The 57,671-nt window shown below is 36.2% G+C and carries 56 protein-coding genes and 1 tRNA gene (1 of these 57 running past the window's edge); 21 read left to right on the top strand and 36 right to left on the bottom strand.

Annotated features, from left to right (window positions below; translation table 11 throughout):
* Positions 1 to 537 (top strand): IS3 family transposase (locus J0N78_RS04435; RefSeq protein WP_209121824.1); only part of this gene is annotated, 537 nt, incomplete at its 5' end.
* 198 nt (positions 538 to 735) lie between these two features.
* Here the strand turns inward: J0N78_RS04435 and J0N78_RS04440 are convergent.
* On the bottom strand, positions 736 to 1,800 hold the full coding sequence (locus J0N78_RS04440) for a D-alanyl-D-alanine carboxypeptidase family protein (RefSeq protein WP_247747134.1): 1,065 nt from the start codon (positions 1,798 to 1,800) through the stop codon (positions 736 to 738).
* Between the two features lie 143 nt (positions 1,801 to 1,943).
* On the bottom strand, positions 1,944 to 2,771 hold the full coding sequence (locus tag J0N78_RS04445) for a CAP domain-containing protein (RefSeq protein WP_209121825.1): 828 nt from the start codon (positions 2,769 to 2,771) through the stop codon (positions 1,944 to 1,946).
* A 526-nt stretch (positions 2,772 to 3,297) separates the two neighbouring features.
* Here J0N78_RS04445 and J0N78_RS04450 point away from each other — a divergent pair.
* Entirely contained in the window at positions 3,298 to 3,891 is a 594-nt protein-coding gene (locus J0N78_RS04450; RefSeq protein ID WP_209121826.1) for a cell wall hydrolase, read from the top strand.
* 39 nt (positions 3,892 to 3,930) lie between these two features.
* Here J0N78_RS04450 and J0N78_RS04455 read toward each other — a convergent pair whose 3' ends face one another.
* Complete coding sequence (locus J0N78_RS04455) at positions 3,931 to 4,272, bottom strand: DUF3221 domain-containing protein (RefSeq protein WP_209121827.1); 342 nt, start codon at positions 4,270 to 4,272, stop codon at positions 3,931 to 3,933.
* 576 nt (positions 4,273 to 4,848) lie between these two features.
* On the opposite strand from J0N78_RS04455, the gene J0N78_RS04460 reads away from it, so the two are divergent.
* Positions 4,849 to 7,068, top strand: coding sequence for a CBS domain-containing protein (locus tag J0N78_RS04460; protein ID WP_209121828.1), 2,220 nt, complete (start codon positions 4,849 to 4,851; stop codon positions 7,066 to 7,068).
* Positions 7,069 to 7,256: 188 nt separating this feature from the next.
* On the opposite strand, the gene J0N78_RS04465 is transcribed toward J0N78_RS04460, so the two are convergent.
* Positions 7,257 to 8,543: an acetyl-CoA hydrolase/transferase family protein gene (locus tag J0N78_RS04465; RefSeq protein WP_209121829.1), complete on the bottom strand. Its 1,287-nt coding sequence runs from the start codon at positions 8,541 to 8,543 to the stop codon at positions 7,257 to 7,259.
* Positions 8,544 to 8,748: 205 nt separating this feature from the next.
* On the opposite strand from J0N78_RS04465, the gene J0N78_RS04470 reads away from it, so the two are divergent.
* A complete protein-coding gene (locus tag J0N78_RS04470) occupies positions 8,749 to 9,756 on the top strand; it encodes an LCP family protein (RefSeq protein WP_209121830.1) in 1,008 nt (335 codons plus the stop codon).
* 47 nt (positions 9,757 to 9,803) lie between these two features.
* Here J0N78_RS04470 and fabF read toward each other — a convergent pair whose 3' ends face one another.
* On the bottom strand, positions 9,804 to 11,042 hold the full coding sequence (fabF, locus tag J0N78_RS04475) for a beta-ketoacyl-ACP synthase II (RefSeq protein ID WP_209121831.1): 1,239 nt from the start codon (positions 11,040 to 11,042) through the stop codon (positions 9,804 to 9,806).
* A 57-nt stretch (positions 11,043 to 11,099) separates the two neighbouring features.
* Entirely contained in the window at positions 11,100 to 12,044 is a 945-nt protein-coding gene (locus tag J0N78_RS04480; RefSeq protein WP_209121832.1) for a beta-ketoacyl-ACP synthase III, read from the bottom strand.
* Positions 12,045 to 12,265: 221 nt separating this feature from the next.
* Between J0N78_RS04480 and J0N78_RS04485 the strand changes: the two genes are divergently transcribed.
* Entirely contained in the window at positions 12,266 to 12,541 is a 276-nt protein-coding gene (locus tag J0N78_RS04485) for a hypothetical protein (RefSeq protein ID WP_209121833.1), read from the top strand.
* A 361-nt stretch (positions 12,542 to 12,902) separates the two neighbouring features.
* Here J0N78_RS04485 and J0N78_RS04490 read toward each other — a convergent pair whose 3' ends face one another.
* The 16 genes from J0N78_RS04490 to ctaG all read right to left on the bottom strand — a co-directional run bounded on the left by J0N78_RS04490 (position 12,903) and on the right by ctaG (position 28,848).
* Positions 12,903 to 13,217 carry a penicillin-binding protein gene (locus tag J0N78_RS04490; RefSeq protein ID WP_247747168.1) on the bottom strand — a complete coding sequence of 105 codons (315 nt, stop codon included), beginning with the start codon at positions 13,215 to 13,217 and terminating at the stop codon, positions 12,903 to 12,905.
* Positions 13,218 to 13,302: 85 nt separating this feature from the next.
* Positions 13,303 to 13,491 (bottom strand): ComZ family protein, encoded by a 189-nt coding sequence (locus J0N78_RS04495; RefSeq protein ID WP_209121834.1) that lies wholly within the window; start codon positions 13,489 to 13,491, stop codon positions 13,303 to 13,305.
* A gap of 16 nt (positions 13,492 to 13,507) precedes the next feature.
* On the bottom strand, positions 13,508 to 14,464 hold the full coding sequence (locus J0N78_RS04500) for a BMP family ABC transporter substrate-binding protein (protein WP_209121835.1): 957 nt from the start codon (positions 14,462 to 14,464) through the stop codon (positions 13,508 to 13,510).
* Positions 14,465 to 14,535: 71 nt separating this feature from the next.
* A complete protein-coding gene (locus J0N78_RS04505; protein WP_209121836.1) occupies positions 14,536 to 14,703 on the bottom strand; it encodes a hypothetical protein in 168 nt (55 codons plus the stop codon).
* 88 nt (positions 14,704 to 14,791) lie between these two features.
* Positions 14,792 to 15,712, bottom strand: coding sequence for an NAD-dependent epimerase/dehydratase family protein (locus J0N78_RS04510; protein WP_209121837.1), 921 nt, complete (start codon positions 15,710 to 15,712; stop codon positions 14,792 to 14,794).
* Positions 15,713 to 15,754: 42 nt separating this feature from the next.
* Positions 15,755 to 16,510 (bottom strand): alpha/beta fold hydrolase, encoded by a 756-nt coding sequence (locus tag J0N78_RS04515; protein ID WP_209121838.1) that lies wholly within the window; start codon positions 16,508 to 16,510, stop codon positions 15,755 to 15,757.
* Positions 16,511 to 16,952: 442 nt separating this feature from the next.
* Positions 16,953 to 17,132 carry a YjzC family protein gene (locus J0N78_RS04520; protein ID WP_209121839.1) on the bottom strand — a complete coding sequence of 60 codons (180 nt, stop codon included), beginning with the start codon at positions 17,130 to 17,132 and terminating at the stop codon, positions 16,953 to 16,955.
* A gap of 179 nt (positions 17,133 to 17,311) precedes the next feature.
* Positions 17,312 to 18,271 carry an ornithine carbamoyltransferase gene (argF, locus tag J0N78_RS04525; protein ID WP_209121840.1) on the bottom strand — a complete coding sequence of 320 codons (960 nt, stop codon included), beginning with the start codon at positions 18,269 to 18,271 and terminating at the stop codon, positions 17,312 to 17,314.
* 12 nt (positions 18,272 to 18,283) lie between these two features.
* Positions 18,284 to 21,460 carry a carbamoyl-phosphate synthase (glutamine-hydrolyzing) large subunit gene (locus J0N78_RS04530; protein WP_209121841.1) on the bottom strand — a complete coding sequence of 1,059 codons (3,177 nt, stop codon included), beginning with the start codon at positions 21,458 to 21,460 and terminating at the stop codon, positions 18,284 to 18,286.
* Positions 21,453 to 22,532, bottom strand: a complete 1,080-nt coding sequence (locus tag J0N78_RS04535) for a carbamoyl phosphate synthase small subunit (protein ID WP_209121842.1) — start codon at positions 22,530 to 22,532, stop codon at positions 21,453 to 21,455. The genes J0N78_RS04530 and J0N78_RS04535 overlap by 8 nt, the downstream gene beginning before the upstream one ends.
* A 91-nt stretch (positions 22,533 to 22,623) precedes the next feature.
* Positions 22,624 to 23,754 (bottom strand): acetylornithine transaminase, encoded by a 1,131-nt coding sequence (locus J0N78_RS04540; RefSeq protein ID WP_209121843.1) that lies wholly within the window; start codon positions 23,752 to 23,754, stop codon positions 22,624 to 22,626.
* Positions 23,751 to 24,530 (bottom strand): acetylglutamate kinase, encoded by a 780-nt coding sequence (argB, locus tag J0N78_RS04545; RefSeq protein WP_209121844.1) that lies wholly within the window; start codon positions 24,528 to 24,530, stop codon positions 23,751 to 23,753. The genes J0N78_RS04540 and argB overlap by 4 nt, the downstream gene beginning before the upstream one ends.
* A gap of 24 nt (positions 24,531 to 24,554) precedes the next feature.
* Positions 24,555 to 25,790, bottom strand: coding sequence for a bifunctional ornithine acetyltransferase/N-acetylglutamate synthase (gene argJ, locus J0N78_RS04550; protein WP_209121845.1), 1,236 nt, complete (start codon positions 25,788 to 25,790; stop codon positions 24,555 to 24,557).
* A gap of 33 nt (positions 25,791 to 25,823) precedes the next feature.
* Positions 25,824 to 26,864: an N-acetyl-gamma-glutamyl-phosphate reductase gene (gene argC / locus J0N78_RS04555; RefSeq protein ID WP_209121846.1), complete on the bottom strand. Its 1,041-nt coding sequence runs from the start codon at positions 26,862 to 26,864 to the stop codon at positions 25,824 to 25,826.
* Positions 26,865 to 27,205: 341 nt separating this feature from the next.
* The gene (locus J0N78_RS04560) at positions 27,206 to 27,838 is read right to left on the bottom strand and encodes an SCO family protein (protein ID WP_209121847.1); all 633 of its coding nucleotides are present in this window, start codon (positions 27,836 to 27,838) and stop codon (positions 27,206 to 27,208) included.
* Between the two features lie 80 nt (positions 27,839 to 27,918).
* The gene (gene ctaG / locus J0N78_RS04565) at positions 27,919 to 28,848 is read right to left on the bottom strand and encodes a cytochrome c oxidase assembly factor CtaG (RefSeq protein WP_209121848.1); all 930 of its coding nucleotides are present in this window, start codon (positions 28,846 to 28,848) and stop codon (positions 27,919 to 27,921) included.
* A 183-nt stretch (positions 28,849 to 29,031) separates the two neighbouring features.
* On the opposite strand from ctaG, the gene J0N78_RS04570 reads away from it, so the two are divergent.
* The 4 genes from J0N78_RS04570 to J0N78_RS04585 all read left to right on the top strand — a co-directional run bounded on the left by J0N78_RS04570 (position 29,032) and on the right by J0N78_RS04585 (position 31,604).
* Entirely contained in the window at positions 29,032 to 29,850 is an 819-nt protein-coding gene (locus J0N78_RS04570; RefSeq protein ID WP_209121849.1) for a Cof-type HAD-IIB family hydrolase, read from the top strand.
* A 77-nt stretch (positions 29,851 to 29,927) separates the two neighbouring features.
* Positions 29,928 to 30,149, top strand: coding sequence for a DUF3813 family protein (locus J0N78_RS04575; protein ID WP_209121850.1), 222 nt, complete (start codon positions 29,928 to 29,930; stop codon positions 30,147 to 30,149).
* Positions 30,150 to 30,426: 277 nt separating this feature from the next.
* Positions 30,427 to 30,879 (top strand): GNAT family N-acetyltransferase, encoded by a 453-nt coding sequence (locus tag J0N78_RS04580; protein WP_209121851.1) that lies wholly within the window; start codon positions 30,427 to 30,429, stop codon positions 30,877 to 30,879.
* A gap of 119 nt (positions 30,880 to 30,998) precedes the next feature.
* Positions 30,999 to 31,604, top strand: a complete 606-nt coding sequence (locus J0N78_RS04585) for a hypothetical protein (protein WP_209121852.1) — start codon at positions 30,999 to 31,001, stop codon at positions 31,602 to 31,604.
* Positions 31,605 to 32,032: 428 nt separating this feature from the next.
* Here the strand turns inward: J0N78_RS04585 and J0N78_RS04590 are convergent, their stop codons facing one another.
* Entirely contained in the window at positions 32,033 to 32,593 is a 561-nt protein-coding gene (locus tag J0N78_RS04590) for a helix-turn-helix domain-containing protein (protein WP_209121853.1), read from the bottom strand.
* Positions 32,594 to 32,687: 94 nt separating this feature from the next.
* Between J0N78_RS04590 and J0N78_RS04595 the strand changes: the two genes are divergently transcribed.
* Both J0N78_RS04595 and J0N78_RS04600 read left to right on the top strand, forming a co-directional pair.
* Positions 32,688 to 33,392 (top strand): AzlC family ABC transporter permease, encoded by a 705-nt coding sequence (locus J0N78_RS04595; protein ID WP_209121854.1) that lies wholly within the window; start codon positions 32,688 to 32,690, stop codon positions 33,390 to 33,392.
* 15 nt (positions 33,393 to 33,407) lie between these two features.
* Positions 33,408 to 33,713 (top strand): AzlD domain-containing protein, encoded by a 306-nt coding sequence (locus tag J0N78_RS04600; RefSeq protein WP_209121855.1) that lies wholly within the window; start codon positions 33,408 to 33,410, stop codon positions 33,711 to 33,713.
* Between the two features lie 55 nt (positions 33,714 to 33,768).
* Here the strand turns inward: J0N78_RS04600 and J0N78_RS04605 are convergent, their stop codons facing one another.
* Positions 33,769 to 34,845 carry an NAD(P)H-dependent flavin oxidoreductase gene (locus tag J0N78_RS04605; RefSeq protein ID WP_209121856.1) on the bottom strand — a complete coding sequence of 359 codons (1,077 nt, stop codon included), beginning with the start codon at positions 34,843 to 34,845 and terminating at the stop codon, positions 33,769 to 33,771.
* Positions 34,846 to 34,981: 136 nt separating this feature from the next.
* Complete coding sequence (locus tag J0N78_RS04610) at positions 34,982 to 35,284, bottom strand: hypothetical protein (RefSeq protein ID WP_209121857.1); 303 nt, start codon at positions 35,282 to 35,284, stop codon at positions 34,982 to 34,984.
* Positions 35,285 to 35,460: 176 nt separating this feature from the next.
* On the opposite strand from J0N78_RS04610, the gene J0N78_RS04615 reads away from it, so the two are divergent.
* The 3 genes from J0N78_RS04615 to J0N78_RS04625 are packed head-to-tail and all read left to right on the top strand — an operon-like array spanning position 35,461 to position 39,864.
* Positions 35,461 to 36,735: a hypothetical protein gene (locus tag J0N78_RS04615; protein WP_209121858.1), complete on the top strand. Its 1,275-nt coding sequence runs from the start codon at positions 35,461 to 35,463 to the stop codon at positions 36,733 to 36,735.
* On the top strand, positions 36,728 to 39,703 hold the full coding sequence (locus J0N78_RS04620) for a DEAD/DEAH box helicase (protein WP_209121859.1): 2,976 nt from the start codon (positions 36,728 to 36,730) through the stop codon (positions 39,701 to 39,703). Before J0N78_RS04615 ends, J0N78_RS04620 begins: the two co-directional genes overlap by 8 nt.
* Positions 39,700 to 39,864: a hypothetical protein gene (locus J0N78_RS04625; RefSeq protein ID WP_209121860.1), complete on the top strand. Its 165-nt coding sequence runs from the start codon at positions 39,700 to 39,702 to the stop codon at positions 39,862 to 39,864. Before J0N78_RS04620 ends, J0N78_RS04625 begins: the two co-directional genes overlap by 4 nt.
* A gap of 277 nt (positions 39,865 to 40,141) precedes the next feature.
* Here the strand turns inward: J0N78_RS04625 and J0N78_RS04630 are convergent, their stop codons facing one another.
* Together J0N78_RS04630 and J0N78_RS04635 are read right to left on the bottom strand one after the other, a co-directional pair.
* Positions 40,142 to 40,639, bottom strand: coding sequence for a BsuPI-related putative proteinase inhibitor (locus tag J0N78_RS04630; RefSeq protein WP_209121861.1), 498 nt, complete (start codon positions 40,637 to 40,639; stop codon positions 40,142 to 40,144).
* Positions 40,640 to 40,655: 16 nt separating this feature from the next.
* Positions 40,656 to 41,477, bottom strand: coding sequence for a YitT family protein (locus tag J0N78_RS04635; protein ID WP_209121862.1), 822 nt, complete (start codon positions 41,475 to 41,477; stop codon positions 40,656 to 40,658).
* A 366-nt stretch (positions 41,478 to 41,843) separates the two neighbouring features.
* Here J0N78_RS04635 and J0N78_RS04640 point away from each other — a divergent pair, with 366 nt between their 5' ends.
* On the top strand, positions 41,844 to 41,975 hold the full coding sequence (locus J0N78_RS04640; RefSeq protein WP_209121863.1) for a DUF3941 domain-containing protein: 132 nt from the start codon (positions 41,844 to 41,846) through the stop codon (positions 41,973 to 41,975).
* Between the two features lie 242 nt (positions 41,976 to 42,217).
* Here J0N78_RS04640 and J0N78_RS04645 read toward each other — a convergent pair whose 3' ends face one another.
* Complete coding sequence (locus J0N78_RS04645; protein WP_209121864.1) at positions 42,218 to 42,586, bottom strand: rhodanese-like domain-containing protein; 369 nt, start codon at positions 42,584 to 42,586, stop codon at positions 42,218 to 42,220.
* Positions 42,587 to 42,636: 50 nt separating this feature from the next.
* The gene (locus J0N78_RS04650) at positions 42,637 to 43,722 is read right to left on the bottom strand and encodes an AI-2E family transporter (RefSeq protein WP_209121865.1); all 1,086 of its coding nucleotides are present in this window, start codon (positions 43,720 to 43,722) and stop codon (positions 42,637 to 42,639) included.
* A gap of 237 nt (positions 43,723 to 43,959) precedes the next feature.
* On the opposite strand from J0N78_RS04650, the gene J0N78_RS04655 reads away from it, so the two are divergent.
* From J0N78_RS04655 to J0N78_RS04665, 3 genes are all read left to right on the top strand, one after another.
* Positions 43,960 to 44,598, top strand: a complete 639-nt coding sequence (locus J0N78_RS04655) for a GerMN domain-containing protein (protein WP_209121866.1) — start codon at positions 43,960 to 43,962, stop codon at positions 44,596 to 44,598.
* A gap of 190 nt (positions 44,599 to 44,788) precedes the next feature.
* Positions 44,789 to 45,808 (top strand): TAXI family TRAP transporter solute-binding subunit, encoded by a 1,020-nt coding sequence (locus J0N78_RS04660; RefSeq protein ID WP_209121867.1) that lies wholly within the window; start codon positions 44,789 to 44,791, stop codon positions 45,806 to 45,808.
* A gap of 86 nt (positions 45,809 to 45,894) precedes the next feature.
* A complete protein-coding gene (locus tag J0N78_RS04665; RefSeq protein ID WP_307794900.1) occupies positions 45,895 to 47,844 on the top strand; it encodes a TRAP transporter permease in 1,950 nt (649 codons plus the stop codon).
* Positions 47,845 to 47,923: 79 nt separating this feature from the next.
* Here J0N78_RS04665 and J0N78_RS04670 read toward each other — a convergent pair whose 3' ends face one another.
* Both J0N78_RS04670 and J0N78_RS04675 read right to left on the bottom strand, forming a co-directional pair.
* The gene (locus J0N78_RS04670; RefSeq protein WP_209121869.1) at positions 47,924 to 48,781 is read right to left on the bottom strand and encodes a MurR/RpiR family transcriptional regulator; all 858 of its coding nucleotides are present in this window, start codon (positions 48,779 to 48,781) and stop codon (positions 47,924 to 47,926) included.
* A gap of 15 nt (positions 48,782 to 48,796) precedes the next feature.
* On the bottom strand, positions 48,797 to 50,197 hold the full coding sequence (locus J0N78_RS04675) for an aspartate aminotransferase family protein (RefSeq protein WP_247747136.1): 1,401 nt from the start codon (positions 50,195 to 50,197) through the stop codon (positions 48,797 to 48,799).
* 423 nt (positions 50,198 to 50,620) lie between these two features.
* Between J0N78_RS04675 and J0N78_RS04680 the strand changes: the two genes are divergently transcribed.
* Both J0N78_RS04680 and J0N78_RS04685 read left to right on the top strand, forming a co-directional pair.
* Positions 50,621 to 51,799 carry a KamA family radical SAM protein gene (locus J0N78_RS04680; protein ID WP_209121871.1) on the top strand — a complete coding sequence of 393 codons (1,179 nt, stop codon included), beginning with the start codon at positions 50,621 to 50,623 and terminating at the stop codon, positions 51,797 to 51,799.
* A 120-nt stretch (positions 51,800 to 51,919) separates the two neighbouring features.
* Positions 51,920 to 52,693 carry a hypothetical protein gene (locus J0N78_RS04685; RefSeq protein WP_209121872.1) on the top strand — a complete coding sequence of 258 codons (774 nt, stop codon included), beginning with the start codon at positions 51,920 to 51,922 and terminating at the stop codon, positions 52,691 to 52,693.
* A 77-nt stretch (positions 52,694 to 52,770) separates the two neighbouring features.
* On the opposite strand, the gene selB is transcribed toward J0N78_RS04685, so the two are convergent.
* A complete protein-coding gene (gene selB / locus J0N78_RS04690; RefSeq protein WP_307794901.1) occupies positions 52,771 to 54,696 on the bottom strand; it encodes a selenocysteine-specific translation elongation factor in 1,926 nt (641 codons plus the stop codon).
* A gap of 130 nt (positions 54,697 to 54,826) precedes the next feature.
* On the opposite strand from selB, the gene J0N78_RS04695 reads away from it, so the two are divergent.
* Positions 54,827 to 54,923: transfer RNA gene (locus tag J0N78_RS04695), tRNA-Sec, on the top strand.
* Between the two features lie 303 nt (positions 54,924 to 55,226).
* On the opposite strand, the gene grdA is transcribed toward J0N78_RS04695, so the two are convergent.
* The 4 genes in view from grdA to trxB are tightly spaced (at most 47 nt apart) and all read right to left on the bottom strand, a layout consistent with a single transcriptional unit that may run on beyond the window.
* Complete coding sequence (grdA, locus tag J0N78_RS04700) at positions 55,227 to 55,694, bottom strand: glycine/sarcosine/betaine reductase complex selenoprotein A (RefSeq protein ID WP_247747138.1); 468 nt, start codon at positions 55,692 to 55,694, stop codon at positions 55,227 to 55,229.
* A 47-nt stretch (positions 55,695 to 55,741) separates the two neighbouring features.
* On the bottom strand, positions 55,742 to 56,059 hold the full coding sequence (locus J0N78_RS04710) for a thioredoxin family protein (protein ID WP_209121875.1): 318 nt from the start codon (positions 56,057 to 56,059) through the stop codon (positions 55,742 to 55,744).
* Entirely contained in the window at positions 56,060 to 57,511 is a 1,452-nt protein-coding gene (grdC, locus tag J0N78_RS04715) for a glycine/sarcosine/betaine reductase complex component C subunit beta (protein ID WP_209121876.1), read from the bottom strand.
* Between the two features lies 1 nt (position 57,512).
* On the bottom strand, positions 57,513 to 57,671 hold the end of the coding sequence (trxB, locus tag J0N78_RS04720; protein ID WP_209121877.1) for a thioredoxin-disulfide reductase. 798 nt of this gene lie beyond the right edge of the window; only the last 159 of its 957 coding nucleotides appear in the window; its start codon lies off the right edge, out of view; it ends in the stop codon at positions 57,513 to 57,515.

Consider the following 57,671-nt stretch of genomic DNA (forward strand, 5'->3'; position numbering starts at 1 on the left):
GCTAAGAACCGTATTAAGCGTCGTTTTTATACAAATGTGTGTCATCAAAAACTAGCAACAGATATTACAGAATTTAAGTGTTCAGACGGTGTAAAACTGTATCTCAATCCAATTATGGATATGTTCAATGGTGAAATTCTTTCGTACGGGATAAGTATGCGCCCAACTCTAGAATTAACGCTCAAACCTTTAGATGAAGCCCTTGAAATTATAAAAGATTCAAAGTACAGAACAACTATACATTCTGATCAAGGCTGGCATTATCAACATAATAAATGGGTAACAAGGCTTAAGGAGTGCAAAGTGTTTCAAAGTATGTCGCGAAAAGGAAACTGTTTAGATAATTCACCCATGGAGAACTTTTTCGGGTTGCTAAAACAAGAAATGTATTACGGGGAAGCATTGTGCTCATTTGAGGAATTACAAAAGAAAATTGAAGAATATATCAATTATTATAATAACAAGCGTATAAAGCAAAAATTGGCAGGTATGAGTCCGGTTCAATATCGAGACCATACCAGCCAATTAGCCGCTTAATATAATACTCTAACTTTTAGGGGTCACCTCAGAAGATAAATTACTTTGGCGTTTTTTTGCCACCTATGCTACAAAAAAGAAGGCTACACCCATATCCTATTATAAGAAGCGATCATCAGCTAAATTATGTAAAAAGGCTCAAGATTACGAAAATCTCAAGCCTTTATATTATTTCGATTGGACTTTAGCTATGCAATTTTACCGATCTAAACTTACTAAGAACAGACTATTTCTCTTAGTAAACTGGTCCTCCACTCTTTTTAAAACGCGAATGCCTACTAGTTGATTGTGCCTGCCGATAACTTTTAAATATCCATAAATACTAACATCTAAAAATAGTGTATCATTTTTCTGCGTTGTTATATAAAAATCATTTGCTAACGTATATTTGCCTCCAAACGGATCTTCAAACACTTCATTTTTTGAAATAAGCTTTGTTTCGAAGTTCTCAAATCCATAATCAAATAAACGGTGCATATCACGGTACGCATGTTTAGATGATGGTGCATTTAAGGTCACTGCGATCAATTCCGTATCTTCTTGCACAACAGATGTAACTAATGTGTAACCCGACTTACGGACAAAGCCATTTTTGATACCAGTAGCTCCTTCATAATTCCAAAGCATTCGATTATGATTATAAATCGTCGTTTCCCAACCTTCACCAATCCAACGCAGCTCTTTAGTACTGACTATGTCTCGAAATGTATCATTCCTCATTGCATACTTTGAAATCTTCGCCATATCATAAGCAGTCGTATAATGCATTTCATCAAACAATCCATGTGGGTTCGTAAAGTTCGTATTTTCCACACCAATCGTTTCTTTCACAAATTTTGTCATTTTGCTCGCAAACGCTTTTTCACTTCCAGAAATATGTTCTGCGATCGCTACTCCTGCATCGTTGCCTGAACTGATTAACAGTCCTTGAATCAGTTTTTTAAGCGTAACTTCTTCACCTTCGAGCAAATAAACACGGGTGCCAATAACTTCTCGTGCATTTTGACTAACTGTAACCTTTTCAGATAAATGTCCTTCCTCAATAGCAAGAATTCCAGTAATGATTTTTGTAATACTAGCAGGATACATTTTCTGGTGACTATTTTTTTCATATAACACTTTACCCGACTTACTATCTATTAATATAGCAGCTTCACTATAAAGTTCATCCGTGAAATTCACTTCCGAAGCAAGTACTGATCCATTTCCAACTAAAACAAAGGTTATATATACAATGAAGGCATAGCTCATTTTTCTAAACATGTTTTTCGCCTCCTCTTACACTACATATTATAGTATAGTAAAAAAAGTATGATTTTTGTTTTAAATTATGATGACACTTTTATTACATTGAAAAAGGAGACTAACATAAAAGTCAGCCTCCTAAATCATTAAATTAATAAGCTCTACCCTTTAAATAATTGAACGAACATTTTACCGTATGACCCACCATCAATAATTCCAATTCCAACCTCTGAATATTGTTGATTTAAGATATTTGCTCTGTGACCATTTGAGTTCATCAAGGCTTGATGTGCTCCTTCTACCGTTTGATTTCCTGCCAAGTTTTCCCCAGCGATTCGATATGAAACTCCAAAGTTTTGTAACATATCAAAAGGCGAACCGTATGTCGGAGATTGATGTGAAAAGTAGTTATGATCGATCATATCTTGTGCTTTGATTCTAGCCACTTTCGTAAGTTCAACACTTACTTTTAATGCTGGCAAACCGACCTTAGCACGTTCTTCATTCACTAAATCGACCATCTTTTGTTCTTCAGCAGTAATTCCTGTTTGGACTTGCTCAATTTCTTGACTAGACTGTTCTGGCTGATTAGGTTGTTGTGTTGTTGGTGTTTTAATAACAGGCTGTTCTGGCTGTTCTGGCTGTTCTGCTACTTGTTGTTCTTGATCTGCTTTAGATCGCTCTTGAACTGACTCCTCTTGATTTACAGTACGCTGTTCATTTTCATAAAGCGGCTGTTTTTTCACACGTTCAATAATTACATTTGGATATTTCGCTTGAATTCTTTCTATTAATGCAAGAATGTCCCTATTAGATTGTAAATCAATTACTAGATTATTAAATTGCTCTTGGTTAATAGTATTAGAGTATACTTGAACAGCTTGGTTAGATTCTACTTTCGCTTGCTTTTCAGTATAAGCATTTACATCACTCGTATACAAACTTGTGATTAAAAGGGCCGCAAACGATGTTGCAAATAATTTTTTCATAGTAATACCTCCATTTACTTTCTGATGTACGAAGAAGTGCTTCGACCATTTCAATGTAGCATAAATGAAGGTTATGTCGATGTAATGATTTTCCAGATTTCATAAATCCATATTTTCACACATTTACATCAACCTATATTTCTAATAGAATTCACTAGACTTTCAATATTTTTCGTTCTCTTATTTTTCTTAAACTTTATAGACTATTACATAAATCGGTAATAAATTCGTAATATATAAGCTTAAACCCCTATCCTATCAAGGTTTCCCACCCTATCCTAATACAATTGGTAATCATCTCCTAAGGTATTCAACTCTATTTCTTGTTAGCCTAGTTTAAGAGCTTGCTAGACAAGAAAAGCGCAAGCGCCCGTTTATCGACGTACGGACTGGACTGAACCGCAGGAGATAAAGGAAACACGTTGAACGTTAATGAGGCGATGTTGACTTATCGTACGGAGGAGAAGGAAGTCTCGCTAGTCGGTGGGCGTTGTAGCTAGACAGGAATATAAGGAGGAAATACAATATGAAAAAACGAATTTGGTTATCTAGTTTTATCTTTACCGTTACTTTATTACTTTTTGGATTTACTTCAACAGCAGATGCAAATACAACTCATACAGTACGTTCAGGAGAAAGCTTATGGTTAATCGGAAATCAATACGGTGTTCCGGTCGCATCTATTAAAAGAGCAAACAATAAAAGTTCAAATATGATTTATATTGGTGAAAGATTGTCAATTCCAGCAGCAATAACAGCTAGTGAAAGAAACTTAATGGCACGTTTAGTTCGAGCCGAGGCTGAAAGTGAACCTTATGCTGGTAAGGTTGCCGTTGCAACTGTTATATTAAATCGTGTAGATCATAAAGAATTCCCTAATACAGTTTATGGCGTAATTAACGAAGTATCAAATGGTCATTATGCATTCTCACCTGTACAAAACGGACGAATTAACCGAGCCGCTGACTCAGAATCAATTCGTGCTGTTAATGAAGCATTAGCATTTAGAGGCCAAGGTTCTGGATCACTTTTCTTCTACAATCCAAGTATTGCTACAAATCACTGGATTGCTACGCGAGAACGTACAGTGACAATTGGTAATCATGTATTTGCAAAATAAGTCAAGTAAGAGGCTGATCAATTGTCAGCCTCCCTTTTATTATTCCTCTACTCGTGTAATGCTAATCGCTTTGGATTGACCTGGATACGATTCAGCCACTATATCAAATTCTACAAGTACTTTATCCCCAATTTGAAGATCCTCGAACAATTCTTGGTCCTCAACTTCAAACCAAATCGCTGTCCCCAATCCTTCATTAAGAATATTCTCCAAATCAAGCTCTGCCAATTGTTCTTTTGTCACATTTTCTATAACTAAAATCCGACTTCTGTCTTTTGCACTAACTAAACCTGTCACCTCTGATAGATTAAGTTCTTCATCTTGACCACAGCCAACTAATAATAAAACAAAGAGAAAAAATAATGACAGTACCCTTTTCATTGTAACCCCTCACTTTTTTCTATCTAATTACTTTATTTGACGTAAAAGTACATCAAGAAGTTTCAAATGAACGGGAAAATTATATCTTTTTAAATGACTGTTTTCGTAATCTTTGTTGCTTTTGGACCGTTTTTCAAAACCTTCACGCTATGCGTGAAGAGCCAAGCATCCGCTTGGCTTACGGTCCAAAAGCTAAAAGCAACAATCTTTGAGAAAAGAGCCTTTTAAATACACGATTTGTTTGTTTTAAATAATGCTGGGTATATAGCGATTAAGTTTATTTTTCTCATCCTTATTTTTCTATTTTTCTTTAACGCTCACCTCAATCATTCGATAAAATGAATAGAGGGGGAGAAAAGTGAATCAAATTACAAGAGTTTCTTCGCTACGTGCATATCGAATACACTCTAATTATGCCAATCGGAAAAGTGGACAACATATCAGTTAAAATCGAACCGTTAGCTCCCGTTGAAAAAGGGAAAAATAACAATAAACATCCATCGGAAAATTATTTGAGGAAGAAACTTAATATCCCAATCATTCGATATAGATCCACATTTAGGGGGGAGTTTGAAATTGCAAATTATTATTTCACACGATAATACTGATTTTGACGCATTAGCTTCAATGCTAGCTGCTAAAAAACTTTATCCTAACGCTAATATGGTCATAACGGATAAACAAAGTGCTGCCGTTAAACAATTTTTAGCGATTTATCGAGATAGCTTAGATTTAGTTCCAGACCATCTTATCGACTGGTCTAGAGTTACCGAACTTATCCTAGTTGACGTTGCCTCACTCTCAAGAATCGGTGATTGTGCAGTGAAACTAAATAAGGACGACTTACATATCACTGTATACGATCATCACCCCACTAAAGAGGGCGATGTTATGAACAATCACGGAATCATTGCAGCTGTAGGTGCGACAATTACGGTGCTTATAGAGGAAATAAGGCAACGGAGCTTATCGATTACCTCTTTTGAAGCGACTGTTTTTGGTTTAGGAATTTATACAGATACAGGCTCCTTCACTTACGCAAATACTACTGCAAGGGACCTTCAAGCAGCAAGTTTTCTCATGGAAAAGGGGATGAATTTAGAAATCATTCAACGTTTTTCTGAGCTTATTTTAAAACCTGCTATTACTGCTAGAGCTATTATGACAAGTCCTGTAAAAACTGTTCCTCCAGAAATGACAATTGAAGAAGCTGGACGGATAATGTTTCGATATGGACATACAGGGTTTCCAATAGTAAAAGATAGCAAGCTCCTTGGAATTATTTCTAGACGTGACTTAGATAAAGCAACGCATCACGGTTTAGGACATGCACCCGTTAAAGCATATATGAGTTCAAATGTCATCTCAATTGAGCCTAATACATCATTAGAAGAAATACAAACGATTATGATTAAACATAATATCGGACGCTTACCCGTTGTGGATCAAGGCAAGCTCATCGGTATTTTATCAAGGACGAATGTGATTGAAATATTACATAATCAGACGCTAAAAGAAGACATACAACAATCTGCCTTAAAAGACTTACACAACAACTTACGGGCAAAGATGAAAAATCAACTACCTAAAGATGTCTTTCAATTATTAAAAGAAATTGGAGCTACCGCAACTAATCATTGTATGCCTGTTTATTTGATTGGTGGCATCGTCCGTGATATTATTTTAGGTCGTGTGAATGATGATATCGATATTGTCGTTGAAGGTGATGGTATCGCATTTTCAAAAAAGCTTATAAGCGATTATGGTGGTGAAGTCATCACTCACGAAGACTTTGGAACAGCAACTTGGACACATCCTACAGGACTAAAAATCGATATTACATCTTCAAGACTAGAGTATTATGATCATCCTGCAGCTTTACCTAACGTAGAGGTTTCAACATTAAAAGAAGATTTGTACCGTCGTGACTTTACGATCAATGCGATGGCCATTTGTTTAGATTGCAGGAAGTTTGGTAAACTCGTTGACCCATTCGATGGTAAAACCCATCTTGAAGAAAAAACGATCAAAATCCTGCACAATTTAAGCTTCATCGAAGATCCAACCCGAATTTTACGAGCTGTTCGCTTCGAGACTCGTTTCCAATTTTCAATGGATAAACAAACGGAAGAGCTGGCTCTCATTTCAATTGATAAAATGAACGACTTATCAGTCACTCGGGTTAATCATGAACTGGAAAAGCTTTTTACCGAAGCTCATCCTTCAATAGCTATGAAAAGACTTTTTGAGCTTCAGTTTTGGAAACAATTTGGCATTAATAGCTGTCATTCAGAACAAAGCTTTACTCACGCGAAGCAGCTTGAAAAGTTTTATAAAATGGAACGACCTTATCCATTACAAGCCAAAAATCCAAGTTGGTTTACTTATTTTCTTATCCCGTTTTACTATGAAAATCACCTTGATAAAGCTAAGCGGTTCGCTTTAACTAAAAAAGATGGAAAGCTTCTCAAAGAAGTTTTTGAACTAAAGGATCATAAATGGCACTTAATAAAAGATATTGGTGAATTGCATCGATTATTAAAGCCATATTCTATCGAAGCTCTCCTTTTTTACATTGTAATTAAAGAGCTAAGTGATCAAAAATTCCTAATAAAATATATTCAAATGCGTAATCAACTTCCGATTTATTTAACAGGTGAAGATTTAAAGAATCATGGACTAAAACCTGGGCCCGTATTTTCAAATGTATTATTAGACCTTGAAATAGAAACTTTAAAGAAGCGAATAACTAGTAAAAAACAAGCTTTGGAATGGCTACAGCAACAAATTGAATGATTGTATGTCCACTATCAATAGAAATGCTTGGATGAAGTAGTATACATCCAAGCGTTTTTATATGCTATATGATTGTAAATTCTTTGCTAGTTATGTTGTGGCTGTAACGGTTATTAAAATAGTTATTACCTTTTTTCTCTACAGTATCAGAACTACATATTCGGTACGGTTATTAGCCTTTATTCAGATTACAATAAATATCCCATCTTCTTTGCTGCAAACGTTAGTTCTTCTCTAAATTTAGGATGTGCAATATCAATAAGATTTTTCGTGCGTTCACGTATCATTTTTCCTCTTAATTTTGCTACGCCATATTCCGTAACGACAAAATCAACGTCGTTTTTGGATGTCGTTACGACCGCTCCATTCGGTAAAGTTGGAACAATCTTTGAAATTTCTCCATTTTTGGCTGTAGAGTGTAAACAAATTACTCCTCTTCCCTCTTTTGCCATCCGCGCGCCCATGCCAAAATCTCCTTGTCCACCTGTTGAAGAGTAATATCTTCCGCCAATGGTTTCTGAATTACATTGGCCAAGAAAATCAACCTCAACTGTTGCATTGATTGTTACCATTCGGTCAATACTGGCAATATGACGTACGTCATTTGTTTCGTTAACTGGCAACATAAATACGTCTTTATTTTCATGCATGAAATTATAAAGGCGCTTCGTACCATATGCAAATGTCGCTGTCATTTTACCTGGTGCAAGTGGGTTATTTTGATTAGTTACCGCACCACTTTCAAATAAGTCAACGACTTGATCTGGTATCATTTCTGTATAAATCGTTAAATCTCGATAGTCTTTTAAATCATTCATTATTGCATTTGGGATTGCACCAAAACCAATTTGTAAAGTATCACCGTTTCTGATTAATTCCGCGATCGAATTACCAATAATTTTGTCTTCTTCACGAAGAGGAAGCGTCGGTGTTTCTGGTAATGGCTGATGATTTTCAAAAATAGCATCTACTTGACTAATGTGAATTTGATTTTTACCAAACGTTCTTGGCATGTATTTATTAACTTCTACAAGGATAATTACATTCTTATGAAGTAAAAAGGGAATGTAATCACAGTTAGTTCCAAGGGAAAAATAACCATTTTCATCCATAGGTGAAGTAGTAACCATTATCACACGGTTTGTCGTCATTTCATTTAAAATATACGGCAAGTCCGAAAAGTGGTTAGGTAATAAATCGACTTCATGTTCGTAAAACGCTCTACGTTCATCTTTGTTTAAAAACATAGAAACAATTTTTACTTTTTCTTTTCCAAGCTGTAAAACCGGTCGAAGCGAAAGCATCTGGAACAATCGGTTTCCTTTTAAGTGGTCCACTTTTGGTAATGCATCTAATAACCCAGGTGGTTCTCCAACAGCTATAGGTACGATAATATCTGTTTGTGGCTTAATCATACCAACAGCATCTATGCTTGAAGTTGTACGTCTTTGTTCATACATTTTTGTTATATTCATAGTTCCTCCAACCGCTCACTTAAAAATTTTTTAATACGTAATCAAATTCTACAAATACTAAATTTAATACAACCTATTTACTTTACTCAACAACAAACAAGCCGTCAATTTAAATAAAAGTAATTTTTATTATTTAGTTTTTACCCAATTGTTATTATTAATTAACTTTTTTATTGAGTTTGTTGAAAGGATGGATCTTTATACTATGAGTTCAAGAGTAAATCAAAAATGGCGTTACAAATTAAATAAGTGGCGTAGACGAGCTGCGATCTTCCTTTCACTTTCACTCCTAATAATTATAGGTTTTGTTGTATATGGGAAAATTGAATACGAAACTGCTCGAAAAAATTCCATTGAAACACTCGAAGAATCAGCACCTGAAGGTATTAAATATGAAAATGAATATGAACAAATACCTTTTCAAGCAGAAGAACAAAAGAAAAATGAGCCTCTTCATATCCTTTTAATTGGAGTCGATAAAGCCGTAGATGATAAATCAAGAACAGACACTATAATGATTGTACAATACAACACTAATCATGGAACAGCGAAGCTTGTTTCTATTATGAGGGACAGTTATGTAGCCATACCCGATCATCAAGACAATAAAATTAATGCCTCATTTTTTATCGGTGGACCAGAGCTTTTACGGAAAACGATCAAGAAGAATTTTGATATCGACATTCATTATTATGCGATGGTTAATTTTGACGGATTCGAACGTGTTGTCGATACGATCGCACCGAATGGGATTGAAATAAACGTTGAACACCGAATGTATAAGTCTTCAATGAAAATGCACTTTGAACCTGGTAAGCAAATTGTAAAAGGAAAAGATGTATTAAAGTATGTTCGTTTTCGTGATGACCATGAAAATGATTTTGGTCGTGTTCGTCGCCAACAAGAAGTAATCTCGCTATTAAAAGATGAAATGCTTACGCTTCGCGGCGTGTCAAAAGTACCTCAGCTCATTGGCGCTGTCGAACCATACATTGATACAAATATGAAGACAAGGAAAATTCTTAGTCTCGGAAAAGACTTTTTTCTGAACCCAGTTGAAGACATTGAAACATTAACAATTCCGATTGAACATAGCTTCATAGATCAACGTTACCCGCATGCAGGTCTAGTATTAGAAATGGATATTAAAAAAAACAAACAAGCGTTACACCATTTTTTTGAGTTCAATAATAAAAATGAGGAAGACTTATAAGAGTCCCCCTCATTAAAATGGTGCCTGGCACCGATGTTAGTTTTTACTTATTCTGTGTACTTTTTTAATACAATACAAGCATTATGTCCACCAAAGCCTAACGAGTTACTAATTGCTGCTCTAACTTCTTGTTTTCTCGATTTGTTTGGAACATAATCGAGATCACAGTCTGGATCCGGTGTTTCATAATTAATCGTTGGAGGAATGATCCCTTCTTCGATCGTTTTAGCCGTGAGTATGGCTTCTACTGCACCAGCTGCACCTAATAAGTGCCCAGTCATCGATTTCGTTGAACTAATGGCTAACTTTTTCGCATGATCACCAAATACCGTTTTTACAGCTATTGTTTCAAACTTATCATTATATGGAGTACTTGTACCGTGAGCATTCATATAATCAAAGTCCTCTGGTTGAAGTCCTGCGTCCGCAATAGCTTGAAGCATTGCGCGTACACCACCTTCACCTTCAGGGGCTGGTGCTGTAACATGATAAGCATCACCCGTTGCACCATAACCTACAATTTCTGCATAGATTTTTGCTCCACGAGCTGTAGCTGATTCAAGTGATTCAAGAATAAGGATACCTGCACCTTCACCCATAACAAAACCATCACGGTTCAAATCAAATGGCCTTGATGCAGTTTTAGGATCTTCATTCGTAGAAATCGCTTTAGCTGCACAAAATCCTGCAACAGCCATATCCGTAATCGGTGCTTCTGCTCCACCAGTAATCATATAATCTGCATCTCCACGTTGGATGACTTTAAATGCATCTCCAATCGAGTTTGTACCAGATGCACATGCTGTAACCGTACAAGAATTAATTCCTTTAGCACCTGTTACAATTGACACTTGCCCTGAAGCCATATCTGGAATCATCATCGGTACGAAGAAAGGACTAACTCGACGGTAGCCTTTTTCTTCAAATGTACGAAATTGCTGTTCATACGTTTCCATCCCGCCAATTCCTGATCCAATCCAAACACCAATTCGTGGTGCAATTTCATCCGTAATTTTTAATTCTGCATCTTCAAGCGCCATTAATGATGCTGCAACAGCAAATTGAGTAAAACGATCCATTTTACGCGCTTCTTTTTTATCCATAAATTGAGTCGGGTCAAATTCACTTACTTCTGCTGCAACTTTCATAGGGAATTTTGATGCATCAACACGTGTTAAAGGGCCAACACCCGACACACCTGAAATCGCATTATTCCACATTGTAGCCACGTCACTACCGATCGGTGACACTGTTCCTAAACCTGTAATAACGACACGTCTTTTCATATCGATCTCTCTCTCCTTTAATAACTTCTTTAATTACACAAATACGTTTGAGAAAGGTTAGCGACCCCACCGGATAGCGACTGCTCCCCAGACGAGACCAGCACCAAAACCAACGAGAACTACCAAATTACCATCTTTAATTTTACCCGCTTTCAACTCTTCAACTAACGCAATTGGAATTGAAGAAGAAGATGTATTCCCATATTTATTTGCAGTTACTGACATTTTTTCAATAGGTAGTTCTAATCTTTCTCGGGACGCTTCCATAATGCGAATATTCGCTTGGTGCGGAACTAAAAAGTCAACGTCTTCTTTTGTTAATCCTGCTTTTTCGAGCACTTTTAATGAAGATTCACCCATTTGACGAACTGCAAACTTAAATACTTCACGGCCATTCATATGAAGAAATTCCTTCTGGTGAATATGCATTGCTCCGCTTCCGTCGGCACCTAGCTCAAAGGATAAAATACCTTTATCTTCTGAAACCGGCCCTAATACTGCAGCTCCTGCACCATCTCCGAATAGAACGGCTGTATTACGATCAGACATATCAGTAACTTTTGATAACTTTTCTACACCTACAACGAGAATATTCGTATACGATTCATTAGTAATAAATTGTTGTGCGGTTACTAACCCATAAATAAATCCAGCACAAGCCGCACTAATATCCATTGCCGCAGCGTTTTTAGCACCTAATTGCTCTTGGATCATTGCTGAAACAGAGGGAAATGGCATATCAGGTGTTACCGTCGCTACTAATATTAAATCAATATCTTCAGGAGCAACTCCTGAATTTTCAATAGCTTCTTTCGCAGCTGCAAATGCCATATGAGAAGTATCAATTCCTTCAGAAGCAAATCGTCTTTCTTCAATTCCAGTCCTTGTTCTAATCCACTCATCCGTTGTATCAAGTACTTTTTCAAAATCAGCATTTGTTACGACACGATCGCCTACAAAACTTCCCATACCAAGTATTCCAGCATTAACTTTCTTTCCCATTTAACTTCCCCCTTAACAATACTTCATATCCATATACTTACCATCAATTATTATGACCTAGTACTAATTTTAGCGTAATTTTTCTGTATTGTCTATAATCCTGCAATTTCGGTCTCCTAATAAAAGGGCTCTTTTACTAAACACTAATTATTATGTACTAGCATATCTATTACTATAAGAGGTAGTTTGGAAATAACCTTTGATGCAAGGAGGATTCACGTATGGAACAGGAAAAAAAATCATCTGAAAATCAAGGAGACTTCTTTGATCAATTAATGTTTGGACCCCGTAGGCAGACGAGTGAATTTACACAAGAAGAACAATTAACTAACCAATCAGTAGATAATAATAATACAGTAAACAACCAACAAAATTCAAATCAAGAAACAAGTCAACTCGAGCATATTATTCAAATTGCACAAGTTGTAGGACCTTACCTTTCAAAACTCTCTCCTATGCTATCTAACCTACAATCACTTTTTTCTAATAAAAAGTAGAAGCTAGGTTTAAAGTCTTATGTTAGTGATCCGCTAACTTTTCTGCATTAAAAGCGAAAAATAAATAAAAAAGCTGTTTTCGTAAACTTTGTTGCTATTGGACCGTTTTTTGAACATAAATCAGCCCTAATGGACAAATTCATTTGTCTATCTGGCTGATTTATGTTCAAAGGCTTCACACCAAAGCGTGAAGAATCAAGCTTTCGCTTGGTTAACGGTTCAATAGCTAAAAGCAACAATCTTTTAGAAAGGGCCTAAATAAAAGAGGCAGACTCAAAAGTGTCATTGCCCCTCAGTTACACACGAATTTACGTGGACTGTGGTCATTGGCACTTTTTATGAGCCAGCCTCTTTATATCATTTACCAAGGGCCTCCGCCATAAGGGGTAGGTCCATATTCAGGACCGTAATTTGGACCATATTGTGGGCCATAACTTGGGCCGAACTGTGGACCATAGCTCGGGCCATATTGTGGACCGTAACTTGGACCATATTGTGGACCGTAACTTGGACCATATTGTGGGCCGCAATATGGCCAACAATATGGTCGACCAAAACCACCAAATAAGAAAGGACTTACTGCTAATCCAGCTAAAAAAGGGAGGACAGGGAAATAGCGGTGATGGTGATGGCCATGACCTGAACCATCACGGTACATCATCGGATAGTAGTTCATTAGGCAAAACTCCTTCTATCATGTTTTCACTACTTATCCTATGTACTCGCCCTTTTCATTGAGCATGTCCATTTTATGCAAATTTTTATTTGGTATTCTCTTCTTTACCTAATTCGTACGCTTCGTTCATAACCTTTACAAGCATGTTAACCATCGGTTGTAAATCGTCCATATTCAATTCAATCCCCTTTTCATCAAGGATCGCTTTTCCTTCTGGCATATACTTCATCGCAATTTGAATAAATCTCATTTGTAACTCTGGATTTACATTCATTTTATTCACCTCACTATTATTCTTCTTTCGGTAATTTACCGGTATTTATATAGTTTTCAATCGCACGTTGGATCTTAGTTTGAAATTCTTCAGGCACGATTGAACTAAATTCACCTAATGTTATCACTCCATCTTCAAAGTCATAGTATAGATTTCCAGACTCTAATTCCCCACGGTTAAACCGATCAGCTACAACTTGATATAGGTTATCTACATGTTGAACTGTACTTGTTAATACAGTCGATTCTCCTAAATCCGACTGATCACCTACAAAACCAATCGCAAAATGTCCATTCTTTTTAACTTCTTCAATAACCGGTATGTGAAATCCATCTCCAGCAGGATAATAAACATCAATTCCATCTTCATTCATCTTCTCTAAATAATGTAATGCAGTATCAACATCTCCCCAATCTTTGACGTAATTAATTTTTACATCAATCATCGGATTTTGGAACTCTGCTCCTTTAACAAAGCCTTCAACTTCAGGTTGCCATGCATGAGCTGCAATGATCCCAACTTTGTTTGACTCGGTCATCTTTGCAGCAACCATTCCTGCAAAAAAACCCATAGCATGACTGTTAAAATGCAAGCTAGTTACATTATCTCCACTGACTTCTCCATTAAAACTAACAAAATGAATGTGAGGATATTCAGCACTAATTTCATTAAAATAATCTGAAAAAATACGACCATGACCAAAAATTAAATTAACATCTTTTTCATCGTATTCGTTAACTGTAGCTCTTACCTTTGATATCGTATTAATTTCTTCATTGAAATAAACGTCTACATCTAAATCAGAATGAATTTTAAGAATTCCTTGATACCCTTTAAAGTTCCAACCTTTATCATCAATCGTATCTTCTAGTAATAAACCAACCTTTTTTAAGTTTGATGGTGTATGATTGTTTGAACATCCAACTATAATCAAAATAATAATTAATAATAAAATAAGATGTAATTTTCTCATAAAGTAGTCACCTTCAGTCAATAGCATTTTATCTTTTACAAGATAGCTTTGCTGACTTGTTGTAATCCTTTCTAAGCCTTTCTCTTACGATATAAGTACTCTAAAAAAAATCCAAGTGCAATAGCGATTATAACAACCATTCCATCATTCATATCTGTCAGAAGGTCGAGTATTAGAAAACTAGTAATTGTAGTTATTGAAAAAATGATAAGTCCAAAAATAACAGGTTTTGTATTCAATTATTTCCTCCATTACTTTATTCTAAATCTAATTTTACATAATATTTTACTAGAAGGGAAGCAATGGAAGTTACCAAAATTACTTGAACTAATTTAATTTCTTTTGTTTTATTGCTTTTTTTAAACTTTCTTCCTGTTTTTTTATCCCTTCTTCTAAGACTGTACTTTCTATAAAGCCTAGTTTTGTGGTCACCTTTTCATTTGAAATATACACTTCTTCTCGATGGTTTCTCCAATCTGGAGCTTTACTTCCTGTAATTAATTCTTTACCTTTAAACCATTGCCTCTTCTTTCCAGATGATAAATTATATATTTCATTCACATACTTTGTTTGGCCTGCTAATAGTAGACCTTGAACTACATCTTTTATATATAATATATCATAGGTTGATCGATCAACAATTTCCGGGAAGGGCTTATTCAGTAGTTTTGCCGTTAATAACTGATGATAGGCCATATCTTCTCGTTGTAAAGGCCCATATACAGTAGGAAGTCTAACGATAACAACGTCTAAATTACTTTTTTTACTCTGCTGAAGAAGAAGTGATTCTCCAGCCATTTTTGTTAATCCATAAGGGTTTATTGGATTTGAGGGCGTGCGCTCAGTAATTACCCCTGTTCTCTCCCCATATACTTGAACTGTTGATGTATAAACAATTCTTCCTTTACCTGTGATGGCCTGAATAAGATGCTTCGTTGCTTTTACATTATGATGAATCGTTTCCCGTAAACGTTTCCATTGATTATCCGTTTGTGTAGATGCAGCTAAATGAAAAACAACTGTATCTTCCGTTAAGATAGAAGTAAAATCAACACTTTCAATTGGTTGTTGAATATAGTGAAATAACGAGTTCCTTCCAATATATAGAAGTCGATCTTCCGCTTGACTTTTCTGTGCTGCATTAATCATTGAATCTATACCATATACTTCTATACCTTCGTCCAGAAGTTTCGAACAAAGATGGAATCCAATGAAACCTAATGCACCTGTTACGACCACTCGCTTCATATTATTCCTCCATTGTTAACAAATCCCCTCTGATTGCGATAGTCAGAGAGGATTTGTTAAGTTTTTTTCGTATTGATGAAAAAATGAAAATATCGGCTTACTAAAATATGAAATCGATTTTCCAGGTAAATATAACGTTAGTTTGATAGGACTATTTTGCTTTGAACGATATTTTTCATAGCGTTTACTATGCTCTTCAAATCTATATCTACGATAACTTGTTTCATGATAGATGTGTAATGGAATTTGGTTATGATGTTGCCAATCATTATTTTTGATGACTACTTTTTCTTCAACTTCTGCTTTCTTAATATCATAAGCTTGGGATAATTCAGAGAGAAGTCGCTTATAGAACAAACGGTCATTTTGCTCGGCCTTATAATGTCGGTAAAGGCTGAGGCATGGATTGATCAAAATCGCTGAACGAATATTTTCTCGCATCCTTTCAAACAATTTCAATGCTAATAATGCACCCATTCCTTCAGCAACGATATGAATATGATGATTTAATATTTCTCGTTTCATGATGAAATAATAAAGGCTTTCTGCCAATTGACATGCTTTATCACTTCCCCAATGTCTTCCAAAGAAATTGGAGGTAAAAATCGTATAGCCTTCTTTCCGAAGAGTGTTTATAAATTTAAAACGTTCTGGGTGTTGAAGCCACAACGACGTTTTTTCATTTACAAAGTGATTGATATCACCGATTAATAGAATAGCAAAGCCATTCGGTTTTTCTGGTAAATGGACAACACTCCACTGTTCATGGATACAAAAAAACCGTTCACATACGCCCATTTTTCCCTCATCCTCATAATTATATTTCTCGAACTTCTCTATTTAATTTATGCAAAGATTCGAGAAATGCAATAACTGAACGTTAGATTGGTTATGAGGCTAATCTGCTTCACTATTTAATTCTTGCAAAAGCCACTCGATTCTGTCTTTACCAGCGTCGGTTAAATTACTCTCTGATTGCTCTAGTAAAGCCTCTAATTCAGCTTTTAAATACTCCATAAGAACCTCCAAAATATGTTCCTATTTCTTATTATTCATATGTATAACAATAAAAAAAATGCTGTTTTTGTAAATTTTCTTGGTTTTTTCGACTTAGTTAATAAACAGGTGACTTACAAATGCTCCACCGTCATAAAAGAAATGAGTTTGTTTTATTTTTCTCATTATTTTAAGCTTCTAATGAGGTTTCATAGCACTTAGTTTTAAGTCACGCTTTTTTTAGTTATGGCTTCCGTTTGGGCATCCATTTTCGATTTTGGTTGGATGTTTGTGGGAATGTATCGCCCGCTTCTAACTTAATTGATTTTGGATTTTGTACCATACTTCCTGTTTCACCGATCTCAACGTATATTCCATTATTCGGTACTTTTTGGCCCGGCACAAATTGATGGTTTTGTCCCATAAATTTTCACTCCTTTTACAATGTACATTCATTAATATACCCACTTAGAGCTTATTTTACGTATAAGGATGAAAATACCTTTAGCCATACGCCTTCCAAAACGACGAAGAGCGTAATGGCTTATTATATCCATTACGCTCTTTTATCTGTCAGGCTATTTAGTTTCAAATAAACAGTGATTACTTGATTAATGATGCAAGTACAGCTTTTTGGACATGTAATCGATTTTCGGCCTCATCAAAGACGACTGAGTGTGCGCTATCTATAATTTCTGCTGTTACTTCTTCTCCACGATGCGCTGGAAGACAATGTAAGAAAAGATAATCTTCTTTCGCATTGCTCACTAACTCACTGTTTACTTGAAATGGTGCAAAAGCAGCTTCACGATCTTTTTGCTCGGACTCATACCCCATACTTGCCCAAACATCTGTATAAATAATGTCAGCATCCTTTACCGCTTCTAATGGATCATTTGTAACCGTAACTGTTGAACCTGTTGATACAGCCACTTCTTTTGCTTTCTGAATGATCTCTTGCTTCATTTCATACCCTTTAGGTGATGCAACTGCAATATCCATTCCAACCTTAGCAGCACCAATTACAAGTGAGTGTGCTACATTATTTCCATCACCAACATAAACGACTTTAATATCTTTAAATGTTCCTTTATGCTCATAAATCGTTAATAGATCTGCTAAAGCTTGGCATGGATGGTAGTAATCAGTTAAAGCATTAATCACTGGTACTGTCGAATATTTTGCTAACTCTTCTACTTTTTCATGACTATTTGTACGAATCATAATTGCATCAACATAACGAGATAAAGCCTGAGCTGTATCAGAAATTGGTTCTCCTCTTCCGATTTGAAGATCACGTGGGCTTAAAAACAAAGCATGCCCCCCAAGTTGTGTCATTCCCACCTCAAAGGATACACGCGTTCTTGTCGACGCATTTTCAAAAATCATTCCGAGAGATTTTCCTTGTAGAATATTCGAAATTTTACCTTCTTTTTGTGCCTTCTTCATATTTCCTGCTAACTCTAATAAGTAGAAGATTTCATCAGAACTAAAATCAAGTAATGTTAAAAAATCTTTACCTTTTAATTTATTAGCATCGACTTTCGTTTCAAATTGAAGCATTTCATCACAACCTTATACACTTGATTTTGTTCGGTGCATCCATTCTTGAATGGAAATAACCTCGTCTGCATTTCCTTTTAAGCTATTTAGCATCATAGCCAATGTCGTCGTTTCTGTAATAACAGTAATGCGATACTTTAATGCTTTCTGCCTTAGTTCCTTTCCAGTTTTATACCCTTTTTTAGGAATACTTATATAGGCCACTGCATCTTCCTTTTCAATCCACTCATCAAAAGGGATTACGGTACTAGTTGAAAGGAGTTGCTTCTCTTCAGCAATTGTAAATCCTAAGTCACAAATCTGTTTAGCCAGTGGCTGAAATTCAGGTAGTTCTTCCTCAGCAATATCAACAAAAATGGTTCCTCTTTGACGATACAATGGCGGAATTTGTCCTTCACTCCAAGCGAAGGCTTTCTTCATCGCATCTTCAACGGTATTGCCAATGCTTATTAATTCACCTGTTGACTTCATTTCAGCTTCTAAAATTGGATCTAAACCTGAAAGCTTGCTATAAGAAAAAATGGGTGCTTTCACTGTAAAATAATTTGTCTCAGGAAGAATTCCTGGTAATAATCCGAGACTACGTAAAGTCTGACCTAATAAAAGCTGTACTGTCGTTTCTATCATGTTCAAGCCAGTTACTTTACTTAAGATTGGAACTGTTCTTGATGCCCTTGGATTAATTTCAATAACATACAGTTGATTATTATAGAAGACAAACTGGATATTAAAAATACCTTTGAAATCCATTCCTTTGGCTATTTTTTTTGTATAATCGTAAACAGTTTGTTTTACGTGATCTGATAATGAAAACGGTGGTGTCACAGCCATGCTATCTCCCGAATGAACACCGGCTTTCTCAATATGCTCAAATATCCCTGGAATTAAAATTTCTTCACCATCAGTAAGAGCATCTACTTCGATTTCAACACCAGGATAGTACGCATCTATTAAAATCGGGAAAACGATCGCTTCGTCCTTCTTATTAATATGATCAATCATTTCATCACGACTTGTTATAATGACCATTCCTTGGCCACCGATGACATAAGATGGTCGAAGTAACACAGGATAACCAATTTTACCTGCTTGTTCTACTAAGCCAACCTCATCATAAACAGTTACTCCTGGTATGTGCGGAACGTCGACATGTTTCATAAACTCATAAAATCTACCGCGATCTTCGAGTTGATCAATCGTATCCATTGTTGTCCCGTATAGACGAATTCCAGCTTCCTCTAACCCTTGGACGAGTGAGATGGCTGTTTGCCCACCTAACTGTACGATAACACCTTCCACTTGCTCGAGTTCAACCACATTTAGGACATCCTCTACAGTTAATGGCTCAAAATATAAACGATCTGCCATTTCATAATCGGTACTGACGGTTTCAGGGTTATTATTCATGATAATCGCTTCATAACCAAGCTTTTTTAAACTAATTGCTCCGTGTACTGAACAATAGTCAAATTCAATTCCTTGACCGATTCGAATTGGACCTGAGCCAACGATTAATATTTTCTTCTTATTACTCGTTACATCAACATCATGTTCCCCTTGCCAGCTTGAGTAATAATACGCTGTGTTTGCCGTAAATTCTGCTGCGCACGTATCAACCATTTTATACGAAGGAGTAATATTAAACTGGTTTCTCTTCGTTCGTACATCATGTAAAGTGACATTCCAAGCTCGACTTATCCATTGGTCGGTAAAACCAAAGCGTTTATACTTAAAGAGTTCCTCTTTACGAACCTTATCAAAAGAAGAATTGATGATTTCTTGTTCTAAATCGATTAGCTGTTTGAAGCTAAATAAGAAAAATAAATTAATCTTTGTTTCCTCATGTAAATTCTCAACCGTAATTCCACGACGTATCAATTCTAAGATTGCAAAAAAACGTCGATCATCCGCTTTTTTCACAACATTCCATAGCTCAGCATCTGCCCATTTTTTTAGCGCTGGCAATAGTAATCCATCCTCTTTGATTTCTAACGACCGAACAGCTTTTTGAATCGCACTTTCTAAATTTCTTTCGATAGCCATAACTTCACCAGTTGCCTTCATTTGTGTTCCAAGCTTACGGTCTGCTTGAACAAACTTATCAAATGGCCAACGTGGGAATTTTACGACGACATAGTCAAGGGCAGGTTCAAAGCTTGCATACGTGTGTCCAGTAACTGGATTAAGTAGCTCATGCAGATGATAACCTATACTTAACTTCGCCGCCATACGAGCAATCGGATAACCAGTTGCTTTTGATGCAAGTGCGGAAGATCTACTTACACGCGGGTTTACTTCAATTAAATAATACTGTTTACTTTCAGGGTCTAATGCAAATTGAATATTACATCCGCCAACAATTCCTAATGCTCGAATAATTTTTACTGAAGCTGATCTAAGCATTTGGTATTCGACATCCGTCAACGTCTGTGACGGAGCAACAACAATTGAATCTCCTGTATGGATACCTACAGGATCTATATTTTCCATATTACAAACTGTAATACACGTATCGTTTGCATCACGCATCACTTCATATTCTATTTCTTTAAATCCTGCGATACTACGTTCGATTAAACATTGTGTAATTGGACTCGCTGCAAGCCCACCTTTCACAATATAACGAAGTTCACTTTCATCGGTAGCAATTCCACCACCAGCTCCCCCTAACGTATAAGCAGGGCGAATAATTATCGGATAGCCTACTGAATTTGCAAACTTCACGGCTGCTTCTTCAGTTGAAACGATCTGACTCTCTGGAACAGGCTCATTCAGCTCATTCATTAAGTCACGAAACTCTTCTCGGTCTTCGCCTTTCATTATCGATTGAATCGGTGTACCTAATAATTGAACGTTATACTTTTCTAAGATGGACGCTTTATGCAAAGCTAACGCTAAATTTAGTCCTGTTTGGCCCCCTAATGTTGCTAAAAGGCCGTCAGGTTGTTCTTTTTGAATGATCTTCTCAATACTTTCCACTGTAAGCGGTTCGAAATAAACTACGTCTGCACACGCTTCGTCAGTCATGACAGTTGCTGGATTGTTATTTACGAGTATGACGCGGATTCCTTCTTCTTTTAGTGCAAGACATGCTTGTGTACCAGCATAATCAAATTCTGCAGCTTGCCCAATGACAATTGGGCCTGAGCCAATCACAAGCACTGACGATATCGACGTAATTTTAGGCATAAGCTTTCTCTCTCCTCTTGCTGCTCATTTCTTTTATGAAAACTGAAAATATCTCTTCACTATCTGATGGGCCAGGATGTGCTTCAGGGTGAAACTGAACAGAAGCAACTGGAAATTGAGTATGAATAAGTCCTTCAACGGATCCATCATTTATATTTTTATAGCGAGCCACTAGTCCAGAGTTTTGCAATGAATCTTCTTTGACTACATAACTGTGATTCTGTGAAGTCATATAGACTCTCTTTGAAAGTAAATCCTGAACAGGTTGATTAGCACCACGATGACCGAAGCGAAGCTTTTCCGTATCTGCTCCAAAAGCGAGTGCTAACAGCTGGTGACCTAAACAAATACCAAATGTTGGATAATTAACGGCTAACTTTTTAATATCGTTTAACTGACCTACAAGCTGTTTTGGATTACCTGGTCCATTGGATAAAAGAATGCCATCCGGCTGTAAACCTTTTACGACTTCAAACGGTGTGTCATATGGTACGATTGTTACTTTACAATCAAATTTCAATAAGGCATCGACAATTGACTTTTTATATCCAAAGTCGATAAGGACCACATGCGAATCACCTTCGCCATAAGTCAATATTTCTTGTGCTGAAACTTCTTCCACAAGGTTTAACTGTTCTATCGGTGTATATTGTTCAAAATTCACACGACTTAAATCAGTCGTTAAAATCGCTCCCATATCCCCTAGTTCACGAATTCGCTTAACAACCGCACGGGTATCAATTCCGGTTAACATCGGAATATTAGAGCTTTGGCAATTTTCCTGAAAAGATTGTTTCGATTCATAATGAAAGCCACTTGGGTTACATTCACTCATGATGACACCTGAAACTTGCGGCTGTTGACTTTCATTATCGATATCATTTACTCCATAGTTGCCAATAAGAGGATACGTAAATACAACGATTTGACCTTTAAAAGAAGGATCCGTAATTACCTCTTGATATCCTGTCATTCCTGTAAAAAAAACGACTTCACCGTATACATCAGCTTCAGGTCCGACCCATTCCCCTTCAAATGTTTCTCCTGTGGAGAGCACTAAATAACCTTTCATATTTTCTCCTCCTCACCACACACAATGTCCGTATATTTATTTTTAATGTAGTATTTTTATTCAATTTATCTTAAAAAAAATTGTTGATATTCTATATTATCTCGGCTAAATATGTAGCCGCTTGCTCGAGCTGTTCATTTGTTACAACTAAGGGAGGCAATAATCGAATGACATTTGGGCCTGCACTTAACGCTAAAAAGCCTTTTTCTCTCATTTGTGCTAATAATGGGGCGACCTCACCTGTACATTCAATCCCAATCATTAACCCTTTTCCTTTTATTTCTTTAACAAAGCTAGATGTTAATTTTTCATTTAATAACTTCAACAAATAGTTTCCTTTTTGCTCTACTTGTTGAAGAAAATCTGGCTGAAAGACTTGTGACATAACAGCACTCGCTGCAGCTGTTGCTAACGGGTTTCCACCGTAGGTTGATCCGTGACTTCCTGGTCCAAATGCTTCTTTTAATTTTTCTTTTCCGATTACCGCACCGATTGGAAATCCATTTCCTAACCCTTTCGCTGAAACGATAATATCTGGGGAAATATTGTAGTGCTCATATGCGAACGCTTTTCCTGTTCGCCCTATACCGGTTTGCACCTCATCAACGATTAATAATATTCCTTGATCTGTACACAATTGCTGAAGTTCTTCCATAAACTTTGGATCTGCAGGATGAACCCCACCTTCACCTTGGATGACTTCAATCATGACCGCAGCAACTTGATCATCTACTAAATTTTTAACTGAGTCGATGTCATTAAAAACCGCATATTCAAAATGGGGAAGTAATGGACCATAGCCTTCGTGAATTTTATCCTGACCTGTCGCAGACATCGAACCGAACGTTCTACCATGGAAAGACTGCTTAAAAGAGACAATTTTCCATTTCCCTGTATATTTTCTTGCTAGCTTTATAGCAGCTTCATTTCCTTCTGCACCACTATTACAGAAAAAAACATAATCGCCACATGAATTTTCAGTTAACATCGATGCTGCTTGTTCTTGCGTAGGTATATGAAATAAATTAGATACGTGCCACACTTGATCTAATTGTTCTTTTACTCGTTGGTGAACAACTGGATGATTGTGGCCAAGGTTGCATACCCCAATTCCTGATGTAAAATCTAAATATTGTTTTTCATTTATGTCAATTAATGTTGCTCCTTGTGCTTTTTGGACTGTTATGTCCCATCTCGCATATGTTGGAAAAATTGAACTCATGTTAAGGCCACCTTTTCTTTTATAACTTTCGTCCCAACAATTGAACCGTGTTTCGTTAATGTAGTTCCTTTTCCATTAACAATCATGACCGCTTCAATCTTCCCTTGTAGACTTTTAATTGCTGCTTTTACTTTCGGGATCATTCCACCATAAATCGTTCCACTTTCAATTAGTTCCTCAACTTCTTCTGTCGTTACTTGTTCTAGTAACGTTCCGTTTTTTAAAATACCTGGAACATCGGTTACGAATAAGAGCTGCTTTGCATTTAAAGCATCTGCAATCACTCCAGCGGCTGTATCTGCATTAATGTTATAACGTTCTCCATCCTCACCTATACCAATAGGAGCAATGACAGGAACCAAATCACTGTCAATTAACTGTTCGAGCATGATTTTATTAACCGAAACGGGTTCACCAACAAACCCTAAGTTTTCTTTATCGATAGGAATAGCCGTCATCAACTTCCCGTCACAGCCTGATAAACCGATACTATTGAGCCCTGCTCCTTGTAATTTAATAACTAAATTTTTATTTACTTTTCCGCACAAAACCATTTCGGCCGTTTCTAGGACGTCTTTCGTTGTTTTTCTTAATCCATTTATGAATTCACTTTCTATTTTCATAACCGTTAACAATTTATTAATTTCTGGGCCCCCGCCATGAACAATAACTGGTGATTTCCCTGCATCTTTTAAAGATTTTATGCTTAGAAAAAACTCATCTGAAAGCTCCCCGATTGTACTACCACCACATTTAACAACGACAATCTCTTTCATAGTTCTCCCCTCATTCGTTATCGTTTACGTACGATAACCTGCATTTATTCTGACGTAATCATACGTTAAATCACAACCCCACGCTTTTCCAAATCCATCACCGACATGTAAATCTACATAAATCATAATGTTTTCTTTGTTTAAATAGGCCGTTGCTTCTTCTTCAGAAAACGGAACGGGTTGACTCATTTTTAATGTTTCAATTGGTCCGAGCGCAATGTCAATTGATTCTGGATCAATATCGGCACCACTATAACCGATTGCACAAATTATACGTCCCCAGTTTGCATCAGTTCCAAACACCGCCGATTTCACTAAATCTGAACCAACAATTTGCTTAGCAACCTTTCCAGCTTCCTCATCATTTTTTGCACCTTTAACTTGAACTTCAATTAGCTTCGTTGCACCTTCACCGTCTCTAGCAATTTTTTTAGATAGTCCTTCGCATGTTTTTTCTAAAGCTGTCAGGAAATCTGACCAATTTGGGTGCTCTTCAGTTAAAAGATTGTTATTTGCTAAACCACTAGCCATGACAACAACCATATCATTCGTCGACGTATCTCCATCTACTGTAATTCGGTTAAACGTTTTATCGGTTACATAAGATAAGGCTTTTTGTAAATCCTTTGGTTCAATATTAGCGTCTGTCGTAACAAAACCGAGCATTGTTGCCATATTCGGATGAATCATCCCCGAGCCTTTTGCCACTCCACCGATTGTAATTTCTTTACCGTCAATAGTCGTCTTAAAGCACGCATGCTTTTTCACCGTATCTGTCGTTAATATCGCTTCATTAAATCGATTGGCTCCTTCAAACGAAGCTTCAGGCTCTAACTCTGTAATGCCTTTTCTAATTTTATCCATTTGTAATAATTCACCAATAACTCCTGTCGATGTTACGGCTACTTGATGAACTGGTAATGAGAATTTTTTTGCTCCAAGCTCACGCATTTCGTATGCGTCTTCTAAGCCTTGTTTCCCCGTACAAGCATTAGCATTTCCACTATTAACGATGATGGCACGCAGCTTACCTTCCGTTGCAATACTTTCCTTCGTTACTTTTAATGGTGCTGCTTGAACTTTATTTAATGTATATACACCAGCGCTACTTGCAGGTACTTCACAAACGATAGCTCCTAAATCTAATCGTCTCTTTTTTACGGCTGTGTAAACGCCAGTAGCGGAAAAGCCCTTAGGTGTGATAATACTTCCACCTTCAACCGAAGTTACTGCTTCTACTTTTTTACTAATTGTATTCATCTTGTACTTTCCACCTCTCATAAGTCCTATCACTTAAGGATAAGTCGGGATATAATTGAGTCCTGATGTCTCCTCATAACCTAACATTAAATTTAAGTTTTGAATCGCTTGACCTGCTGCGCCTTTCATTAAATTATCAATGACAGAAACAACAGTGATTCTTCCAGTCCGTTCATCATAAGTAATTCCGATATCACAATAATTCGTACCGTATACTTCTTTCGTTGAAGGATAATGACCATTTTTTCTAATCCTTACAAACGGTGAATTTTTATAATTTTCTTCAAAAAGCTCACGTAACTGTTCTTCAGTTATTTGATCACTTTTACTATTTGCATAAATGGTTGCCATAATTCCCCTCGTCATCGGAACAAGGTGAGTACTAAATGTTACAAAAGGAACTTCGCCGCCGTACATATTTAGACCTTGCTCGATCTCTGGGATATGCTTATGTTGATTTACTTTATAAATTTTAAAATTATCATTCATCTCACTAAAATGAGTCACTGCTGATGGAGATCTTCCTGCTCCTGAAACAGCAGATTTAGCATCGATGATAATACTCCGGTTATCTACTAATTCATTTTTTACAAGCGGTAGAAGTCCAAGTAGTGTTGCAGTAGGATAACAGCCTGGATTGGATATTAATTCAGTTTGTTGTATTTTTTCTCTTTCCCATTCAGGTAATCCGTACACTGCTTTTTCTAGTAAACTAGTATTCGCAGCCTCGTTTCCATACCACTGTTCATATACTTTACCATCCACTAGCCGTAAGTCTCCTGATAAATCGATCACTTTTAACCCTGCTTCTATAAGCTGACCAGAAATATCCCTCGACACTCCAGGTGGTGTCGATAAGAACACTACATCTGCTTGTTCTTTAATGATTTGAGGGTCTATATCTTGTAAAACCAAATCGTTAATTCCTTGTAAATGTGGGTAACTCTCACTGATCTTAATTCCTTGTTGTGAGGAAGAGTGAACAGAACGTAACTCAACCTCTGGATGATTATGTAGTAGCCGGATTAGATCTGCTCCGCCGTAACCCGTTGCGCCGATAATTGCTGCTTTCATTGGTTTCTCCTCCTCCGATTGATTAAAAATAATATCATTCATCCAATTCCATATTTTTTATGATGTGTATAATTATAAGTATGAATAAAAATAAATGCAACTGTATTTTTATTTTTAATTAAAATTTTCTTACACTTTATTTTATTTACCTTTTTATAACAGACTTTACTTTAGTTTAGCTTTAAATTTGAAAGGCAACGCTCTCAGTTTATACTCTCATTATGATAAATTTATACACCTTAAGCTAGACTCCCTCGAAATGTATACTTTATTAATCTACGAAAAAAACGTACAGAATCATCTCTGCACGTTTTGAAAATAATGATTAACTTTTAACTGTGTTATTGTAAATAGTTTTTTAGATCATTAATGATAGGTTCAGGGTCTGCATTTAATCCATCATACTTACGAATGACTTGTCCCTTTTCATCAACTAAGTAAAAGCTCGTCCCATGCATGATATCATCACTATCATCTAGATGTTGTACAAGCGTTTGAAAAGAACTCTTTGCAATATTAGAAATTTCGTCTGCAGAATAACCGGTTAAAAACATCCAACGTGAAAAGTCTGCGTCATTATTTTCACCATACTGCTTCAATACTTCTGGGGAATCGTAGTCTGGATCAACTGTAAATGAAACTAGGTTAACGTCCAGTCCTTCTTCTTCCATAGCGTATTGTAGTACTCGAAAATTAGGTGTCATTAAATTACAAACAGTAGGACATCGAGTAAATACCATATTAGCAATCCATGGTGTACCAAGTAAATCTTCATTCGTTACAGCTTCGCCAGATTGGTTTACTGCAGAAAAAGGTGTAATCGTTAAGTTAGCCGCTGATAGGTCAAAATCACTTTCTACCTTTTTATCGGTCTGGTAAAGCCAGCCACACCCACTTAATAATACGATTAATGCTATTACAGGTACTAGTATTTTATTTCCCCTAAATAAATTTTGTATAAAGTTCTTATTCATAGTAACAACTCCTAAAATATGTAGAAATCCCATAAGTGAGGTTGCATTCCCACTTATGGATCCATCTATAAACTTTCATTTTAATTTTTGATCGTATGAGTAACAGGAATATCACTAATTGAAGGTCCTTCAGATTGCTTTTCCTTTTTAATCCACTGTTTAAATACATATCCAAGTGTAAAGCCATACGTAATTTCCTGCATAATTTTCATCACAATACCTGCTAATTGTTGATCATAAACGGGATTCATTGGGGAAAACGGATTAGCCCCACTTGCAAATAGACCATAAGGAATATCCGCTCCTGCTGGTAAACAAAATGCCATAACTGTTCCCCATGTGGTAGGATCTGTATAAACACCATACATCGGTGTTCCTGCAAATATAATAAGGGCACAGGCTGGCGTAATTAATACACCGTTTGCAAAAATATAACCCATTCTTCGTAGATCAGAAAGCTGAAATTTGCTTGGAATCGGGGCTAGCATATGCCACCACATCAATGTAGCAGTTGCAAACAATATGATCTCATACGCACTATGAAGTATTATATTCTGCATTAAGAAATCAAAGACGTTCGGTAAATGATAAACAGAAAAAAGTCCGTTAAACAACAAAACTCCAATCAGCGGATTAAAGAAAAGCTTTCCAGTTGGTTCAAGGAATGTTCCTTTTGCTTTATATACGATTGCATGGAAAAACCATTTGGGTGTCCCTAAAATAAATAATGGTACTGCTATAAAATAAGCAAAAACCATCTGAGTCATATGAAAGGTAATCATTAAATGACCCGCTATATAAAGGGGACTGCCCCAACCGAGATAGAGAGCAACAAGACCAAGATTAAAGTACGTTTTTTGTTTTGCCGATACAGGCTCGGCTCCCACAAAACGCTCTCGCCAGCTTCCAACCAGTTTAAAGTAGAGCAACCCGACGAATATTAATATTACGATGAGCTCTGGTGTCCATAATGCGCGAAAACCAAAGTTTGTAAATAATTGTTGTAACACTTTTGTTTTCCTCCTATCGAGTGCATTCCTAACTAAAAATTAGGGAATAAAATTACCATTAGTAGTGTAAATAGTTGATGTATGATACTCTCGTTTATAACTATAGCACATTTTAATCCTTTTCCTAAGGTGTAAAGTGATGGCTATTTTCTAACAATATTTTGAACATAAAGGAGTCTTAATATGAGCAATAAACATTTAATTGCCCTTGACCTTGACGGTACACTGTTAAAAGATGATAAAACCATTTCTCCTCGGTCAAAAAAAGCGATTGAACTAGCAAAAGCTGCAGGCCATATCGTCTGTATTTCTACTGGTAGACCATACCGAGCTAGCGTACAATATTATAACGAATTATCGCTTACAACACCAATTGTTAATTTTAACGGTGCATTTGTTCACCACCCTTTAGATCACTCCTTTGGACACTATCACACACCATTAGATGTAAACACAGCGAAAACAATTATTGAAACGTGTGAAGCCTTTAGAGTTAATAATATTATGGTAGAAATTATCGACGATTATTATCTTCGTTATTATGATGAGGTTTTTATTGAAACCTTTACAATGGGTCAAAATCCTGTGGAGCATGGTAATTTGAAGCACATTCTACAAGATGATCCAACCTCTGTACTCGTTCACCCTAAAGATGAACATGTAGACGAACTTCGGCAATTATTAGCGGAAGCTCATGCTGAAGTTGTCGATCAACGTTCCTGGGGTGCCCCGTGGAATATTATTGAAATTATTCGAGCCGGGATGAATAAAGCTATCGGTTTAAAACGAATTGCAAATTATTATCATATTCCTAGGGAACGAATTATCGCATTTGGTGATGAAGATAATGACCTTGAAATGATTGAATATGCAGGTACTGGTGTTGCAATGAAAAATGGAATTACCCAGTTAAAATCTATTGCTAACGATATTACTTTAAGTAATGAAGAAGATGGTATCGCTATTTACCTCGAAGAAAAGCTTAACCTTAAACTTACATAATAAAACGGCTTCTAGGAAAAAATACAATTGCGTGAGAACCACACGCTCTTCAATTTTTTTTAAAGGAGCAAATAGAAATGAGCAATCAATTGTTACGAGAAGCCCGTACAGCTATAGAGTTAGCGGAACAAATGACACAACATGCCGTTACACCTGAAGAAATGCAAGCTGCTCAAGTACAAGTCGAAAAAGCGAGAAACAATCTACTGTCTGCATATGCAAATTCCACGATTGCACAAAAGCTACAATTAGAAGAAATGCAAGAATGCCTCAACCAAATTGACAATGAGTATCAATAACCATCCCCCCACTAAAACTAAAGCGATATGTCGCTTTAGTTTTAGTGGGGGTTTTCTTGTATTAGTCAAATTATATAAATATGGATTTCTAGAAAACGTCTTAAGTGGATAGCTTATCCTTCATTGTCATAATGAACCTCTCCATCAATAATGAAGTTCTTTTGATTTCTCTATCCGACCTAATCTTTTTATGTTACTCTAATAATTGGAGAATCGTTAACTAATAGATTTATAAACAATTAGGATTAATTCGTCTTGAATAGGGGGACTAGGATTAATGAAAATTTATGAAGTTCCAAAAGATGCAGATCAATCATTACGAATTCGTTTAGCTGACCTTTTAATGGGGCAAATGGAATCGCTGGGAAAAGAGGACGCTTATGATCGATTATTAGAAGCTATTAATCTAGCACTTCAGGAAGGGTCATCTGCACATATCTTTGTTGCCGAACTGGAAGAAGTAATAGTTGGCGCTGCATTTTTTAACATAGGCATTAGTATGACTATTGGTGGACATTATATATGGTTAAATGATTTATATGTTCATAAAGAATTTCGTAATCGCGGGATTGCTAAAAAACTGCTTTTAAAAATTATTTATTGGTCAGAAAATAAAAACATAAAAGGTATTGAATTAGAAACAGGGATTAATAATGAAGCAACGAAAGCCTTGTATAATTCTTTAGGCTTTTATGACATCATTTCAAAACGATATGGGTTTAGATTTTAAAACTGTTGAAACATATTCAACAGTTTTATTTTTTTTACTTCTTTTTCTTTTTTTTTGTTCATAGTATAGTAGCAACCTTCAGAAAACTCAGTCATGACAGCGATAAAGGAGTGTGGCCCGTGTCATATTATTACTACGAAGCAGAATTTAACAACCTCCATGTGGAACTGTCCAAGCATGCACTCCATCAGTTTATTAAAAAAATGATGAATGAAAACTTCTCACTCTTTTGGCGGTATGAAGACGATACGATTTTACTGATTATCGACAACCATGAAACACTTTACGAAATACCATTCATCCGAAATCAAGATTTCCTAACTTTAGATGTAGAACAACTAACTGTAAACGATGAAATCATTGTCGAAGCCCTTGAAGTCATTATCTCTAGGTTTAATGGGAATGGTGTAGTAAAAAAGTTCACTGGCACTGACGGTCCCCATTACATCACGAGTTACAAGACAGGGAGTATTCAGTCTATTATCGAAATTGATGGGAGTGAAAAAATTATTATGAATAGGAATGGTTCGATTGTAGAATACAGGGAGTATGGTCATAACTTGGAGCCTCAAACATTGTTTAACATTACAAATATGGAAATTGATTACGAGCTAATGGAATTGCACGAAGCTATTCAGGAGAATGATGAACAAAAAATAAGAATTCATAAAAAAAGGCTAAGAAAGTTACTTAACCGTAAAGAAGAAGTATCACAACTGTTATAAGCTTCATATTAAAATATTAGGTATGAACTGTTTCATAAATTCGCAACGTTTGTTTCATTTCACTTCTATAGGATTTTCACTTAACACTTACCTTAACAATCACTACTTTCCTAAGTGGCATTACTAGGCTGACTCTTATCAATGTGTCAGACACCTCATTAAACATGATAGTGACTTATCATGAACGTTGGTGGATTTCAGACACGATGGAGTCAGCCCAATGAAATTCATAAAAATTCTTTATGAATAGCAAGTATGCAAATCGTTTTATACCGACTTTTTTTGTACTAGCCTATCGTTTTATACCGAAAAGGACATATACCATTTGGCTTACAGTCAAAATATGTTGCTAACATCTTTTCCTCTTCTGGATAGAGAGTTAAGATCATCTAATCGCTCTAAACTTTCCCCTTGAATTGCTTACCTCATCATATAGGATAATAAATAATCATAGTTGCAATCGCATCTTCTGCACCTTTATTAATATAGCAATGTTTATAATGAGCAGAAAAGCGTATCCCTTCACCTTCTCCAATCATAAATGTTTCATCAGCGACCTTAATTTCCATCATACCTTTTTCAATAAATATGTACTCTTCGACTCCGTAGGCATGTGGGTCAGACATATGTCGACATCCAGGTTCGAGGATAAGTGTAAATATCTCAAACGGTTTTTGATATTCTTTAGGGAACAAAGGATAAACTTGGACCATACCCTTCTCCTCAATTAAAGGTTCAATTTCTTTTCGAACAACCTTTTGAATAAAAGGTGTTTCTTCTTCAATAAAAGTCGTAAACGGTACTCTTAATCCATTCGCAATCTTCCAAAGGGTGCTTACCGTTGGATTAGATTCTCCGCGCTCAATTTGGCCTAGCATTGGTTTACTGACTTCCGTCAATTGAGCAAGCTTATCTAAGCTCAAGCCTCTTTCTGCTCGAATTTGTTTTAGCCTCTTTCCAATAACCTGATTTAAATTCACTTTACTCATGGGAAAGTTCTCCTTGAAAATTCGTATAATATAGTTTACAATTCTGTATATTATAACATACATTTTAGTATTATTCTAAAAGTGAGGGAATAGAATGGCAACATTAACGAGCGCTAACTATGCTAATAACTCTTTTATGCGCGGAATAATGGCCGGTTTCGGAATCGCGATCGGATATACGCCTGCAGCCATTACCTTTGGTCTTTTAGCCAAAGGAACAGGATTAGGCTTCATTGAAACCATTGCAATGAGTATCTTTGTATTTGCAGGTGCAGCACAATATATGGCACTTAATTTAATTGCCATTGGTACTGGAGCACTTGAAATCATTTTTACGACGTTTATCGTTAATATCAGACATTTACTTATGAGTGCAGCTGTTAGTGAAAAAGTAGAACAAGAGCATCCCTTAAAAAAAGCGTTTTATGCATTTGGAATTACTGATGAAGTATTTGCGGTAACAACAACTCAGGATGGCACTGTTAAAACTGGCTTTGTCGTCGGTGTCGCCTCGATTGCTTATGGAAGCTGGGTGATCAATTCAGGCATAGGATACCTGGTTGGCTCAATCCTACCAGAAACATTACAACAAAGTATGGCTATTGCATTATATGCGATGTTTATCGCATTACTAATGCCTTCTTTAAAAAAGCATCGAAAGGTCGTTGCATTAGCCGTGTTCGCTGCTATACTGAATTTGATACTATCTCAATTTATTCCAAGTGGATGGGCCATCATTTGTGCGACATTGACCTCTTGTATCGTAATAGAACTTATCGATAAAAAAGCACCTGCATAGGAGTGTTAAACAATAATGGATACAAATATTCTCCTCATCATTGCTGGGATGGCGATTGTCACTTACATTCCGAGAATGTTACCACTCGTATTTCTAGACGCAAATAAAATACCTCCAAAGCTGCAAGCAATCCTAAGAAATGTTCCGTATGCAGCGCTAGGAGCATTAATATTTCCAGGGATATTAACCGTCCATGAAAATGTTATGTTTGGTCTTATTGGCGGTATTACTGCGGCTGTCATTGCATATCTCGGTGCGAATTTAATTGTTGTCGTCCTCAGTAGTATAGGAATTTTAACAGTGATTTCTTTGTTTTTATAATAGTATATACACATATTATACCATTTGGGCTGACGAAATTTATACGTCAGCCTTTTTAGTTTTGTAATCTCCTAAGAGCGCTATTCGCTTCGTCCATTATACGATCCATCACTTGCTTGGCCCCAACAACCTCTGTAAGTCGGAGGCCTTGCCCTGCCCACATTGACATCCATTCTGCCCTTCCTTGCTTGGCAGCTTCCTTTCGCAGGGGTTGTGTTAATGCATTTTGCACTGGGTAATCTGGAACTTCATCAACAGCTACACTTTTTAACCTTCCAATAAATTCATTTTTTAACCCTCTCGCCGCTTTACCGGAAAACATAGTCGTAATTATCGTATCTTCCTCAGTAGCTTCTATTAAAGCACTTTTATAGAGTGGATGTGCTCCACTTTCTATTGTTGGTAAGAAAGCTGTACCCATTTGAACCGCACCTGCTCCAAGTGATAAACTCGCAAGCAATCCTCTTCCTTCCATAATTCCACCAGCCGCGATAACAGGTATTTGAACTGTATCTACAATTTGTGGAACAAGCGCCATCGTTCCAATCATTGAATCTTCAGCACTTCCTGCAAATGCACCTCGATGTCCTCCTGCTTCACTTCCTTGGGCGACAATTGCATCGACATTTAATCCTTCTAATTGTTTCGCTTCTTTGACTGTCGTTGCTGTCCCAATCATCTTTGTTCGATTAGCCTTTAATCGATCGATCCACTTATTTTCAAGCGTTCCAAATGTAAAAGAAAAAACAGGAATTTTCTCCTCGATTATTACTTCCATTTGTTGTTCAAATTGTGGCCCATATACGTCTGGTAATGGTGGCTGCTCAATACCAAGCTCATCATAAAATGATTGTAATGTTTCGGTCATCGTTCGCACTTTTCTTTCCTGAATGTCGACAGGCTCTGGAATAAATAAATTTACCGCAAAGGGATTATTCGTTAACTCTCGAATTTTATGGATCGAATTTCTCATTGCTTCAGCGTCCATGTACCCCGCCCCTAATGAGCCTAATCCACCACAATTAGAAACCGAACCTACTAACTCTGGTGTCGTCGCCCCCCCTGCCATTGGTGCTTGTATGATTGGTAATTTTATATTTAAAGTTTTTGTCAAAGCTGTCTCATACCACATTTTTTATTCCTCCACTTTCCATTTAAAATACGCGTTCTCCAATAGCAACAAAGTTTACGAAAACAGCTTTTAAAAAAGATAGAAGGACTATTACATTTTTAGTCCTTCTATCTTTTTACATTAAATGAGCGTTGGTTCAGCTTACAATCGGTTGCTTATTTCCATGAAGAGCTTTAATCGCTCGATTAACCGCGGCACGGTGGTTCCATAAAAGCTTCTTTACATCTTCCTCTGGTAGAATGGTTTCTGCAGGATCGCTATAACCTTCACCTTTTCCATGAATAGACCAACGACCTTCCGCTTTCATTAACGTGATAACACCACCTCGTTCCTTATCATCAAAAACAAAGTAGTTTTTTAATTGCGTTGAATCATATTCTGACCAATCACAAAATGTTTTTAGTAATTGTTCAATGTGCTTCTTATTTCGAATACTCATTACACACTCTCCCTTATATTCGTCTAAAAATTTTATATATCTTTTTCATTCTTTAAAGTTCGTTTAATTCCTTCTTAAATTTTACGCATCTAACAAGCTTTTTTGTTACTATTGATATAATAATGTCATTTTGACTATCCTATTAGATAGGAGTTAAGGGTAAAGGGTTGATATTAATGCTTAATCTAAAACAATACGATCATTCTGAATTGGATAATCTTGAGGGAGATATTCTTGAGTTATATAAAAAACTTTCTGCTTCAACCTACTTAAAAGATGTTGAAATTACAGAGCTAGTTAAGGAATCGTTTGAAAAACTCATAAAAGATTTAGACGGGGATCTAATAGCTATAGTCGATAAATCATTGATGATGATGAACGGTCTTTTGTCACTCGGGATAAAATTTACAACTTATGCATCTTTCGAACGACGTTTCGACCTTTTCTTAACCACGCTTTGTGAGTACGTCATCATCCTATTAGATGAGGATAATGCTAGGCTAGAACTTAAGGAAAAGCACGCTATTACAGAATCACTTATTCTTTTATTCTTACGATATTTAACTATAGAAAAATCTGTTTGGTATCACTTCCTTTCGAAATGGTTTATTCTAAATGAAAATGAAGAATGGATTGAACCGTATTATCGTTATTTTCAACAACTACATCAGGATCATGACCGTCCGTTTCAGCTATCTATCATTACTAGCCTGTTAGCATTAATTTGCCTAGATGGCGTTGGTTCTCTGACTTATTTAAAACTACATAAACAACGGATAACTGCTAACGATTTATACTATCACTTTACATTGCTGTACAACCGCCAGGAGTGGGATACGATGCAAAGTTGGTTTGAACTTTTTACAGCTAGTTGGAATGGCCATCTCGGAAACCTACAATATTTTTATAATTCATTACTAAAGGATAAAAAAAATTCTTTTGATTTCACAAACCACCTAGCAAAGTGGCTCAATCGTCCTACACTACAATCTTATATAAAATTGTCGAAGTCTATAGAAGGTAAGGACCGAAGCCTACTATTTAAAAAAGTAAAAGAGAATCTTGGAGAACAACTCTCATACCCAACCATACAAAAGCTATATATTGAAATTATTTTATACGAACAAAAATGGGAAGAGGCTATCTATTATTTTTTAAACGAAGAGCCTCATCCTTTTCAACTGAGCGATGAAAAGCAACAGCTGTTAGAACAATTAGAAAAACAGCTGCCTGAACGAACAATTCCTATCTATCATCAGTTTATCGTTCGCTTAGTCGAAAAAAAAATGCGCTCACACTATTCCGATGCTGTTCAATTCATGAAGAAGTTAAAGCTTTTATATGAAAGAACAAACCAACTTGAGCGTTTTTATGAATTCATTTCGATGTTTAATCAAACCTATAAAACATATCGTGCATTAATCCAGGAGATGAAAACGATCGATGAGTAACTATAATCCAAATCACGTCCTCATACATGGTGGATGGTTAGGAGATTACTTCTTTATTTGGGGTGAACAAAAACAACATAAGAAGTATAAAGACTACTTAAACTTTCAATATCCATTTTTATATTCACCATTCGAATTAAAGCTGACTCTCTTTCAAGATGACGCTAATTCGTTTTATGGAACATTTGTCCAAACGAAAAAAGCATCATTAATTGCACCTATACAAGAACGAATGTTTTATAGTGAAGTAGGTGAAACTCTCGTTTACCAAGCGAACACAACATCAACTGAATTTGTGTTCCCATTAGAAGGTATTGTCATACAAAAAAAAGAATTGCCTAAATATATAGAGAGTATGAAACGCTGGAATCAGCTTCCCAAAATAAAGCTGGCTTATGATTTTAACTACTGGTTAACCATTTTTTCAACGATTCAAACGGAAATTAAAAACGGAAATCTTATACTCACCTCCTCTGGAGCTTGGGAATTAGCGAAATGGAATTGGACCGACTGGGAAGAAACATTACCGAAAGTTTCATTTTCATTCATTGAACCCAGATTGCATCATATTTCCAATGATGAGCGAGAGAACTATTCGTTTAGAAAAATGGCAAGTGAGATTTGCAGTCAATTTGTTCAATATTTAATTGCTAAAGATATGGAAGTACAAAAAGCATTTGAAGAACTCCATCATTCCAAATATTATTTGCTAAATGATATACCTGACCAAGAAGCAGACGATAAACTTTTTCTCGAAGAACTTGGTGCCATTCCAGCTGTACCTTTTCAAACAACAATTGCAATTGAAGAACCAAATCAAAATGAAGATGAATGGAAAATATTGCTCTTTTTACAAGACCGGAATGACCCATCGATTATTGTTTCACTTGAGGATTTACATAGAGGTCACCATCCATGGAGGGTAAACCCGGTTACTCGACTTAAAGAAGATATTGCAGAAATCATTCAACTCATACCAGAACTATCTTCTTTATCGATAACACGTCCCATATCACTTGTTACGAAGGAGGTAGTTTATGATCTTTTGACCTATCATTTTGAGCACCTTCGTCGTTTAGGAATTGGCGTTGTCGTTCCGAACTGGTTAAAAAAGCGACCAAATCACTTTCAAGCTAATATTCAGGTCACTGATCAATCTGCTGAGAGTTCAAGTGATAGCGAATCGATGTTCAATTGGCAAACGATAAGTGAATTTAACTTTGAAATTGTACTAAATGGTGAAAAATTAACGCACGAACAGTTTACAAAGCTTGTTAATTTGAAAACTCCTTTTATTAAATGGAATGGAAAATGGCTATATTGGGACCCAAATGAAGCCAAACACTTAACAAAATATTTGAACCAAAAAAAAGAGCAGCAGACGTCCCTTCTTGATACGTGGAAAACCTATTTATTAGACGATATTAAAGAAAGTGACGGGCTCGACGTATCCATCCAATGGGACGAAAAACTATTAAGTGCTATTGAAGCGACATTAAATAAAGAAATAGCGTCAATTACACCACCAGCTTCATTAAAAGGAGAATTAAGGCCTTATCAAATTGAAGGAGTATCCTGGTTATTTCATATGCGAAGAGTTGGGTTTGGAGCTTGTTTAGCAGATGATATGGGGTTAGGGAAATCGATCCAAACGATTGCCTATATGCTCGCCGTAATAGAAAGTCAGACAGGAACACGTACAACTCCATTTCTGATTATTTGTCCAACTTCACTCATTGGCAATTGGCAAGAAGAGTTGCAGCGATTTGCGCCACACTTATCTGTATTTGTCCATCATGGTGTTGAACGATTAGCCGATGCAGGTGATAGAGACTGGCCATATGATATTGTTATTACATCTTACGCTCTCGCTTTTCGTGATGAACTTATCTTTTCAAATACGGTGTGGAACGGACTGATTCTTGATGAAGCACAGCAAATCAAAAATGTTGAAACGAAACAACGAAAGGCAATTAAATTGATTAGCGCTTCTCACCGGATCGCATTGACAGGTACACCTATTGAAAACCGATTAAAGGAACTTTGGTCGATTATGGATATGTTAAATGATCGTTATTTAGGACAATACCAACAATTTCAACGTGCGTTTGTAAAAGAGATAGAAGGAAGTCATCCGAACGAGAAAAAGCTGCAACAATTACGTATACTTATTTCACCTTTCTTGTTAAGAAGAAAAAAATCCGATAAAGCATTAGAGCTTCAGTTACCAGACAAAACCGAGCAAACATATGTCGTCGGTTTAACAGCTGAACAGGCATCACTTTATCAGGCTGTCGTAAATGAATTATTAGCTTCTATCGATGAAAAAAATTCGATTGAAAGACGAGCAACCATTTTAAGTAGTATTACAAAACTTAAACAAATTTGTAATCACCCTTCGCAATTTTTAAAGGATCGTGGGGGGCTACATCATCGTTCTGAAAAATGGGATTTATTATTTACTCTTGTTGAACAAATCATTGATAATGAGGAAAAATTATTAATCTTTACGCAATATAAAGAAATGGGTCAGTTATTACAGCTCGGTCTTTCTGAGTATTTCAAGGTTGACGTTCCCTTTCTTCATGGAGGTTTAGCACGTCATGAGCGAGATGAAGTCATCAATAAGTTTAAAGAAGATGCAAGTACACCTATTTTCATTTTATCGTTACGTGCTGGTGGAGTCGGCTTGAACTTAACTGCTGCAAATCATGTGATTCATTATGACCGCTGGTGGAATCCGGCTGTCGAAAATCAGGCAACAGATCGTGCCTATCGGATCGGACAAACGGAAAAGGTAACAGTCCATAAACTGGTTTCTAAAGGAACGATTGAAGAAAAAATAGATCGACTCCTCATAAAAAAACAGTCACTATCAGATGACATTTTATCTCTGAATGAAAAAAGTGTCTCTGAACTAACAACCGATGAATTAAAATCACTACTAGAATGGAGTGATCAAAAATGAAAAACAGTGTACCGATTCAGTTCATTGAATTTTGGAGAGGGAACGGAGCATTACCACAAAAAAAAGAACATATAAACGATACAGAAGAGCTTGGTAAAGAGTGGCAGCAATTGTTGGAAGCTATTCAAGATGCCGCTAAAAAAGAATGGGAACCATCATAAAGGTTATAAGAAAAGCGGAAGTGCCCGTTTAGCGACGTACGGACTGGACTGAACCGCAGGAGATAAAGGAAACTCGGGTGTTCGGTAGTGAGGCGATGTTGACTTATCGTAAGGAGGGGGAGCGAAGTCCACTAGACGCTGGGCGCTGTAGCTAGACATCATCTGAAAAGTTATCTTCCTATCTTCTAAAAAACGCTTATAAAGCCCGTGTACCGAGAACTGTTTTTCTCTTCACGGGCTTAAAAAATTTTCTATGATAAAAACATTCTAAATCGCATTATTCTATTACAAGATTTTCTTCAACAAGAAATTGTTCTCTAAATGCTTCATTACCATTTACTGTCATAATTGGCAGTTCACCAATTACTTTGTATTTGCCCGCAGGGATTCTTTCTCCTTCAATCATTAAGTCCCACTCATCCGTAAACGTCATCGTTTCGTTAGGATTTAAAGTTTTTTCAACGATAGCCTGGGTAAACATCATACCTTCTGAATATTTGTAAACAACCTCATTTTTTTCAGTTACAACGATAAAATCAAAGAGCTGACCTGTAGGAAATTCTATAACCACCTCATCTTCCCCTTTATTTGTAAGAGATAATGTAAATGAAAGCTTGTCTGCTTCCTTATCTACTTTTAACGATGTCACGAGTGTACTCACTTCTTCTCCCCCTTGCTTTTTCTCTGCATCACTATTTTCTGTTACTTCATCAGATGTCCCACATCCTACTAATGCTAAAATAACCATTACTGTTATGAATAGTATTTTATTCACGAATATACCTTCCTTTCTAACCTTCTTTTCTAAATAAGCCAAATATACCAGCAGTCTCAACAATATTCGTAAATGCACTAGGATCAACTTCTTGGATGACTTTCTTAAGTTCATAGAGCTCATATCTAGTGATTACGATCATTAACATCTCTTTTTCTTCTTGAGAGTAACCTCCTTTTGCAGGTAGGCGAGTAATTCCTCTCGTCATTCGATTATGTATAGCTTCTCTCAGTTTATCCGCATTTTTAGTAATAATAAAAGCAGTTAATTTAACATGTCTCGTATATATCGCATCAATGACCCTTGAGCTTACATATAGTGTTACAAGGGTATAAAGAGCTCGTTCCCAATCAAATAAAAGACCAGAAGTAATGACAATAAGTGCATTCAATAAGAAAAAATAAATGCCTACTGGACGATCACTCTTACGTGACAATATGAGAGCAATAATGTCTAATCCTCCAGAAGAAGCCCCCCATTTCAATGTAATCCCAGCACCAATAGCTAGGATCACTCCTCCAAATACTGCATTTAAAAGGAGATCAGAAGAAATCTCAATCACTGGGGTGATTTCAAGAAAAAATGTGGTGAGGATTACATTTATAAAACTAAAAAGTGTAAATGATTTTCCAATTTTTAACCAACCTAATATAGCAACTGGAATATTCAATAGGAATAAGAGAATCCCTGTTGATAAAGGGATGACGGTTGCAATGAGCTGAGCTACCCCTGTAAATCCACTAGCAAATACATTCGCTGGAATTAAAAAAACATTTAAGCCAATCGCTATAAGTAAAGCACCTATAATTATAATAAATAACTTTTTAACAACTTCCATTCATTCACCTGCTCCATAATTCTAATTGTAGTTTTAACGTTTACTGTCTATATTAAACACCTCATCATAGAGAAAGCTCACTGTCCATTAGTGAGCTTTTTGTTCCCTGCAAATGAGTTGACTATTAAGCCAATCAACGACAGCTAATATTCCTTCCCTTGAAACTTTATGATCTGCTAAAGGGTCACTAATAAAAGTGACATCACTTGAACTATTGAGAACACACATATCTCCACATACCATTATTGATAGCTACATTTTATCTTATTCCGTAAAAAAATAGTAATAAAAAGAGCTGATCATGTCGGATGATTTAAAGAGACGTGGACACAATAAAAAGAGAACAACCATGAGGGAGGGATTGAAGTGCCTGTAACAAAAGATGACGATAAGAAGAAAAGAGATAACAATGCAAAACTTCAGGAGAAAAATCGTTTACGTGAGAAAAATGCTGAACTTGGTAAAAACCAATATTCAAAAAAGACAGATCATTTATAAGCCACATGTTATAAGAAAAGCGCAAGCGCCCGTTTAGCGGCGTATATCCTTGCGCCCCACCGTATGAGATAAAGGATACACGGCGAGTGCTAACGAGGCGATGTTGACTTATCGTAAGGAGGGGGAGCGAAGTCCACTAGACGCTGGGCGCTGTAGCTAGACATCCTCTGAAAAGTTATACTTTCTTGTCTTATCAAAAAAGATGCAAGCGACATTATGACCCTTGCATCTTTTACTTTAAATTATTTATATAATTCTTTCACATCAGAGATTACGTTTTCCATTCCTGTTGCTAGTTCACCTTCCCAAGCTAGCATTCCACCCGAATAATTGCATACTTTCTCAAAACCACAATCTTTAAAAAACAACGCTACATTTTGACTTCGGTTACCACTTCGACAAACGAAAATATACTCTTTATCCTTATCGAAATCGTCAATTAGCGCAGGTAAATTATGCATAGGAATAAGTGGAATTTTATTAATGTGTCCTTCTACATATTCTTCAGGTTCACGTACGTCAATTACGATAGGCTCCGCTTTTCCTGCTTTTACTATGCTTTGTAACTCTTCAAACTCTACCTGTTTAATTCCATCAACTTCAAAAGACATTTGTAACACCTCACCGTTAAGATTAAATCATTTTATCATTTAACATCACGTTACTCAATTGGATACCTCTTTAGCTTCCATAATCGATAAGTATGACTAACAATTACTTTCCCGACAGCATAGGTCGGAACTGCTAATATTAACCCTAGAAGCCCAGCAAAACGACCAGCTACTAAAAGGAGTAATATAATCGTTAATGGATGAATAGCTAGCTTCCTTCCCATAACTTGTGGAGAAATTAAGTTACTTTCCACTTGTTGAACAATAACGACGACAATGATCACAAGCAAAACCATTAGTGGAGAATGCAATAACCCTACAATTACACTTGGGATCGTCCCAATCCAAGGGCCAACGAAAGGAATGACATTGGTAAACATCGCTACTAATGCTAAAACAAGTGGATAATCAAGCCCAATTATAAGAAATCCGATGTAACACATCACTCCAACACAAACACTTACAATAATTTGACCTTGAATATAAGAACTAAGAGCAGTATCCATATCTCCTAAAATATGTCGACCATCTTGTTGCTGTTTCTCAGGTAAAAAACGAAGTACTTGTTGAGGTGCTTTTTCACCTTCTTTCAACATATAGAACAATACGAAAGGAATAATAATCATGATGATTACAATATTTGTAATGAAACCAATAAAAGCTGCAATATTTGTTCCAATAGCAGAAACAATTTCATTTAAATATTCAGCAAACCTAGACGTTAATTCTTCAATGGTATAGTTTTCATTTTGTTGAAATCTTGCCACCCATTCATTCTCCTGTAATTGAATGAGAAGATCGCGTATTTCGTTAATGAAAACCGGCATTGCTTTAATTAAGCTGTTAAACTGACGTTGTAATTCTGGACCAATTAATAAGATCAATATTGTTACAATTGAAATAGCACTTAAATATAAAATCAATATCGATATTCCTCTTGGCATCCACCTGGAAAGCAGGTTAACAAACGGTCGAGATAAATAATATAAAACCCCAGCAATAATAATAGGTGCAAACAATGTTTGTACTAGAACAACAATTGGTTTAAAAATAAATTGCACTTTTGTACCTAATAAAATAATTAAAAAAACGAGGATAACTCCATAACAAAAATAAAAAAATTTGCCTCGAGGCATTTTCTCACCCCATATGTAAAATTATGCTAACACAATCATTATATCATTATTTTGGAGTAAGAAAGCAACTCGTTTCTTCTCTACTATGATTTTGAATAGTAAAAAAGGATTGAATTTTGTCCCCTATACTGTACAATAGAAAAAAATTGGCTTATTTTCTATTCTTTAAAGTCGACTTACGGGAGTAGGTAAAGAGAGTGTAAAACAAACCTACTTCTTACTTTTAGGGGGATCAGAATGAAAAAATCATTACAACTGTTTTTTGTATCAGTTATAACTGCGCTCATTTTAGCAGCTTGCGGGCAAGGAGAAGGACCTATTGAACCTGAAGAAAATGGTAGTGGAATTGATTCAGATCATAATGAAGAGTTAATTGAAGACAGCGAACAACCTGAGGAAATGACTGAACCTACTACTGATGATGACGAAAATCAAGAAGTAACTAGCGAAGCAACAGTTCATCCTGTAGAGTTATTTTTTTCTGATAATGAAGTTATGGAAATGTACAAAATAGAGACAACCATTGAAGCTGAAAAAGAAGACGTTTTTATTAAGACGTTAGAGGCTTGGGTTGCAGGGCCAAGCAATGACCATTTAATTTCTTTAATCCCAACTAATGTCAAGGTTCAGTATGTCGAAGAAGAAAATGGAATTGCACACGTTTCATTTTCAAAAGAATTACTAGATGCAAATGTAGGTTCTGGGGCTGAGGAAATGCTTCTTCAACAAGTTGCTCTAACCATGAAGCAATTCGGTTTTAACAAAACATTGATTTTAGTTGATGGTGAAGTTCAAGATATGTTATTTGGTCATATCGATACGAATGTCCCAATTGAAGCTATGGATATTAACAAAATAGAAAAATTTAATGAATAATAAATACTAAAAACCGGTAGTGAAGTCACTACCGGTTTTTTTATATCTGTATCTCCCTTTCTCTTTTGAACTATTCTTTTTTAGACACTTAATTTGGTAATTGTTTAATAGATTTGACAGAATACTGCCTATTTAATATAGTATAATTGGGTTTTTTTCCAAAAAAATGAAAAAGGGGGAAATTTTATTTATGGAAAAGAAAAAATTATTACTTCTCTTTGTATCAATCGTTTCAGCCATGTTTATCGTTGTAGGTTGTGGAGCGAATGAAGCCCCTGAAGAGGGAGCTGCAGAAGGTGGCGACGCACCAGAAGTTGCCGAAGATTTTAAAACAGACCTACAACTAGGAACAGGGAGTACTGGTGGGACATACTATCCGTTAGGTACTGAAATTGCAACTGTGTTAAATGCTAATGTTGAACATGAAGGATTTAATGTAAGTGCAATTGAAACTGGGGCTAGTGTTGATAATCTAGCACGTATCGCTCGAGGTGAAATTCAACTAGGAATGACTGTACATCTACCAGCACTTGACGCTTTAAAAGGTGAAGGTGAATTCGATGGCATGAGTGTAGAAAATTTCGGTTTTATGGGTCACATATACCCTGAAGTCATGCAAATTATTACTGTGGATGGAACAGGGATAGAATCGATTGCCGACTTAGAAGGAAAGCGTGTGGCAATTGGACCACCTGGTAGTGGTACGCAAGCTGCTGCAAAAGCCATTCTTGCTGCTTATGGTATAGAAGATGGCGACTATGAATCTTTTGAAGAGGGCTTTGGTGATGCAAAGGATCGTTTACAAAATGGTCAAATTGATGCATCATTCGGTCTATTAGGTTTACCTGCAGGAAGTGTAACAGAATTAGCCTTACAACGTAATGTCAAACTTTTATCTATTGACGATGAACAATTAGCGCAAATTGAAGAAGCAAGCGGTTATATGGGATATGAAATCCCAGCAGATGCATATGAATTCTTATCAGAGCCAGTACAAACCGTTACAGCATACGCAGTGCTAGTTGGCTCTACTTCGCAAATTAGTGAAGAGCTAGGTTACGAAATTACAAAAGCATTATTTGAAAATTCTGGAAATATCACACATGACCAAGGTAGACATCTAACAAAAGAGAACGCATTATCTGGAGCAGAAGGTTTACCACTTCATCCTGGTGCCGACCGTTACTTTGAAGAAGCTGGGTTAAAATAATCATCATTTTGCTCAGAAGGACCGGGCATACTCTGTCTGGTCCTTAAAGCTATTATCTTCACTTTTTTAACATTATTTATGTGGTGGTGACCTCTTTGGAAGAGAATAACAATCAAAAGCTAGAGAAAGAGATATTAGCAAAGTTTGATAAAGAACAAGCTTACAGGCAAGCGCTTGGAAAATGGGGATGGATCGTAGCTGTTATTGCCATTACACTTACATTCTTTCATTTGTATACTGCATTTGTCGGCCCCTACCGTTCCCTTATCCAGGGTGCCATTCATCTAGGTGCTGGCCTATCACTTATTTTTCTTCTTTATCCTGCTAAACGAACGTTAATCCAAAAGCCAGGTATAGCATGGTACGACGTTATCCTCGCGTTCACAACACTATATGTCAATTTTTATGTCGTGTTTCATTATGAACGTTTAACAAATCGGGCGATTGTCTTCGGTTTTGAAACAATGGATATTATCATAGCTACACTCGGTATTATTTTACTACTTGAAGCAACTAGACGTGCTGTTGGTTTACCGATTGTTATTATTGCTGCCACAGCATTAGCTTATGGTATATGGGGAAAAGGGATCCCTCACTTTGGGCACGCAGGGTTTGACTGGTCTGTATTATCCGTAAGAATGTATTTTAGTTCAAGCGCTATTTTTGGTACACCTATACAAATTTCATCGACGTACATCTATTTATTTTTGTTTTTTGGTGTCATGCTTGTCCATACGGGTATCGGTAAATTTTTTAATGACTTAGCCTTTGGAGCAACAGGAAGATTTACGGGAGGTACCGGAAAAGCTGCCGTTACAGCAAGTGCGCTGCAAGGAATGGTGACTGGAAGTAGTGTTGCTAATACAGTTGCCTCTGGGTCATTTACGATACCCATGATGAAACGAGCTGGCTTCAGACCAGAGTTTGCCGCAGCATCAGAAGCGAGTGCTTCAACTGGAGGACAAATTATGCCGCCAATTATGGGGGCAGCAGCTTTCATTATGGCAGAATATACTGGAACTCCATATAGTCAGATTATTATTATTGCAATCATTCCAGCTCTATTATATTTCTCTGGTGTTATGATGGGTGTTCACTTTGAAGCTAAAAAGCACAATATATTAGGATTATCAAAAGATAAACTTCCATCCTTTAAAGGTTTATTAAAACAAATCGACTTAATCCTGCCACTCGTTGCCATAATCGGTTTCTTATTGGCTGGCTATACACCAACATTTGCGGGACTTGCAGGGATCGCTACCGCTTTTGTCGTCAGCTTTTTCCGTAAAGATACACGGCTTGGCTTTTGGAAGATTTTATACATTTTAGAACAAGGTGCAAGAGTGGCTCTCCCTGTTATTGCCGCTTGTGCTAGTGCAGGAATCGTTGTTGGTATTGTTACAATGACTGGACTTGGCGGTAAAATTGCTGGTGGAATATTAGATCTTGCCAGTGGATCATTTTTCTTACTTTTATTCTTTACAATGTTAGCATGTATTTTACTAGGCATGGGATTACCTACCACAGCAAACTATGTAGTTACAGCATCGATGGCTGCACCCGCTCTTATTATGTTTGGGGTACCAGATATCGCGGCTCACATGTTTGTCTTCTATTTCGGAATAGTTGCTGACATTACACCGCCTGTCTGTTTAGCCGCTTATGCTGGGGCAGGTATTGCCGGGGCAAACCCAATGAAAGCAGGGATAAATGCTCTAAAGCTAGCCATAGCTGCATTTATAATTCCTTATGCCTTCGTTTATAACCCTGTACTTGTCTTACAAGACGCTACATTCACAACTTTAATCATACCGCTAATCACCGCATTTGTCGGCATGATGGCAATCAGTGCAGGAATGATGAATTACTATATTACTAATCCTAAATTGTATGAAAGAATCATTCTTTTTATTTCAGGAATTATGCTTATCTACCCAGGAAATGCACTCATTTCACTAAGTGGAGCAGGTTTGTTAATTATAATTAGTGTCGTTCAATCCATGCGTAAAAAACAGTTAGTGACCAATACTCAGTGAATATTCATATCATAAATTACGTCGCTGTCTATGCCATAAGGGGCAAAAATAGCGACGTTTTTATCTGTTCCTAATTCAATTATTCTTCATAGAACACATCAAAGTTCTCCCATAACTCTTCAAGTTGATTTAAACGCTTTTCTACTTTCACATGTTCCGAGCGTGTCACAGCAGTAATTAATGCACTAATAACACTAAATGGAGCAGCAAACGAGTCAATAAAAGAATTAATTTCTGTGGAAGAGATTAGCGTTATATCACCATAAGGTACGAGAGGAGACATCAGATGATCCGTGATCACAATGGTTTTTGCTCCACTTTGCTTAACGTATTTTAATGCTTCTACGGTACGTTTTGTATAACGAGCAAAGCCAAAGCCAATCACGAGATCATCTTTTTCTATATCTAATAAATGTTCACTCATTCCATCGGCCTGATTTAACATTTCGGTATTTTGTAAAATAAGATCTAAATAAAATTGTAAAAACATTCCTAAACTCGTTGCACTGCGGTAGGCAATAATGTAAATTCGTTTAGCTCTCGTTATTTCTTTCACAGCTTGTTCAAAGGCTTCAGGACTGATTTGATGGAGTGTATTTTTTAGATTTTGAATATCATCAGACAATATCTCTTTTAAAGAGTTTTCAGGTGAATCTTCTTCATCCGTCGTTTTCATAAATACTTCTGCTGATGTCCATTTTCGCTTTAATGCTTCTTGTAAATGCCGCTGGAGATCTGGATAACCTTTATAGTTAATAAACACCGCAAAGCGAATGACGGTTGCCTCGCCAACACCTACGTTTTTTGCAAGCTTTGAGGCGGTTAGAAAAGGAGCCGTTTCAGTGTTATTAATAATATAATTAGCTATTTTTTTCTGTGACTTGCTCATTTTATCTAGGTTGTCGACAATCCTTTGATATACATCGTTTTGAAGCATAAAACCTCATCCCTTTTAATATCGTGGTCCTTCGAACATTTTTTTAAGTACTTTTTCATATGCTGAAATGGTCATCTTTACTTCCTTCATTGTATGAGCTGTTGATAAGCTATAACGATTCAAAGGCTTAGTATAGATCCCTTCTGTCAACAGATGAAAATCGATTTCCTTTCTCGTCGTCAAATCTGTTTTTTGAAGGTCTCGATAATTTAATATTTTATCTTTCTTAGTCAATACTACACTAAATATAGAACCGGCGCCAACCGCTTTCATCGGTATTTTATAGGCTTTGAATAAGGCTTCGAGTCGTTTTTTTAATTCTTCAGTGGTTGCGATGACGCGGTCCAATTCTGTTTCTAGTAGTTCGATTGTTCTTAGTCCTGCTGCTAGGATCGTAGGGTGACCATTGTAAGTTCCACTATGGAATAATACTTCTTTTGCTGAAGAACTTTTACTCTGACTTGAGTCAAAGACGTCTGATGCTGATGATGGAGCACTCTCCATCATAATCTCTCTTTTTCCACCAACAATACCGATTGGATATCCCCCACCAATTACTTTTCCTAGAGTAGTCAAATCTGGTTTAACATTATAAAGCTGTTGTGCGCCACCTAATGCTAATCGATATCCTGTTTTAACTTCATCAAAAATGAGAACGATATCTAATTGCTCTGTCAGCTCTCTTAGCTTGTAAATAAACTCTTTCTTAGCAGGAATAAATCCCCCTTGAGCTGGCTCTAATACTACTGCACTAATTTCATCCTTCTTTGCCCGTAATATTTCTTCACAAGATTTATAATCATTAAAAGGGAGAATAATGGTATTATGTTGATGATACTCATCCATTCCTTTCGATTCAGGAACTGCATTAGGCTTCTTCACGTCCCCAGCTTCTTTTAGAGAAGGATTTACACTTAACAACACTTGATCGTAGCCACCGTGATAATGCCCTTCAAATTTTGCGATCTTATGCTTACCTGTATATGATGCTGCAATTCTTAATGCTAATTGCGTTGCCTCAGTTCCAGAATTTGTGTATCGCAATAATTCAATACTTGGATAATGCTCTTTTATTTTCTGCCCCATTTTTACCTCAAGTCCATGTGGGGTTCCAAAAAGACTTGTTCCGTCATTGTCTAATTGCTCTATTATTGCTGTTTTAATTCTTTTGTCTCCATGTCCTAACATAAGTGCTCCATATGATAGTAAATAGTCAATATACACATTTCCATCTATATCAGTTACATATGCACCATTTGCTTTTTCCATAACGATTGGATATGGAGCAAAATATTTAATATTGGCAGTCACCCCTCCTGGCATTACATCTTTTGACTGCTCAAAAAATTCATATGATTTTTTCGTCTTATTTGACAGTGTTACGATCGGATGGTTATCCACTCTTCTAATAGCCAAGGTTTTTTCCCCCATTTAATTTATACTTCATTTTACTTTCAACATGAAATATATACTTCATAATACACTATCCCTTTGAAATTATGAATAATTTATTTCGTTTTTTATATTTTATGAATAAAAAAATTCAAAATGAACAAATTCACTATAATTAGGCTTTAATTTAAGCCTATTTTTTTCAACACTTCCCTTTAAATGAGATTGCTATTATGATCTATATATAGTATTGCAAATTTGTGAATTTCTTCTTTCATTTTCCTCTCATATATAAATGTCAATCTTTATTTCGAACTGAATAGAAGTTACCAATGAATTAAATCTTTCATTTTCTATTTAATTTCTAATTATTTCTTTCGTTTTTGACGTTATTCTACTAACCTTGTTATAATGTGCCTAGAATACGAATATTGGAGGTTGATAGTTGTGGCTCAGCCAAAATACATTATGAACATTGACAAACTTGAGCAAATCCCAAAAGCAGAACGAGAAAAACTGAAACAAATTACAGATAAATTTGTGTTCAGAGTAAATGAATATTATTTAAGTTTAATTGATTGGGATAATCCGAACGATCCTATACGGAAATTAGTCATACCAAATGAAAATGAGTTAGAAGAGTATGGGCGCTGGGATGCTTCCGATGAAGACACGAATTATGCAGTCCCTGGGTGTCAGCACAAATATAAAACGACTGCACTACTTATCTGTTCGGAAGTTTGCGGAGCATACTGTCGTTACTGTTTCCGTAAACGCTTATTCCGTAACGATGTAAAAGAAGCGATGTCTGATGTAGATCCTGGTCTAGAGTACATTGCCAACACACCTGAAATTAACAATGTTCTTCTTACAGGAGGAGACCCGTTAATTCTAGCTACAAAAAAACTGCGTTATATCCTTGAACGCTTACGTGCTATCGATCACGTTAAGATCATTCGTATTGGCTCTAAACTTCCTGTATTTAATCCAATGCGTATTTATGAAGATGAAGAATTACTGAATTTAATTCGTGAATTTTCAACGCCAGAAAAACGCATTTACATTATGGCACATATTAACCATCCAGTAGAAATTACCGATGAAGCAAGAAAAGGTTTCCAAGCACTGCATGAGGCAGGTGCGATTGTCGTTAACCAAACACCTGTATTAAGAGGCATTAATGATGATCCGGTCGTTTTAGGAGACCTTCTTGATAAACTTTCTTGGGCAGGAGTAACCCCATACTATTTCTTTGTTAACAGACCAGTTGCAGGTAACAAAGATTTCGTTCTAACGTTAGAAGAAGTGTATAACATTGTTGAAGGGGCAAAAGCACGCACTTCTGGTTTAGGAAAGCGCGTTCGTCTTTCAATGAGTCATACATCAGGTAAAATTGAAATTCTAGCGATTGAAAATGGAAAAGCTTACTTAAAATACCACCAATCTCGTGATAATGAATACGGTAAGTTTATGGTACTCGACTGTCCAAAGGATGCTGCTTGGTTTGATGACCTTCCAGGTAACGAGCAGTATTGGAATAAGCCAGCAAAGAAAACAGATGAAGTTATTTCTGTTAATGAACTTCCAGATGTTCCACAAGGTAAAAAAGGGAAAGCACTCGTTTAAAGTGTGTGTAAAGAGGTTGACAGACGATGTCAGCCTCTTTTTAGTTACTAAGCTTTTTTCACTATTCGACATCACTAGAAAATGATAGAATAGAACTATCTTTATTCCAAGAGGTGTGTTATGAAACTCCGGGGCCAATCCATCATAGTAATGATAATTCTAAGCTTAGTTCTAAGTGGGTGTAATCAAGGGAATGTATCAAAAGCATCAAAGTCCACTGCCACTCCTTCGCAATTTGAAAACCAACATCTTTCCGTAACCTATGAAGGACATTCTAATGCTGTAGTGGATAATGAAAATGGATTTTATTTATCCTTTCAAATCGATCAACTTGGACCTTATCCAATCGATGATAAACATTTTTCATTTGCCTTACAAAAAACAATAGAAGATAATTTAGGGAATGAATATGAAAGTATTAAAACTGAAGTTTTAACAACAAAAGATAACGGTGAACCGCTTCCTGAAAAAACGATTTATTTTAGACAATACTTCAAGCCTGAGTTGAAGGAAGATAGTCGCTATTTACCTGTCATGTTTTTTGCAAAACCTCTTTACTATAAGAAAACGCTCTTATTCGAAAACTTGGAACACAATACAGAGAATGATATAGTTAATGATTTAAACATTGCCCGCGTTGAAGCAGATAAAAAGAAATTAACTCTCTATATAGAAGATGTCCACAATATCCAAGGCTTAGAAGCAACATTAATTCATTCAGAAGAAGAAATATACCCTATTTTTGCTTCTACAGAAACTAGTCAATTTAATCACTCTGTCGTTGCCCACTATGAATTTGCTGTCGATATTCCAGATCCTTTCACACTTAAAATCAAACGACATCGTCTTCAAGATCAACTTTGGGAATTCCCATTAACAATTACACTAAATTAGGCTGACTAAATGTCAGCCTTCTAATACAATAAATCTAGATACTTAACACTACTTAGTAAGTCACCGTATGCTTTACATTAAATGATTTTACTGTTCTTTAGGTAGTTTAGTGACCACTTCCTACTATTGTCATTTCTGACGGTGACTCCAAATATGTCGAGTAATTCAAGAAAAGGAACAATATATTTACGAGAAACTTTTACTATGTCTTTTGCTTCTTTCAGTGTAAAGCTATCTCCTGTTTTATTAAAAAGTTGATTTACATATTGCTCAAACGTTTTTTTATGAATTGGATACTTATCATCTAGTAAGTAAATTTCTCCTTTACTCCGCAAGAAGTACTTTAAATCTTCAGAAATCTCTTTTGGTAATTGAGCCTTCTCAAATAAATCATCCCATGGGTCAACTTCTATCCCCTGGCACTCAATGTTCTTCAGTAACCCTTCAATTCTCTTTCCCCATTTTATAGGATAGTTAGCTTCAAAGCTCTTTAAGGTAAGAAATTGTTCTTTTTTTAGTATATGCTGATCTGCAATTAACTTCTCTAATACGATCTCGGCAAATTTTTGGGGAATTAAAGATTTAATAGTTTGGATTATTTCTGCTTTATTTTTTCCTTCTCTCATTGGGTAGTTTATATGATATTCCTCTAACTCATCATGAACAAAGTTTATTATATTTTTGAATAAATCAATTGTCATATAATGACCTTTTTTTATTTCCAAAATTAATTTTCTGTTTATCATTTCGTCTATACATTGTACTACTGAATCTAATATTATATTAGTTTGCTGGACTAATTGATTTACTGACAGCACCTTTTGCTCTGTTAAACTATTAATAATCCTATCTTCCGGACCTCCTTCGTTTTTTTGAGCTAACATTTTAACAGTTTCTAAACCAAAACGATATTTCTTGCCAAAAGCATCAATGACACATCCACCACCTATTAATTCAGCTGGTGATGGCCGGCGAATAATCAGATGGTCTCCTCTTTTTGTTACCACAGGCTCGTTAAGACGTATTTGACACAAGATTTTATCTTGCTCCTCTAGCTGATTTCGATCAAAAAACACGATATTGCCTAGCACCTCAGCTGTACCTATATGTACCTTTACTATAGCTCTTTGTTTTAACGGAGTTTTTAAATCTTTGACAGTGTTTAGTACAACATCTATTGTTTGCGTACTAGAAAAAGTATTAGCAGTAACTAAGACATTCCCTCTATGAACCATTTCTTTCGTAATACCGCTTAAGTTTAATGCAATTCTTTGTCCTGCATGACCGATACGTTTTTGTTGACGATTTACTTGTATTTGTCTAACTCTTACTCTTTCTCCTTGTGGAAGGATTTCTAAAATGTCGCCATCTTTAACCGTTCCCTCGTACGCTGTTCCTCTTACAACTGTTCCTTGACCATGAACAGAAAACACTTGATCAATGGGCAAGCGAAACGCTCCTTTTGCAAATCTACTTCGACTTTGTATTCCTACTAATTGCTGCATGATTGTTTCTTTTAAAATAGGAATACCCGCCTTCGTAAGGTTATTCACAAAAGTAAAAGGTGCATTCTCTAGGAAAGTCCCTTTAACATGGGAAGTTATATCTTCTTTAACTAATTCAATAAAGTCCTCATTAACACGGTCCACTTTTGTTACTACAATTAGGCCTATTTCAATACCTAGAAAAGATAATATATCAATGTGCTCTTTTGTTTGGGGCATAACACCTTCATCAGCAGCAACAATAAGCATGACCATATCAATACCAGCTACGCCTGCTATCATTTGCCGAATAAAACGTTCGTGCCCTGGCACATCTATAATCGTTACTTCAGTATCTTCATTTAGCCTTAAAGGGGCATATCCTAATTCGATGGAAATGCTTCTCTCTTTCTCTTCTTTTAAACGATCGGTATCTATATTTGTTAAGGCTTTTGTTAACGCCGTTTTTCCATGATCAATATGTCCAGCCATTCCAATTGTGTAGAATTTCTCAGTCACCTCATTCACCCCACCTTTTGTTTTTGAAAACTCTCTCTATGAAGAAAAAATTTATTTAAACATATTTACTTGTACACTTGAAAGATTCATATTTTATAGTTTATAATTAAAAAAGAATTCAAGAAATTTTGGGGTTGGATGGGGAACTGGTGTCCCCCGAGGTCTTCAAAACCTTTTGGGAGGCGCGTGCCGTCTCCGGTGGGTTCGATTCCCACACAGTCCCGCCATCTTTTTTTAAAATTAAAACCCTCTTTTTCCTCTATCCTTTTTATTAATTAAATTTTCCCATTACAATTAATCATCATTTTTCTTATTAATTATTTTATTTGATAAAATGTTTTATTATATATAAAACTCCCTATTAACTTGCTCTGAATCTTACCAACTAAGGAAAGTTGTCATGTTTTTTCATTGTAGCTTTAAACGGGCAGTTTTCCTTACCTCTTCTTTGTCCCTATAAGACATGAGGTAAGTTTATAACTGCCCGTCATTGTGAAGGTAAAGCTTTATTTTTTTAATAGAACAATGATTTAAATCTTCAAAAATGTTTCTCTCGCTTTTTTCATCGCATTACATATTTGATCTTTATCTAAAGATAATTCCATTAACCCAACTTGATCTTGATAAATATCCTCAGGAATTTCTTGTTTTATTTCATCTTCCAGGATATGATATACTGCTAACCCTAAAGCAACCCCAGCTAATGGTCCTGCATATGTTGGATCTCCTACAGTTACAGTTTCAGCAAATATATCTGCACTATCTTCATCTGGTGAACCTAAAATAACGATTACATTATCATTTCCATATTTCTCAGCAGCTTTCTTCAATTCTTCTTGGACCACCTGGTCCATTGCACCTGCTGCTGTTCAAACAAAGCATTGGGTATCTTTATAAATAACTTCTGCTCCTATTCCTTTAATACATTCCTCAATAGCAGGAGCAGGAACTCCGTCTCTTTCCCCAAGAACAAACACCTTTTTACCCTTTAGACTCATTAAAATCATCCTCCCTCAAATTTAGTTATCCATTAAAAATAGGTTTATTAAATATTTTCTTTAATTAAGTTTTCAATGTCTTCTTTTGTAAGCTCCCCACCTGAAATTCTTTTAACTTCCGCTCCATCTTTAAAGAGTAAAAAAGACGGTAAACCCATTACTCTATGGTTAATACAAACTCTACGATTTTCTGTGCTATTTAGCTTTACAATTTTAACCTCTTCATTGTATGTCCCTGCTAACGCTTCGACATCAGGCATTAATTTTAAGCAAGGTTGGCAGCTTGGCCCCCAAAAGTCAACAATTACTGGCTTCTCTGAATTTAAAACCTCTGCTTCAAAGTTTTCTTTATTCACTTCAATCATTTACTCCACCCCTTCATTTTTTTCAATAATGAACGACATACCGTCTGAAAGCGTAGTCATTTTCCCTAAGAATAAACTTCCTTTACCAACAAACATCGCATTTTCTATTTCACCATTCATGATCATTTCCCTAGCGTGACCGATAAACGGAATGGCTGATGCAATATGACCTTGAGTTGGAGAAAATCCTAACATCCCATGTTTTTCTTCAAATTGATCCATCTCAGTTCGATCAATTTCTTTTTTTAGTACAGCCATTCCAGCCAATGTACGATAGTTTGCTCTCGGAACATTTCCATTACCATTTGGTTCAGTTACATCTGGATTATGGAGTTCAACTGCATATTTATCAATATCCGTAATTTTCTTTCCTAGCTTTTCTAACGGTTGAACAACTAGAGCTTGGTAGATTGCTTGTGCCGATGAGCCGGCAGAAATATTATGCTTTCCAAATGCATCTGTACGAATTCTTGGGCTTTTACCATCATCTTTTCCAATTACGATCGCTATAGCTCCCATCTGATCTTCTGTGATTGGCATACCTTTAGACATATTTCCTGCATACTTCATTCCTAGTTTTGCAAGACATCCTCCACCAATTACTAAAACATTGTTATAAATACCTGATTGGACAAGACCTGAAGCAATACTAATCGCATGTGCTGGTGCACAACAAAACGATTTTACATCTGAACCAGAAGCATTAATACATCCTGCGTGTTCTGCTATTGATTTGGCCATGTTACCACCGCCGCGTTGATAGCGATCGCCAACAGCTTCTTCATCGCACCCAATGACATAGTCGATTTGATGAGGTGCAACATCAAATGATTTAAGAGAATGGCGCATCGCAACTATACCCGAGGCTTTATTGGCTAAATTTTCAAGCAGAATGTGTGCCGATAAGAATTTGTCCTCATCATGGCCTGCTTCAATGACACCGATTAGCTGATCTTTATTCACATGTAGAGGTAAAGCATTTCCACTAGCTAACTTTTCTTCTATTACACTAATATTTACCCCATTTCCAATACTTTGGAGATCTTCTTCAGTAATTAAAGGATGCTTTTCCAACTTAGCCTTAACTTGTTCAGCTACAAAGTTCTCTTCTAAGGAAATTAGGTTATACTTATCTGATAATTTCAACCAACCATAAAATTCTTCTTCTGGTAGAATTTCACCCCAAGGGCTATTTCTTTCTGCACCTTCAAGCTTAGTATTTGTCCAAGGTCTTTCATATTCTTTTAATAGTTCAGGCCTCATATTTCCTATAAATACTTGGTTAGGAGGATAAGCCACTGCATCTTCAAAGCTTCTTAAATGACTTAACATTTTATCTAATAACGCTTCATCTTTTTCTAATTCGCGAACTGGCTTAGACCCATGACGAACTAGGCTAGGGGTATGAGTAATTACAAATGATGCTCCTTTTACTACTGGTTTAGTCGTCATATTACACCTCCAAATTCATTTCTTTAAGTTCTTCTTCTAAATTTTCTACATAATGTTGTGAAGATATAGCTGCAATACTTCCATCACCTGTTGCTGTAATGACTTGACGAAGGGTCTTTTCATTCACATCACCTGAGGAAAAGATCCCTTTTACGCTAGT

This window comes from Alkalihalobacillus sp. BA299 (assembly GCF_017745675.1).
In the GTDB taxonomy this organism is placed as follows: domain Bacteria; phylum Bacillota; class Bacilli; order Bacillales; family Bacillaceae_F; genus Alkalihalobacterium.

Coding starts and splice junctions, on each gene's coding strand:
- argC (WP_209121846.1), bottom strand. CDS start 26,864: ATGAAAGCAGCAATTATCGGCGCAACGGGTTACGGCGGAGCAGATCTA.
- J0N78_RS04535 (WP_209121842.1), bottom strand. CDS start 22,532: ATGAAAGGTTATTTAGTGCTCTCCACAGGAGAAACATTTGAAGGGGAA.
- J0N78_RS04575 (WP_209121850.1), top strand. CDS start 29,928: ATGAGCAATCAATTGTTACGAGAAGCCCGTACAGCTATAGAGTTAGCG.
- grdC (WP_209121876.1), bottom strand. CDS start 57,511: ATGACGACTAAACCAGTAGTAAAAGGAGCATCATTTGTAATTACTCAT.
- J0N78_RS04710 (WP_209121875.1), bottom strand. CDS start 56,059: ATGATTGAAGTGAATAAAGAAAACTTTGAAGCAGAGGTTTTAAATTCA.
- J0N78_RS04495 (WP_209121834.1), bottom strand. CDS start 13,491: ATGAATGTAAATCCAGAGTTACAAATGAGATTTATTCAAATTGCGATG.
- J0N78_RS04670 (WP_209121869.1), bottom strand. CDS start 48,781: ATGCTTCAAAACGATGTATATCAAAGGATTGTCGACAACCTAGATAAA.
- J0N78_RS04610 (WP_209121857.1), bottom strand. CDS start 35,284: ATGAGTATTCGAAATAAGAAGCACATTGAACAATTACTAAAAACATTT.
- J0N78_RS04470 (WP_209121830.1), top strand. CDS start 8,749: ATGAGTTCAAGAGTAAATCAAAAATGGCGTTACAAATTAAATAAGTGG.
- J0N78_RS04620 (WP_209121859.1), top strand. CDS start 36,728: ATGAGTAACTATAATCCAAATCACGTCCTCATACATGGTGGATGGTTA.
- J0N78_RS04485 (WP_209121833.1), top strand. CDS start 12,266: ATGGAACAGGAAAAAAAATCATCTGAAAATCAAGGAGACTTCTTTGAT.
- J0N78_RS04440 (WP_247747134.1), bottom strand. CDS start 1,800: ATGTTTAGAAAAATGAGCTATGCCTTCATTGTATATATAACCTTTGTT.
- J0N78_RS04650 (WP_209121865.1), bottom strand. CDS start 43,722: ATGCCTCGAGGCAAATTTTTTTATTTTTGTTATGGAGTTATCCTCGTT.
- J0N78_RS04490 (WP_247747168.1), bottom strand. CDS start 13,217: ATGAACTACTATCCGATGATGTACCGTGATGGTTCAGGTCATGGCCAT.
- J0N78_RS04600 (WP_209121855.1), top strand. CDS start 33,408: ATGGATACAAATATTCTCCTCATCATTGCTGGGATGGCGATTGTCACT.
- J0N78_RS04625 (WP_209121860.1), top strand. CDS start 39,700: ATGAAAAACAGTGTACCGATTCAGTTCATTGAATTTTGGAGAGGGAAC.
- J0N78_RS04655 (WP_209121866.1), top strand. CDS start 43,960: ATGAAAAAATCATTACAACTGTTTTTTGTATCAGTTATAACTGCGCTC.
- J0N78_RS04615 (WP_209121858.1), top strand. CDS start 35,461: ATGCTTAATCTAAAACAATACGATCATTCTGAATTGGATAATCTTGAG.
- J0N78_RS04560 (WP_209121847.1), bottom strand. CDS start 27,838: ATGAATAAGAACTTTATACAAAATTTATTTAGGGGAAATAAAATACTA.
- J0N78_RS04580 (WP_209121851.1), top strand. CDS start 30,427: ATGAAAATTTATGAAGTTCCAAAAGATGCAGATCAATCATTACGAATT.
- J0N78_RS04605 (WP_209121856.1), bottom strand. CDS start 34,845: ATGTGGTATGAGACAGCTTTGACAAAAACTTTAAATATAAAATTACCA.
- argB (WP_209121844.1), bottom strand. CDS start 24,530: ATGAAAGAGATTGTCGTTGTTAAATGTGGTGGTAGTACAATCGGGGAG.
- J0N78_RS04595 (WP_209121854.1), top strand. CDS start 32,688: ATGGCAACATTAACGAGCGCTAACTATGCTAATAACTCTTTTATGCGC.
- argJ (WP_209121845.1), bottom strand. CDS start 25,790: ATGAATACAATTAGTAAAAAAGTAGAAGCAGTAACTTCGGTTGAAGGT.
- argF (WP_209121840.1), bottom strand. CDS start 18,271: ATGCTTCAATTTGAAACGAAAGTCGATGCTAATAAATTAAAAGGTAAA.
- J0N78_RS04445 (WP_209121825.1), bottom strand. CDS start 2,771: ATGAAAAAATTATTTGCAACATCGTTTGCGGCCCTTTTAATCACAAGT.
- J0N78_RS04645 (WP_209121864.1), bottom strand. CDS start 42,586: ATGTCTTTTGAAGTTGATGGAATTAAACAGGTAGAGTTTGAAGAGTTA.
- fabF (WP_209121831.1), bottom strand. CDS start 11,042: ATGAAAAGACGTGTCGTTATTACAGGTTTAGGAACAGTGTCACCGATC.
- J0N78_RS04590 (WP_209121853.1), bottom strand. CDS start 32,593: ATGAGTAAAGTGAATTTAAATCAGGTTATTGGAAAGAGGCTAAAACAA.
- J0N78_RS04520 (WP_209121839.1), bottom strand. CDS start 17,132: ATGGGACAAAACCATCAATTTGTGCCGGGCCAAAAAGTACCGAATAAT.
- J0N78_RS04530 (WP_209121841.1), bottom strand. CDS start 21,460: ATGCCTAAAATTACGTCGATATCGTCAGTGCTTGTGATTGGCTCAGGC.
- J0N78_RS04540 (WP_209121843.1), bottom strand. CDS start 23,754: ATGAGTTCAATTTTTCCAACATATGCGAGATGGGACATAACAGTCCAA.
- J0N78_RS04515 (WP_209121838.1), bottom strand. CDS start 16,510: ATGGGCGTATGTGAACGGTTTTTTTGTATCCATGAACAGTGGAGTGTT.
- J0N78_RS04500 (WP_209121835.1), bottom strand. CDS start 14,464: ATGAGAAAATTACATCTTATTTTATTATTAATTATTATTTTGATTATA.
- J0N78_RS04635 (WP_209121862.1), bottom strand. CDS start 41,477: ATGGAAGTTGTTAAAAAGTTATTTATTATAATTATAGGTGCTTTACTT.
- J0N78_RS04510 (WP_209121837.1), bottom strand. CDS start 15,712: ATGAAGCGAGTGGTCGTAACAGGTGCATTAGGTTTCATTGGATTCCAT.
- J0N78_RS04660 (WP_209121867.1), top strand. CDS start 44,789: ATGGAAAAGAAAAAATTATTACTTCTCTTTGTATCAATCGTTTCAGCC.
- J0N78_RS04570 (WP_209121849.1), top strand. CDS start 29,032: ATGAGCAATAAACATTTAATTGCCCTTGACCTTGACGGTACACTGTTA.
- J0N78_RS04450 (WP_209121826.1), top strand. CDS start 3,298: ATGAAAAAACGAATTTGGTTATCTAGTTTTATCTTTACCGTTACTTTA.
- J0N78_RS04465 (WP_209121829.1), bottom strand. CDS start 8,543: ATGAATATAACAAAAATGTATGAACAAAGACGTACAACTTCAAGCATA.
- J0N78_RS04685 (WP_209121872.1), top strand. CDS start 51,920: ATGAAACTCCGGGGCCAATCCATCATAGTAATGATAATTCTAAGCTTA.
- J0N78_RS04480 (WP_209121832.1), bottom strand. CDS start 12,044: ATGGGAAAGAAAGTTAATGCTGGAATACTTGGTATGGGAAGTTTTGTA.
- J0N78_RS04455 (WP_209121827.1), bottom strand. CDS start 4,272: ATGAAAAGGGTACTGTCATTATTTTTTCTCTTTGTTTTATTATTAGTT.